The 57541-nt window shown below is 73.3% G+C and carries 49 protein-coding genes (1 of these 49 cut by a window edge); 27 read left to right on the plus strand and 22 right to left on the minus strand.

Annotation, left to right across the window (positions count from 1 at the left end; translation table 11 throughout):
- Positions 1-12 precede the first annotated feature (12 nt).
- Both EV372_RS17410 and EV372_RS17415 read right to left on the minus strand, forming a co-directional pair.
- Complete coding sequence (locus EV372_RS17410; RefSeq protein WP_130396831.1) at positions 13-672, minus strand: O-methyltransferase; 660 nt, start codon at positions 670-672, stop codon at positions 13-15.
- Between the two features lie 157 nt (positions 673-829).
- On the minus strand, positions 830-1543 hold the full coding sequence (locus EV372_RS17415; RefSeq protein ID WP_130396832.1) for a metal-dependent hydrolase: 714 nt from the start codon (positions 1541-1543) through the stop codon (positions 830-832).
- A 402-nt stretch (positions 1544-1945) separates the two neighbouring features.
- On the opposite strand from EV372_RS17415, the gene EV372_RS17420 reads away from it, so the two are divergent.
- The 11 genes from EV372_RS17420 to dapB all read left to right on the plus strand — a co-directional run bounded on the left by EV372_RS17420 (position 1946) and on the right by dapB (position 14797).
- On the plus strand, positions 1946-3829 hold the full coding sequence (locus EV372_RS17420) for an ABC transporter substrate-binding protein (RefSeq protein WP_130396833.1): 1884 nt from the start codon (positions 1946-1948) through the stop codon (positions 3827-3829).
- Complete coding sequence (locus EV372_RS17425; RefSeq protein WP_130396834.1) at positions 3826-4896, plus strand: ABC transporter permease; 1071 nt, start codon at positions 3826-3828, stop codon at positions 4894-4896. Before EV372_RS17420 ends, EV372_RS17425 begins: the two co-directional genes overlap by 4 nt.
- Positions 4893-5915: an ABC transporter permease gene (locus tag EV372_RS17430; RefSeq protein ID WP_130396835.1), complete on the plus strand. Its 1023-nt coding sequence runs from the start codon at positions 4893-4895 to the stop codon at positions 5913-5915. Before EV372_RS17425 ends, EV372_RS17430 begins: the two co-directional genes overlap by 4 nt.
- Positions 5912-6934 (plus strand): ABC transporter ATP-binding protein, encoded by a 1023-nt coding sequence (locus EV372_RS17435; protein ID WP_130396836.1) that lies wholly within the window; start codon positions 5912-5914, stop codon positions 6932-6934. Before EV372_RS17430 ends, EV372_RS17435 begins: the two co-directional genes overlap by 4 nt.
- Before the next feature lie 34 nt (positions 6935-6968).
- Positions 6969-8048: an ABC transporter ATP-binding protein gene (locus tag EV372_RS17440; protein WP_130396837.1), complete on the plus strand. Its 1080-nt coding sequence runs from the start codon at positions 6969-6971 to the stop codon at positions 8046-8048.
- A 333-nt stretch (positions 8049-8381) separates the two neighbouring features.
- Complete coding sequence (locus EV372_RS17445; protein ID WP_130396838.1) at positions 8382-9290, plus strand: arylamine N-acetyltransferase; 909 nt, start codon at positions 8382-8384, stop codon at positions 9288-9290.
- A gap of 213 nt (positions 9291-9503) precedes the next feature.
- On the plus strand, positions 9504-10790 hold the full coding sequence (egtA, locus tag EV372_RS17450; RefSeq protein ID WP_130396839.1) for an ergothioneine biosynthesis glutamate--cysteine ligase EgtA: 1287 nt from the start codon (positions 9504-9506) through the stop codon (positions 10788-10790).
- Positions 10787-12127, plus strand: coding sequence for an ergothioneine biosynthesis protein EgtB (egtB, locus tag EV372_RS17455; protein WP_130396840.1), 1341 nt, complete (start codon positions 10787-10789; stop codon positions 12125-12127). Before egtA ends, egtB begins: the two co-directional genes overlap by 4 nt.
- Positions 12127-12870: an ergothioneine biosynthesis protein EgtC gene (gene egtC, locus EV372_RS17460; RefSeq protein WP_130396841.1), complete on the plus strand. Its 744-nt coding sequence runs from the start codon at positions 12127-12129 to the stop codon at positions 12868-12870. Before egtB ends, egtC begins: the two co-directional genes overlap by 1 nt.
- A gap of 65 nt (positions 12871-12935) precedes the next feature.
- Entirely contained in the window at positions 12936-13910 is a 975-nt protein-coding gene (gene egtD / locus EV372_RS17465) for an L-histidine N(alpha)-methyltransferase (RefSeq protein ID WP_130396842.1), read from the plus strand.
- Between the two features lie 143 nt (positions 13911-14053).
- Positions 14054-14797 carry a 4-hydroxy-tetrahydrodipicolinate reductase gene (gene dapB / locus EV372_RS17470; protein ID WP_130396843.1) on the plus strand — a complete coding sequence of 248 codons (744 nt, stop codon included), beginning with the start codon at positions 14054-14056 and terminating at the stop codon, positions 14795-14797.
- Positions 14798-14858: 61 nt separating this feature from the next.
- On the opposite strand, the gene EV372_RS17475 is transcribed toward dapB, so the two are convergent.
- The 3 genes from EV372_RS17475 to EV372_RS17485 form a co-directional block, all read right to left on the minus strand.
- Entirely contained in the window at positions 14859-15542 is a 684-nt protein-coding gene (locus EV372_RS17475) for a class I SAM-dependent DNA methyltransferase (RefSeq protein ID WP_130396844.1), read from the minus strand.
- A gap of 265 nt (positions 15543-15807) precedes the next feature.
- Entirely contained in the window at positions 15808-16680 is an 873-nt protein-coding gene (locus tag EV372_RS17480) for a 1,4-dihydroxy-2-naphthoate polyprenyltransferase (protein ID WP_130396845.1), read from the minus strand.
- Between the two features lie 151 nt (positions 16681-16831).
- Positions 16832-17386 carry a GNAT family N-acetyltransferase gene (locus EV372_RS17485; RefSeq protein ID WP_130396846.1) on the minus strand — a complete coding sequence of 185 codons (555 nt, stop codon included), beginning with the start codon at positions 17384-17386 and terminating at the stop codon, positions 16832-16834.
- Positions 17387-17482: 96 nt separating this feature from the next.
- Between EV372_RS17485 and EV372_RS17490 the strand changes: the two genes are divergently transcribed.
- The 9 genes from EV372_RS17490 (at position 17483) to EV372_RS17530 (ending at position 28379) form a co-directional block, all read left to right on the plus strand.
- On the plus strand, positions 17483-17863 hold the full coding sequence (locus EV372_RS17490) for a phage holin family protein (protein WP_071621549.1): 381 nt from the start codon (positions 17483-17485) through the stop codon (positions 17861-17863).
- Positions 17864-18215: 352 nt separating this feature from the next.
- Complete coding sequence (gene dapA / locus EV372_RS17495) at positions 18216-19187, plus strand: 4-hydroxy-tetrahydrodipicolinate synthase (protein ID WP_130396847.1); 972 nt, start codon at positions 18216-18218, stop codon at positions 19185-19187.
- A complete protein-coding gene (locus tag EV372_RS17500) occupies positions 19184-20869 on the plus strand; it encodes a ribonuclease J (protein ID WP_130396848.1) in 1686 nt (561 codons plus the stop codon). The genes dapA and EV372_RS17500 overlap by 4 nt, the downstream gene beginning before the upstream one ends.
- A 222-nt stretch (positions 20870-21091) precedes the next feature.
- A complete protein-coding gene (locus tag EV372_RS17505) occupies positions 21092-23608 on the plus strand; it encodes a DNA translocase FtsK (protein ID WP_130396849.1) in 2517 nt (838 codons plus the stop codon).
- Between the two features lie 233 nt (positions 23609-23841).
- Positions 23842-25098, plus strand: a complete 1257-nt coding sequence (locus EV372_RS17510; RefSeq protein WP_130396850.1) for a RodZ domain-containing protein — start codon at positions 23842-23844, stop codon at positions 25096-25098.
- A gap of 172 nt (positions 25099-25270) precedes the next feature.
- Positions 25271-26713, plus strand: a complete 1443-nt coding sequence (rimO, locus tag EV372_RS17515) for a 30S ribosomal protein S12 methylthiotransferase RimO (protein WP_130396851.1) — start codon at positions 25271-25273, stop codon at positions 26711-26713.
- Positions 26710-27315, plus strand: coding sequence for a CDP-diacylglycerol--glycerol-3-phosphate 3-phosphatidyltransferase (pgsA, locus tag EV372_RS17520; RefSeq protein ID WP_019606859.1), 606 nt, complete (start codon positions 26710-26712; stop codon positions 27313-27315). Before rimO ends, pgsA begins: the two co-directional genes overlap by 4 nt.
- Positions 27312-27863 carry a CinA family protein gene (locus tag EV372_RS17525; protein ID WP_130396852.1) on the plus strand — a complete coding sequence of 184 codons (552 nt, stop codon included), beginning with the start codon at positions 27312-27314 and terminating at the stop codon, positions 27861-27863. The genes pgsA and EV372_RS17525 overlap by 4 nt, the downstream gene beginning before the upstream one ends.
- Positions 27864-28022: 159 nt before the next feature.
- Positions 28023-28379: a helix-turn-helix domain-containing protein gene (locus tag EV372_RS17530; protein WP_013151706.1), complete on the plus strand. Its 357-nt coding sequence runs from the start codon at positions 28023-28025 to the stop codon at positions 28377-28379.
- Between the two features lie 105 nt (positions 28380-28484).
- On the opposite strand, the gene EV372_RS17535 is transcribed toward EV372_RS17530, so the two are convergent.
- The 5 genes from EV372_RS17535 to EV372_RS17555 form a co-directional block, all read right to left on the minus strand.
- Entirely contained in the window at positions 28485-28949 is a 465-nt protein-coding gene (locus EV372_RS17535; RefSeq protein WP_013151707.1) for an RrF2 family transcriptional regulator, read from the minus strand.
- A 237-nt stretch (positions 28950-29186) separates the two neighbouring features.
- A complete protein-coding gene (locus EV372_RS17540) occupies positions 29187-30659 on the minus strand; it encodes a glycoside hydrolase family 3 N-terminal domain-containing protein (RefSeq protein WP_130396853.1) in 1473 nt (490 codons plus the stop codon).
- A gap of 135 nt (positions 30660-30794) precedes the next feature.
- Positions 30795-31763: a carbohydrate ABC transporter permease gene (locus EV372_RS17545; RefSeq protein ID WP_130396854.1), complete on the minus strand. Its 969-nt coding sequence runs from the start codon at positions 31761-31763 to the stop codon at positions 30795-30797.
- Complete coding sequence (locus EV372_RS17550) at positions 31760-32752, minus strand: carbohydrate ABC transporter permease (protein ID WP_130396855.1); 993 nt, start codon at positions 32750-32752, stop codon at positions 31760-31762. The genes EV372_RS17545 and EV372_RS17550 overlap by 4 nt, the downstream gene beginning before the upstream one ends.
- Before the next feature lie 90 nt (positions 32753-32842).
- Positions 32843-34120, minus strand: coding sequence for an extracellular solute-binding protein (locus EV372_RS17555; protein WP_130396856.1), 1278 nt, complete (start codon positions 34118-34120; stop codon positions 32843-32845).
- 274 nt (positions 34121-34394) lie between these two features.
- On the opposite strand from EV372_RS17555, the gene EV372_RS17560 reads away from it, so the two are divergent.
- Positions 34395-35609, plus strand: coding sequence for an ROK family transcriptional regulator (locus EV372_RS17560; RefSeq protein ID WP_130396857.1), 1215 nt, complete (start codon positions 34395-34397; stop codon positions 35607-35609).
- A 213-nt stretch (positions 35610-35822) separates the two neighbouring features.
- On the opposite strand, the gene EV372_RS17565 is transcribed toward EV372_RS17560, so the two are convergent.
- Positions 35823-36374, minus strand: a complete 552-nt coding sequence (locus tag EV372_RS17565; protein WP_130396858.1) for a GNAT family N-acetyltransferase — start codon at positions 36372-36374, stop codon at positions 35823-35825.
- A gap of 226 nt (positions 36375-36600) precedes the next feature.
- Positions 36601-37101, minus strand: coding sequence for a carboxymuconolactone decarboxylase family protein (locus tag EV372_RS17570; RefSeq protein ID WP_130396859.1), 501 nt, complete (start codon positions 37099-37101; stop codon positions 36601-36603).
- 157 nt (positions 37102-37258) lie between these two features.
- On the opposite strand from EV372_RS17570, the gene sigJ reads away from it, so the two are divergent.
- Positions 37259-38146 carry an RNA polymerase sigma factor SigJ gene (sigJ, locus tag EV372_RS17575; RefSeq protein ID WP_130396860.1) on the plus strand — a complete coding sequence of 296 codons (888 nt, stop codon included), beginning with the start codon at positions 37259-37261 and terminating at the stop codon, positions 38144-38146.
- Between the two features lie 72 nt (positions 38147-38218).
- Here sigJ and EV372_RS17580 read toward each other — a convergent pair whose 3' ends face one another.
- Positions 38219-42748, minus strand: a complete 4530-nt coding sequence (locus EV372_RS17580; protein ID WP_130396861.1) for an ATP-dependent helicase — start codon at positions 42746-42748, stop codon at positions 38219-38221.
- A gap of 75 nt (positions 42749-42823) precedes the next feature.
- Here EV372_RS17580 and EV372_RS17585 point away from each other — a divergent pair, with 75 nt between their 5' ends.
- The 3 genes from EV372_RS17585 (at position 42824) to recX (ending at position 44907) form a co-directional block, all read left to right on the plus strand.
- On the plus strand, positions 42824-43018 hold the full coding sequence (locus tag EV372_RS17585) for a DUF3046 domain-containing protein (protein WP_130396862.1): 195 nt from the start codon (positions 42824-42826) through the stop codon (positions 43016-43018).
- A gap of 175 nt (positions 43019-43193) precedes the next feature.
- On the plus strand, positions 43194-44330 hold the full coding sequence (gene recA, locus EV372_RS17590; RefSeq protein WP_013151718.1) for a recombinase RecA: 1137 nt from the start codon (positions 43194-43196) through the stop codon (positions 44328-44330).
- On the plus strand, positions 44323-44907 hold the full coding sequence (gene recX / locus EV372_RS17595; protein WP_130396863.1) for a recombination regulator RecX: 585 nt from the start codon (positions 44323-44325) through the stop codon (positions 44905-44907). The genes recA and recX overlap by 8 nt, the downstream gene beginning before the upstream one ends.
- Positions 44908-44986: 79 nt before the next feature.
- On the opposite strand, the gene EV372_RS17600 is transcribed toward recX, so the two are convergent.
- From EV372_RS17600 to EV372_RS17620, 5 genes are all read right to left on the minus strand, one after another.
- Positions 44987-47146 carry a prolyl oligopeptidase family serine peptidase gene (locus EV372_RS17600; protein WP_130396864.1) on the minus strand — a complete coding sequence of 720 codons (2160 nt, stop codon included), beginning with the start codon at positions 47144-47146 and terminating at the stop codon, positions 44987-44989.
- Positions 47147-47338: 192 nt separating this feature from the next.
- A complete protein-coding gene (locus EV372_RS17605) occupies positions 47339-48481 on the minus strand; it encodes an amino acid ABC transporter permease (RefSeq protein ID WP_130396865.1) in 1143 nt (380 codons plus the stop codon).
- A complete protein-coding gene (locus tag EV372_RS17610) occupies positions 48478-49152 on the minus strand; it encodes an amino acid ABC transporter permease (RefSeq protein ID WP_013151722.1) in 675 nt (224 codons plus the stop codon). The genes EV372_RS17605 and EV372_RS17610 overlap by 4 nt, the downstream gene beginning before the upstream one ends.
- Before the next feature lie 78 nt (positions 49153-49230).
- Positions 49231-50079: a glutamate ABC transporter substrate-binding protein gene (locus EV372_RS17615; protein ID WP_130396866.1), complete on the minus strand. Its 849-nt coding sequence runs from the start codon at positions 50077-50079 to the stop codon at positions 49231-49233.
- 44 nt (positions 50080-50123) lie between these two features.
- Positions 50124-50867 carry an amino acid ABC transporter ATP-binding protein gene (locus EV372_RS17620; protein ID WP_013151724.1) on the minus strand — a complete coding sequence of 248 codons (744 nt, stop codon included), beginning with the start codon at positions 50865-50867 and terminating at the stop codon, positions 50124-50126.
- Positions 50868-51180: 313 nt separating this feature from the next.
- On the opposite strand from EV372_RS17620, the gene miaB reads away from it, so the two are divergent.
- The gene (gene miaB / locus EV372_RS17625) at positions 51181-52647 is read left to right on the plus strand and encodes a tRNA (N6-isopentenyl adenosine(37)-C2)-methylthiotransferase MiaB (RefSeq protein WP_026337902.1); all 1467 of its coding nucleotides are present in this window, start codon (positions 51181-51183) and stop codon (positions 52645-52647) included.
- 118 nt (positions 52648-52765) lie between these two features.
- Here miaB and EV372_RS17630 read toward each other — a convergent pair whose 3' ends face one another.
- From EV372_RS17630 to miaA, 3 genes are all read right to left on the minus strand, one after another.
- Positions 52766-54031, minus strand: coding sequence for a cytochrome P450 family protein (locus EV372_RS17630; RefSeq protein ID WP_130396867.1), 1266 nt, complete (start codon positions 54029-54031; stop codon positions 52766-52768).
- A gap of 17 nt (positions 54032-54048) precedes the next feature.
- The gene (locus tag EV372_RS17635; protein ID WP_130396868.1) at positions 54049-54834 is read right to left on the minus strand and encodes a TetR/AcrR family transcriptional regulator; all 786 of its coding nucleotides are present in this window, start codon (positions 54832-54834) and stop codon (positions 54049-54051) included.
- 221 nt (positions 54835-55055) lie between these two features.
- The gene (miaA, locus tag EV372_RS17640) at positions 55056-56048 is read right to left on the minus strand and encodes a tRNA (adenosine(37)-N6)-dimethylallyltransferase MiaA (protein ID WP_130396869.1); all 993 of its coding nucleotides are present in this window, start codon (positions 56046-56048) and stop codon (positions 55056-55058) included.
- Between the two features lie 74 nt (positions 56049-56122).
- Here miaA and dapF point away from each other — a divergent pair, with 74 nt between their 5' ends.
- Complete coding sequence (gene dapF, locus EV372_RS17645) at positions 56123-56947, plus strand: diaminopimelate epimerase (RefSeq protein ID WP_130396870.1); 825 nt, start codon at positions 56123-56125, stop codon at positions 56945-56947.
- A gap of 163 nt (positions 56948-57110) precedes the next feature.
- Here dapF and EV372_RS17650 read toward each other — a convergent pair whose 3' ends face one another.
- Positions 57111-57541 carry the final stretch of a CU044_5270 family protein gene (locus EV372_RS17650; RefSeq protein WP_130396871.1) on the minus strand. 652 nt of this gene lie beyond the right edge of the window, so only the last 431 of its 1083 coding nucleotides appear in the window; its start codon lies off the right edge, out of view; it ends in the stop codon at positions 57111-57113.

Genomic DNA, 57541 nt, shown 5'->3' on the forward strand with positions numbered 1-57541 from the left:
AACGCCGGGGCGTCAGTGCTTGCGGGCGAGGGTGAGGCCGTCGCCGATGGGCAGCAGCACCTGTGTGACGCGCTCGTCGGCGACCAGCCGGTCGTTGAAGTCGCGGATCCCCCGTACGGCCGCCGAGGTGTTCTCGCGGTCCACGACCCGCCCGTGGGAGAGGGTGTTGTCGGCCAGGATCAGGCCGCCCGACCGGACGCGGGGGACCAGCTCCTCCCAGTAGCCGACGTAGCCCTCCTTGTCGGCGTCCACGAAGGCCAGGTCGAAGCGCGGCTCCTCGGGGAGCTCCCGCAGCGACTCCAGGGCCGGGCCCAGCCTCAGGGTGATCCTGTCCGCGACCCCGGCGCGCTCCCAGTACCGCCGGGCCACGGAGGTCCACTCCTCGCTGACGTCCAGGGCCAGGAGGCGGCCGCCCTCGGGGAGGCCGCGCGCGAAGCAGATCGACGAGTAGCCGGTGAAGGTACCGATCTCCACCACCTCCCGCGCGCCGCAGATCCGCGTGAGCATCGTGGTGAAGGCGCCCTGCTCGGGGCCGATCTGCATGCCCCGGTGGTCCGGGAACAGCCGGGCGGTCTCCTCGGCCAGGTCCGCCAGGACCTCGTCCACGGGCTCGCTGTGCTCGACGACGTAGGCGTGCAGTTCGGGGCTGAGGCCCTCTGTGGATCGTGTCACGCCCGACAGCCTAGGCCAGCCGGGGCCCGGCCGACAGGTGCCGGGCCGTCGCGGGGAGGGGCGCGGGCGCGGACCCGGCGGCAGCGGGGCGCGCTCCGGGGCCTGGCGCGGCCCTCCGGGGCGTCGGCGCGGGGGCGTCCCCGCACCCCGGACCCGGTCAGTACTCGGGCAGCAGCGCGGGCCAGTCGAACAGGTAGATCGTCCCCACGATGACGCCGATGGTCAGCAGCGGGGTGACGAACTTCTGCTCGACGGGGCCGTCGGTGACGAAGCCCTTCCCCTGCCCGAAGCGCTTCTTGAAGAAGGGCCAGAAGATGGGCACGCCCATCTTGGTGATCATGTCGCCGAAGAAGTGCAGGACCACGCCGAAGGCCACCGCCAGGCCCAGCCAGCTGTAGTTCACCCCGGAGGTGAACAGCGCCAGCGTGATGCCCGCCGTGGCCATCGCGTTGATGACCCCCGACGCGACCTTGTTCTTGTCCAGGCCGAAGCCCAGGCCCTGGAGGGCGATGCCGATCAGCAGGAACACGAAGACCTGGACGGCCAACTGGGACCACAGCGCCAACAGCTGTACCAGCACGCCCATGAGCACCGCGAAGAAGAACGAGTGCGTTCCCATCCGGTGCCCGCCGAACAGGAAGCCCAGCATGCCGCTCAGCACCTCGGTGACCTTGCCGTAGGTCTTGGTCACCGTGGCGCTCTTGTGGTCCAGATCGGGCAGCAGGGCCGCACCGGCACAGACCAGGGAACCGGCGACGATCTCACCGGGACCCAGGTGGAAGCTGAGTCCGAGGAATTCCCTGCCCTGGACCAGCGGAACGACCGCCATCCAGCCGACCACGCCGCTCAGTGCGTGCGAGTGCCCCATCATGGCGGGAACCGTAGCGGAGTACGGCATTTACTGCCAACGCGGGGTGTCCGCCAACGGCGCGCCGGTCACCCAGCGCACACGGCCGGTGCCTTCGCCGCCCTCCCGGCGGCGCCCCTTCGCCACCCAACGTGTACCCGCGGCCCCTCTCCGTGGGAACGCGGGCCCGCCGTGCGCCCCTCCGCGCCGGTCGCGCGCTCCGGCCGCCCTTTTCCCGCGTGTCCCGGACATTTCCGGTGACGGTTTCCGGACGCTTTCACGGCGGCGTTCTTCAGACCGAATCCAAACCGATGTCACGGCGCTCCACGAAGGTCATTGACGCTCGTCGTCGTCCGTTGGTAAACAACCACCAACCCCCAGGTGGCGTGCCACCGACCCACGATCCTCTGACAGGAGGGGCCGCACATGAACGCCCACCACCCTCCCCCCGGTCCCCCCGTGCGCCGCACCGTCCCTCCCCACGCCCCTTCCGCCAGCGCGTTCCCGCGCCGCACCGCCGCCACGGCCGCCGCGCTGCTCCTCCTGGCGGGCACCGCCGCGGCCCCCGCCGCCGCGGACACCTCCGACGGCCAGACCCTCAGCATCGCCACCTCCCAGCAGGTGGACTCCTTCAACCCCTTCACCGCGCAGCTCGCGATCACCACCAACGTCCTGCGCCACGTCTACGACTCCCTCGTCACGATCGACCCCCAGACGAACCAGCCCGCCCCCTCCCTCGCCGAGTCCTGGGAGTCCAGCGACGACGGCCTCACCTGGACCTTCCACCTGCGCGAGGGCGTCCGGTTCTCCGACGACGAGCCCCTGACCGCCGACGACGTGGTCTGGACCTTCACCACCATGATGGAGAACGAGGCCGCGGCGGTCGCCAACGGCAACTACGTCTCCGGCTTCGACACGGTCACCGCCGAGGACGACCACACCGTGGTCGTCGAACTCGACGAGCCGCAGGCCACCATGACCTCCCTCAACGTCCCGATCGTCCCCAGGCACGTCTGGGAGCCGGTCCTGGAGCGGGAGGGCGACGCCTTCGCCGACTACGGCAACGAGGACTTCCCGACCGTCGGCAGCGGCCCCTTCGTCCTCACCGGCCACGACCGGGGCCGCTCCATCACCCTGGAGGCCAACCCCGACCACTGGCGCGGCGCACCCGCCTTCGAGCGGATCGTCCTGCGCTACTACTCCGAGAAGGACGCGGCCGTGGAGGCGCTGCGCAGCGGCGAGGTCTCCCTGGTCTACGAACTCACCCAGGCGCAGGCCGCCGCCCTGGAGTCGGCGCAGGACGTCCAGGTCAACATCGCCGACGGCAAGCGCTTCCAGGCCTTCACCATCAACCCCGGCGCGGTCACCCAGGACGGGGAGGAGTTCGGCGACGGGCACCCCGCCCTCGCCGACCGCACCCTGCGCCAGGCCATCGTCATGGCCATCGACAACCAGGAGATCGTCGACAAGGCGCACGGCGGCGAGGCCGTGGCCGCGGGCGGCTACATCCCGCCCCGCTACGAGGACTTCCACTGGGCGCCCGAGGGCGAGGAGGCCGTCCTCGACTTCGACCCCGAGGCGGCCAACGCGATGCTCGACGAGGCCGGCTACGAGCGGGGTGAGGACGGCGTGCGCGTCTCACCCGAGGGAGACCGCCTCGAACTGCGCATGCACGTCCACCAGGACCGGCCCGACAACGTCAACACCGGGCTGGTCGTCGTCGAGCGCCTGGCCGACATCGGCATCGAGGTGGAGAACCTCACCGTCGACCCCGGCGTGCTCAGCGACGCCCTCTTCGCGGGCGAGTACGACCTCATCTTCACCGGCTGGACGGTCAACCCCGACCCCGACTACGTGCTGAGCATCCACACCTGCGGCGCCCTGCCCACCGAGCCGGGCACCATGCAGGGCGACGCCTACTTCTGCGACGAGGAGTACGACGAGCTCTACGAGGCCCAGCTCGCCGAGTACGACCGCCAGGCCCGCGCGGAGATCATCCACCAGCTCCAGGAGGTCCTCTACCGCGAGGCCGTCGTGAACGTGCTGGCCTACCCCAACATCATGGAGGCCTACCGCACCGACCACATCGCCTCCATCCAGTACGAGCCCGCCGAGGGCGGCAACATCTGGGGCCAGGACGGCTACTGGGCCTGGTGGTCGGCCGAACCCGCCGACGAGCGGACCGCGGGCGCCGCCTCCGGTCCCTCCGCCGGGGTCTGGATCGGCGTCGGGGCAGCCGTGCTCGTCCTCGCCGCGGTCGGGGGCTTCCTGCTGCTGCGCCGACGTTCCACCATGGAGGACCGCGAGTGACCACTGCTCCCACCGCCGCGGGAGGCCCGCCCGAGGAGGAAGCGCCCGCCGCCCCCTCCCCGGTCGAACCCGCCGGACCGGGCCGCGCCCGGCGCGCCGTGCGCTACGTGGCCGGACGCCTGACGACCGCGGTGGTCTCCCTGGCCGCCGTGGTCGTCGCCGGGTTCTTCCTCTTCCGGATCCTGCCCGGCGACCCCGTCCGCGCCATGACCGAGGGCCGCGAGGTCACCGCCGAGCAGCGCGAGGAGCTGCGCCGCCAGTTCGGGCTCGACCAGCCGCTGTGGCAGCAGTTCCTCGACTACGCGCTCGGCCTGCTGCGCCTCGACCTGGGCGAGTCCTTCCAGTACCACGAACCCGTCGCCGAACTCATCCTGGACCGGCTCGGCCCGACCATCCTGCTCGCCGGGACCGGCACGGTCATCGCCGCGCTGCTGGGCCTGTTCCTGGGCGCCCGGGCGGGATGGAGGCCGGGCAGCCGCTCGGACCGGGCCAACACCGCCGTCGCCCTGTTCTTCTGGTCGGTGCCCACGTTCTGGCTCGGCCTGCTGCTCATCGTCTTCCTGGCCTCGGGACGCGGGTTCGTTCCCGGCATGTTCCCGACCGGCGGCATGGTCGACCCCCGCACCGGCGGAGGCCTGGAGACCGTGCTGAACACCGCCTGGCACATGGTGCTGCCCGTCACCACCATGGTCGCGGTCATCTACGCCCAGTACCTGATGATCATGCGCTCCTCGCTCATGGACGAGAAGGGCGCCGACTACCTCACCACCGCGCGCGCCAAGGGCCTGCGCGACGCCCTGGTGCGGCGCAGGCACGCCGTGCCCAACGCCCTGCTGCCCACGGTGACGCTCCTGTTCCTCAACCTCGGACAGGTCGTGTCCGGGGTGATCCTCGTGGAGACCGTGTTCTCCTGGCCCGGCCTCGGACAGCTCTTCTACTCCGGCCTGCGCGTACCCGACCTCGGCCTCGTCCAGGGCCTGTTCGTGGTGTTCGCGGCCTCGGTGATCCTCATGAACCTGCTCGCCGACCTGGTGTACCCGCTGCTCGACCCCCGGGTGCGCCCGTGAACGCCCCCGCCGGGACGCCCGGCAGCCCGAGCGACGGGGAGAACGGCCCCTCCGCCCGGCCGGAGGGCGCCGCCACGGCGACCGCGCCGCCGCCGACGGCCGCACCGCCCCCGCCCCGCGTCCTGGCACGCAGACGCCGCCAGGAGGCCCTGCGCCGCTTCGCACGCGAGTACACCCGCAACCGCGCCGGACTGGTCGGCCTGACCGCACTGCTGGCCATCGGCGCCCTGGCCCTGACCGCGCCGCTCTTCGTCGACCAGGCCGACCTCACCGTCACCGGCGCGCCGGGCACCGCCTACGAGGAGCCCAGCGCGCGGTTCCCGCTCGGCACCGACAACTTCGGCCGCTCCATCCTGGACCTGGTCATCTGGGGCTCACGGGTCTCGCTGACGGTGGGCTTCCTGGCCACGGCCGTCTCCGTGGTCCTGGGCACCCTGGTCGGGGTCACCGCCGGGCACTTCGGCGCCTCCGGCGGCCCCGCGGGGCGGTTCGTGTCCTCCGCGCTCATGCGCGTCACCGACTGGTTCCTGGTCCTGCCCACGCTCGTCCTGGCCGTGGCGCTGGCCGCCGTGCTGCCGCGCGGCACCGGGACCATCATCATCGCCATCGGCCTGACCGTCTGGCCCGCCACGGCGCGCCTGGTGCGCGCCCAGACCCTCGCGGTGGAGGCGCGCCCCTACGTGGAGCGGGCCCGCGCCCTGGGCGGCGGCCACGGCCACGTCATGCTCTGGCACGTCCTGCCCAACGTCATGCCGGTCGTGCTCGCCCAGACCACCCTGCTCGTGGCCACCTCGATCATCGCCGAGTCCACGCTGGCCTTCCTGGGCGTGGGAGACCCCACGACGATCTCCTGGGGAGGCATCCTGGACGCGGCCCGCAACGCGGGCGCGATCAGCTCCGGGATCTGGTGGTACATGGTTCCGCCCGGCCTGGCGATCGCCGTGGTCGCGCTCTCCTTCACACTGTGCGGCCGGGCCCTCGAATCCGTCATCAACCGGCGACTCCGGGAGCAGCGTTGACCTCCCTCCTCGACGTCCGCGACCTGCGCGTCACCTACCGCACGGGCGGCGGCGACATCCCCGCCGTGCGCGGCGTGGACCTGTCCCTGGACCCCGGTGACACCCTGGGCCTGGCGGGGGAGTCGGGCAGCGGCAAGTCCACCGTCGCCCTGGCCCTGCTGCGCCTGCTGCCCGAGACCGCGCGCATCTCCGGCGAGGTCCTGCTGGAGGGCGAGAACGTCCTGGACATGCGCTGGGGCCGCCTGCGCGCGGTCCGCTGGGCGGGCGCCTCCATCGTCTTCCAGGGCGCCATGCACTCGCTCAACCCGGTCCGGCGGATCGGACAGCAGATCGCCGAGCCGATGAGCGTGCACGGCACGGTCCCCGAGGCGGAGGCGCCCGCACGCGTCGCCGCACTGCTCGAACAGGTCGGCCTTCCCGCCTCCCGCGCCCGCGACTACCCCCACCAGCTGTCGGGCGGGCAGCGCCAGCGGGCCATGATCGCGATGGCGCTGGCCTGCGAGCCGCGCCTGGTCATCGCCGACGAGGCCACCACCGCCCTGGACGTGATGATCCAGGCCCAGATCCTGGCCCTGCTGCGGCGGCTCGTCGCCGAGCACGGCATCGGCATGCTGATGATCAGCCACGACCTGTCGGTCCTGGCCTCGACCTGCGACCGGGTCGCGGTCATGTACGCGGGCCGGGTCGTGGAGCAGGGACCGGCGCGGGAGGTCGTGCACGAACCCGCGCACCCCTACGCCAGCGCGCTCAGCGCCGCCTTCCCCCGTATCGGCGACCCGGCCTCGCGCCTGGCGCCCCGGGGCCTGCCCGGCGACCCGCCCGACCCGGCGGAACCGCCCTCGGGCTGCGTGTTCCGGCCGCGCTGCGCGGTGGCCGAGACCGTGTGCGCCACGGTCGACCCGCCCCTGTGGCCGGTGGACCCCGACACCGAGGGCGCGTCCACCAGGCAGGCGGCGTGCGTGCACGTGGGCCCCGCCCGGCCGCTGACCGCCACCGGGGACGACGGGGGCCGTCCGTGACCGCGACCGCCGCACCCACCGAGGAGACGCGCCCGTGAGCACCACCGAGACCGACCCCCACGAGACACCGCCGACCCGCGGGGAGGAGTCGGTCCCCGTCCTGAGCGCCCGGGGGGTGGAGGTCGCCTTCGCGGCCGGGTTCGCCCCCGGCGGCGGCCGGGGCACCGCCCGCGCCGTGGACGGGGTCAACCTGGACGTCTCCGCGGGCGAGATCGTGGCGCTGGTGGGGGAGTCCGGCTGCGGCAAGACCACTCTGGCCCGCGTCCTGCTGGGTCTGGAGCGGCCCACGGGCGGCGACGTGGCCTTCGAGGGCGACCCGCTGCGCTACGGCTCCCGCGACATGCGCCGCTACCGCCGCCGGGTGCAACTGGTGCAGCAGGATCCCACCGGGTCGCTCAACCCGCGCCGCACCGTCTACGAGTCCGTGGCCGAGGGGCTGCGCATCCATGAGGGCACCGTGTCCGACGAGGCCGAGCGGGTCGGCGCGGCGCTGTCCAAGGCGGGCCTGCGCCCGCCGGACCGGTTCTTCCCCCGCTACCCGCACGAGCTGTCGGGCGGCCAGCGCCAGCGCGTGGTGATCGCCGGTGCGCTCGTCCTGGACCCCGAGGTGCTGGTGGCCGACGAGCCGGTGGCCTCCCTGGACGCGTCGGTGCGCGGCGAGATCCTGCGGCTGCTCCTGGACCTGCGCGCCGACCTGGGGCTGTCGGCCCTGGTGGCCACGCACGACCTGGGCCTGGCCTGGAACATCGCCGACCGGGTCGCGGTGATGTACCTGGGGCGCGTGGTGGAGCTGGGCACCGTGGAGGAGGTCCTGTCCGCTCCCGCCCACCCCTACACCCGGGCGCTGCTGTCGGTGCTGCCCGAGGCGGACGGGGAACCGGTGGTGCTCTCCGGCGAGCCGCCGGACCCCAAGCGGGTGCCCCGGGGCTGCCGCTTCCACCCGCGCTGCCCGGTGCTGGCCTCCGGGGAGGCCGGGCGCGCGGGGGTGGCCGACCGCTGCCGCACCGTGGACCCGGCGATCCTGGAGGGCGGCGCCGAGCGTCGGGTGGCCTGCCACTGGGCGGCGTCCGACGCCGCCGGGCGCGTACGCGAGGGGGAACCGGCCTCCGGTTGAGCCGGACCCGGGAAAGGCCCCGTACGCCGCGCAGGTCAGCACCCTCGCGCCGCACCGACCACGCTTTCGGCCGACCCCTGGCGGCCAGCCCCGCGATCCCGTCCGCGTGCCCTCCGGGCGTCCCGGTGTCCTCGCGGGACCCCGTGCTCCTCCCGCCGCCGCTCCCGGCGGCGGGTCGTGGCACCGGACTCCCTTCCGGGGCCCTTCGGCGAGCCGACCACGGACGCCTCCGCGTCCACCCCTTCCATTCCCTTCTTCAGTGGCCGCATACGGCCAGAAGGGGAGGGCGTTTCCTCCGGAATAGTGCCCTTATGGGGCCGGTTCGGGTTCGACATGACGCACGAAACCCTCGTTTCCGACACCCTGGCTCCCGCGCCCCGGCCCGAGCTCCTCACCACCGACCGCGACTTCTGGCACGGTAGCGAGCTGGACCTGGACGCCTACCTGGCCCGCCTGGGCCTGTCCGGCGACCTGCCGCCCACGCTGGACACCCTGCGGGCCCTCCACCGCGCCCACCTGGCCGCCATCCCCTTCGAGAACCTCCAGATCGTCCTGGGGCGCCCCATCCTGCTGGACGTGCCCGCGCTGGTGGACAAGATGGTCCTGGGGTCCAGGGGCGGCTACTGCTACGAGCAGAACCTGCTGCTGGCGGCCGCGCTGGACCGGCTCGGCTTCTCCGTCACCGGCTTCGCCGCCCGCGTGCTCTCCGGCGGCACGGGCGCCCCGCGCCCGGCCACGCACGCCCTGCTGCGGGTGGACCTGGAGGAGGGGCCGTGGCTGGCCGACGTCGGCTTCGGCAGCGGCCTGCTGGAACCGGTCCCCTTCGCCGACGGGCACCAGGAGGTCCAGGGCGGGTGGGGTCTGCGCCTGGACCGCGTGTCCGAGGTGGGCGAGGACGAGTGGCTGCTGCGCTTCTTCGACGGTCGCGAGTGGAACCCGCTGTACTCCTTCTCCGCCACCGCGATGGTGCGCCAGGACTACGCCGTCTTCAGCCACCACCTGGTCACCCACCCGCGCTCCCCGTTCCGGGGCAGGCTGGTGGTCCAGCGCATCGGACCGGGCGCCCACCACATGCTGATGGACACCACCCTGACCACCGCCGCGCCCGACGGCACCCGCACGGAACGCGAGGTGCCCGTGGAAGAGGTGGGACAGGTGTTGCAGGAGGTGTTCGGTATCGGCCTTGACCAGCACGAACGGGCCGTCGTCGAGAAGCGCCTCCGGGAGTTCACCGGCATGTGAGCGGCATCACACAGCGGTGGGTGGGAGTGCGCCCACCCACCGCGATGGCCGGTACCACCTGGCGTCCCGCCGCCCGGCCTCCCCACCCGTGTCGGGAGTGTTCCGGCATCAGCGGAGAGTCGTGGACAACACGCACGTTCGGCATGACGGCCGGATGGGCAGGATCCTCGGGGCGCCGCCCGGAGGGGGCGGCCGTTCGCGAGGGGACAGCCCATGGCCCACCACATGACCGCGGAAGACGTCCACGAGTACATCAACGGCGTCTGCTTCAAGACCGGCCCTCCCGGCAAGGTCGGAGCCGAGACCGAATGGCTGGTCGCCGACTCCGCGGATCCGACCGCACCCGTTCCCGTCGACCGCCTCGCGGCCCTGGTGGAGTCCTGCGGCCCACCGCCCTCGGGAAGCGGCGTCACCTTCGAACCCGGCGGGCAGCTCGAACTCAGCTCACCCGCCCTTCCGGGACCGGCCCGGGCGCACGCGGCGCTCTCCGCCGACCTGGACCACATCGGCAAGGCCCTCGCCGAGGCCGGGCTCCACCTGGTCGAGACGGCCCTCGACCCCGTCCGCCCGCCCCGGCGCCAGCTCCGTGAAGCCCGCTACACGGCCATGGAGCGCTTCTTCGCCCACCACCGCCAGCCCAGCGGCTACACCATGATGTGCAGCACGGCCTCGCTCCAGGTGTGCCTGGACACGGGGGAGGACGCCGCCGACGTCCGCGACCGCTGGGAACTCGTCCACCGGCTCGGCCCGGTGCTCGTCGCCGCCTTCGCCAACTCCGCCGTCTGGCGGGGCCGCCCCACCGGATGGAAGTCCACCCGCTGGGCGATCTGGGCGGCCACCGACGCCACCCGCACCCGGCCCGTCCTGGACGCGGGCAGCTCCGCCGACCCCGCCACGGCGTGGGCCGAGTACGCGCTGGCCGCCAGGGTCCTGGCCGTCCCCGGGGGCGAGGGCCCCTGGACCCCCGACCCGGGCCTCACCTTCGCCCAGTGGCTCGACGGGCGGGGTCCGCGCCCGGCCACCCGGGCCGACCTGGAGTTCCACCTCAGCACACTCTTCCCGCCCGTGCGCCCGCGCGGCTGGTGGGAGCTGCGGATGATCGACGCGCTGCCCGTGCGCTGGTGGCCGGTCCCGGTGGCGCTCGCCGCCGCCCTGGTCGACGACACCCGCGCCCGCGCCGCGGCCGAGGAGGCCACCGAGGAGCTGTGCGGGGGGCGCTTCCCCGACCGCCGCCTGTGGCTGCGCTCGGCGCGCCTGGGCATGGCCGACCCCGACGTGGCCCGGTGCGCCCGGGCCTGCTTCGACGCCGCGGTCGAGGCGCTGCCCCGCATGGGCGCCGCCTCCCTGGCCGCGCTGGTCGACGACTACGCCGACCACCACACGCGGCGCGGGCTCAGCCCCGCCGACATCCGGCCGACCGTGCCCGTACCGCGCCCGGCGCGGGGGGAGCGCGTACGGTCCGTGGCCGCGGACCCCGGGCACGTGGAAGGAGCACGGTGAACCACGAACAGGAGCGCGCCAAGGAGCGCATCGCCGCCGAACTCGACCGGGCGAGGGACCGCAGCAACGGGCTGACCCTCCACGCCCTCGACGAGGGGGAGCTGCTCGCCCAGCACTCGCCCCTGATGTCGCCGCTGGTCTGGGACCTGGCGCACGTGGGCAACTACGAGGAGCAGTGGCTGCTGCGCGCCGCGGGGGGACGTGAGGCGCTGCGCCCCGACATCGACACCCTCTACGACGCCTTCGAGAACCCGCGCGCCGAACGGGTCAGCCTCCCGCTGCTGCGGCCCGAGGAGGCCCGCGACTACAACGCGCGCGTGCGCGGGGAGGTGCTCGACGCGCTGGAGTCCGCCGACCTCGCCCGGGTGGGGACCGGCCCGGACGGCGAGCGCTCCCTGCTGGACGCCGGATTCGTCTTCCACATGGTCATCCAGCACGAGCACCAGCACGACGAGACCATGCTCGCCACCCACCAGCTCCGCAGGGGCGAGCCCGTCCTGCTGGAGGAGGCCGCGCCCGTCACCGCGCTGCGCCCGCCGGTCCGGGACGAGGTGTTCGTGCCCGAGGGGCCGTTCACCATGGGCACCGACGACGACCCCTGGGCCTACGACAACGAGCGCCCCGCGCGCACCGTCGACCTGGGCCCCTACTGGATCGACACCGCCCTCGTGACCAACGCCGCCTACCAGGAGTTCATGGACGACGGCGGCTACCAGACCCGCCGCTGGTGGACCCGCGACGGCTGGGAGTGGAAGGAGAAGCGGGGAGCGGTCTCCCCGGCCTTCTGGACCCGGGAGGGGACCGGGTGGTCGCGCCGCCGGTTCGGCCGCCAGGAGATGGTGCCCCCCGACGAGCCCGTGCAGCACGTGTGCTTCCACGAGGCCCGGGCCTACGCCGCCTGGGCGGGCAAGCGCCTGCCGAGCGAACCCGAGTGGGAGAAGGCCGCGCGCTTCGACCCGGTCAGCGGCCGGACCCGGCGCTACCCGTGGGGCGACACCGAGCCGGGGCCCGGCCACGCCAACCTGGGCCAGCGCAGGCTCGCCCCCTCCCCGGCCGGGCGCCACCCCGACGGCGCCTCGCCGCTGGGGGTCCAGCAGCTGCTCGGCGACGTGTGGGAGTGGACCTCCACCACCTTCACCGGCTACCCGGGGTTCCGGGCCTTCCCGTACGAGGAGTACTCGGAGGTGTTCTTCGACGACGGGTACAAGGTGCTGCGCGGCGGCTCCTGGGCCACCCACCCCACCGCGGCCCGCGCCACGTTCCGCAACTGGGACCACCCGATCCGCCGACAGATCTTCAGCGGTTTCCGCTGCGCGCGCGACGCGGAACCCGCCTGATGTGCCGGCACCTCGCCTACCTGGGGCCGCCGCGCACACTGCACGACCTGCTGTACGCGGCGCCCCACTCGCTGCACGTCCAGTCCTGGGCGCCGCGCATGCAGCGGTACGGCACCGTCAACGCCGACGGGTTCGGCGTCGGCTGGTACCCCCCGGGGGACGGCCCCGCCGAACCGCTGCGCTACCGCCGCGCCATGCCCGTCTGGGGTGACGCCTCCTTCGCCGACGCCGCCCGCGCCATCGCCTCCGGGTGCGTGGTGGCCGCCGTGCGCGACGCCACCATCGGGTTCGGCTCGGAGGAGTCGGGCGCCCAGCCCTTCCGCGCCGACCGGCTGCTGTTCAGCCACAACGGCGCGGTGGAGGACGACGAGGCGCTCACCGCGGCGTTCGCCACGCCCCCGCCCCGCGGCGCGCTGGACGCCCGCGCCCCCCTGGACTCCGCACCGCTGTTCGCGCACACCGTGCGACTGTGGCGCGACTCCCAGAACCTGTCCGAAACCCTGGCCACTGTGGTCCGCGAGGCCCGCAAGCACTCCGGGGGCCGCTACAACCTGCTGGCCAGCGACGGCCAGACCCTCGCCGCCACCGCGGCCGGGGACACCCTGTTCACCCTGCGCGAGCCGGACGGCGGGGTCTTCCTGGCCTCCGAACCCTTCGACGACGCTCCCGGATGGCGCGAGGTCCCCCAGGACTCGGTGGTCGCGGCCACGGGGGAGCGCACCGAGGTCCGCCCGATCGACTGACCGGCTCCGCCCATCTTTCCGACACCACCTGTCCCGGGTACATCTTCGGGGACACAGGAGGCACCATGTTCCGGATTGACCGAAACCTGACCGCCGACGACCTCGACAAGGCACTGCGCACCGACGTCGCCGAGGGTCTGACCGCGCGGCCCAAGCGGCTCCCGCCCAAGTGGTTCTACGACGAACGCGGCAGCTCCCTGTTCGAGGAGATCACCGCCCTGCCCGAGTACTACCCCACCCGCGCCGAACGCGCGATCCTGGAGCTGCGGGCCGACGAGATCGCCGCCGCGGCGGGCGCCGAGGCGCTCATCGAGCTCGGCTCCGGATCGGGGGTCAAGACCCGCCTGCTCCTCGACGCGATGCGCCGCCAGGGCCGCCTGACCCGCTTCGTGCCCGTCGACGTCAGCGGCGACTTCCTCGACTCCTCCGCCCGCCGCGTGGCCGACGACTACCCCGGCCTGGACGTGCACGCCGTGGTCGGCGACTTCGAGGAGCACCTCGGGCTGCTGCCGGTCGGCGGGGAGGGCGGGCGCCAGTTGCTGGCCGTCCTGGGCTCCACCATCGGCAACCAGGAACCCGGGCCGCGCGCGGCCTTCCTGCGCGACGTCCGCGGCGTCCTGCGCCCCGGGGACTCGCTGCTGCTGGGCGCGGACCTGGTCAAGGACCCCGCCCGCCTGGTCGCCGCCTACGACGACGCCCGGGGGGTCACCGCGGCCTTCAACCGCAACGTCCTCGCCGTCATCAACCACCGGCTCGGCGCCGACTTCGACCCGGACGCCTTCGACCACGTGGCGCGCTGGGACGCCGAGCGCGAGTGGATCGAGATGCGGCTGCGCTCCCGGGCCGCCCAGCGCGTGCGGGTCGCCGACCTGGACCTGGAGGTCGAGTTCGCCCCCGGGGAGGAGACGCGCACCGAGGTCTCTGCCAAGTTCCGCCGGGAGGGGCTGACCGCGGAGCTGGAGGGGGCGGGGTTCGCCCTCACCCACTGGTGGACCGACCCCTCGGGGGACTTCGCGCTCACCCTGGCCGACGTCCGCTGACACCGGGGGCCGGGCCCCGCCACGGGTGTCCGGTGGCTCCGCCCGGCCGCGCCCGCTGGCGAGGCGGCCCGGCCGGGCACGTCCGCCCACGTCGCGGGCCGGGCCGCGACGACCCGCCTCCCCGGCTCCGGTACGCTCGTGCCGTGTTCAAGGTAGGAGTTTTCGGCGCCGACGGGCGCATGGGGTCAGAGGTCGTCCGAGCGGTGCGGGGCGCCGAGGACATGGAACTCGTCGCGGGGGTGGACGCCGCCAGCGACAGGGAGGCGGTGCTGGGGGCCGACTGCGTGGTCGACTTCACCCACCCCGACGCGGTGATGGACAACCTGGAGTGGCTCATCGGCCACGGGATCCACGCCGTCGTCGGCACCAGCGGGTTCGACGAGGCCAGGCTGGAGCGCGTGCGCCGGATGCAGGAGGCGAAGCCGGGGGCCAAGGTGCTCATCGCCCCCAACTTCGGCATCGCCGCCGTCCTGATGATGCACTTCGCGCGCAAGGCCGCGCCGTACTTCGACTCGACCGAGATCATCGAGCTGCACCACCCGAACAAGGCCGACGCCCCCAGCGGCACCGCCTACCGGACCGCCGAGCTGGTCGCCGAGGCCCGCCGTGCGGCCGGGACCGCGCCGATGCCCGACGCCACCACCTCCGAGATCCCCGGCGCCCGCGGCGCCGACGTGGAGGGCGTGCGGGTGCACGCGCTGCGCATCGCCGGGCTCATCGCCCACCAGGAGGTCGTGTTCGGCACCGACGGGGAGACCCTCAAGATCCGGCACGACTCGATGAACCGCGCCTCGTTCATGCCGGGCGTGCTGCTGGGCGTGCGCGGGGTGGACGGCCTCGCCGACCCCCTCACCGTGGGCCTGGACGCGCTCCTCGACCTGGACTAGCGGGCCGCCCCGACCGGTCGCCGCACGGGGGCCGCGCGCCGCGCGCGGCCCCCGTCCCGTCTCACGCGCCGCGACGGCAGGTGAGGAACAGCTGGACCTCGGGCCGGGCGCCCTCGGGCTCGTAGGAGACGACCCGCTCGTCCTCCACGATCAGCCCGGCCTCCTCCACCACCCGGCGCAGCTCCCCGTTCGGGTAGCCCGACACCCGCACGTCCGTGCCCAGGAAGGGGATCGGGTCGTCGTCCAGGTCGGCCTCCACCATGGACAGGCACAGCAGGCCGCCCGGGACCAGCGAGGCGCGCACGCGGCTCAGCGCCTCGGGGATGCGGGACCTGGGCAGGCACAGCAGGGAGAAGAACGCCACGATGGCGTCGTAGGAGGACTCCGCGGGGTCCAGGTCGAGGATGTCGGCTTGGACGAAGGTCGCCTCGGGCACGTTGCGGCGGGCGATCTCGACCATCCGCCCGGAGATCTCGTAGCCGGTCACCCGCGCCCCCGCCGCCACCAGCTGCCGGGCGGTGGGCACGCCCGTACCCGAACCCAGGTCGAGCACGTGTGCGCCGGGCGGCAGCAGGTCCAGCAGCCGGCGCACCCGGTCCTCCTGGCCCTCCTTGCGGGGGAAGGCCTCGTCGTAGCGCTCGCCGATCGCGTCGAACGCCGCGGCCTGGAGGGCCGAGCGCCGCGCCCACTCCTCCGGATCCGGAACGTGGTCGAGGGGATCGGGGGCGGTGTTCTCGCTGGGCACGGTGTCGTCTCTCCCTGCCGTGTCGTACGCGCGTGTCTGGGGTGCGCGCATCCTAACCCGTCCCCGCCGGACCGGGGCCCGGCGCCGCCTCCCGGCGCCCGGCGTGTCGTCTCAGCGCCCGTCCGCCACCGGCGGGTCCAGCCCCTCCACGGGGATCTCCAGGTCCAGGCCGGTCGGCGGGGGACACCCCCTCCGGCGGGTCGGGCCCGTGGTCGAGGGAGGCCTCGGGCCCCTCGGGGAGCCCCGGCCGGGTGCGGCCACCGCCTCAGCCCAGGAGCAGGGCGACCGAGAACAGCACGCCGAACGCCATCTGGAGCCTTCCGGTCTCACCCAGGCCCAGCACCAGGTCGCGGCCGGTCTGGCCGCCCAGCACGCGCCGCAGCGGCGGCACCGCCAGCGGCGCCGACACCAGCACCAGCGGCGTCCACCAGAACACCGGGGTCAGCGCCAGCGCCACCAGGTAGGACAGCGCGATCGCGCCCCCGTACAGGCGGCGGGTGCCGGCGTCGCCCAGCCGCACGGCCAGCGTGACCTTGCCGGTCTCGCGGTCGGTCGGGATGTCGCGCAGGTTGTTGATCACCAGCACCGAGCAGGACAGCAGGCCCACCGGAACCGACGCCACCCACGCCTGCCAGGGCGCGGAGCCCAGCTGCACGAAGACCGTGCCCACCACGGCCACGACGCCGAAGAACACGAACACCGAGACCTCGCCCAGGCCCCGGTAGCCGTAGGGGCTGCGGCCCCCCGTGTAGTACCAGGCCGCCGCGATCGCCAGGGCGCCCACCAGCAGCAGCCACCACGAGGACGTGGCCACCAGCACCAGGCCCACCACCCCCGCGAACGCGAAACTGGCCAGGGCCGCCGCCAGCACCTGCCGAGGGGCGGCCAGGCCGGTCGCGGTCAGCCGGGTCGGCCCGGTCCGCGCCTCGGTGTCGGTGCCCTTGACGCCGTCGCTGTAGTCGTTGGCGAAGTTCACGCCGACCTGGAGCGCCATGGACACCACCAGGGCCAGCAGCGCCTTCCACCAGACGAACCCGTCCAGGGCGAAGGCCAGGGCCGTGCCGACCGCCACCGGAACGATCGAATTCGGAAGCGTACGGGGGCGCAGCCCCGAGACCCATTCACTGACCGTGGCCACGCTCCGGCCCTCCCCGCTCACCACCGGCGCACCCGTGCGCGCCGCGACAACCACCCCACGTTAGACCCTGCCGGCGGCGCTCCCGTCCGCGCCCCGGCGCCGGGGCGCGGACGGGGCCCGTCCCGCTCCGGCCGACCGGCCCCCGCCCCCGCTACTGGGAGATGGCCGCGTGCAGGCGCACCATCGGCAGCAGCCGCCCCATGTCGATCTCGCGGCGGGCGCCGTCCGCGCGCCAGCCAGAGGCCTCGAAGAACGCCCGCAGCGCGTTGTCGGCCTCGGGCACCCACACGTGCAGGGTGGCGAAACCGTCCTCGACCAGGTGGTCCACGCACGCGTTCACCAGACGGCTGCCGTGCCCCTGACGCGCCCGCTCGGGGTCCACGTGCAGGGCGAACACCTCCGCGTCCTTGGCGGGCCACAGGTCCGGGTCCCCGGCGGGGCCGAACGCGGCGAAACCCGCGACCGTGCGCACCCCCTCCACCTCGTCGGTGGCCACCACCAGCCGGTGCCGGGAGGTCGGCGGAGACTCCAGGGCCGCCGTCCACTGCTCGCGGAACCGCTCCCTGGCCTCCTCACCGCCCAGGGCCCCGGACACCTCCTCGGGCAGCAGCGACCCGTACACCGCCCGCCACGACGCCACCTGGATGTCGACGACCGCTTCCACGTCGGCGGTACGGGCGGGACGGACGAACCGGGCACTGGACACGGGGAACTCTCCTTCGGGGGTGGGCGACACGCCTGGCGACAAGATCACCTACGCCGGAGTTTCCGGACCTTGCCACAGCATGGGAACATCTACGTTGTGAGCCTCATTATCAGAGTTATCGTGAACGCGCTCGCCCTTTGGGCGGCTGTCCTCCTGATCGACGGCATCGAAGTCACCGCGCAGGACACGGTCGGCCAGATCCTGGTCTACCTCGCCGTCGGCGCCATCTTCGGCGTGGTCAACGCGGTCATCAAACCGATCGTCAAAACGGTCGGATGCCTGTTCTACGCTCTGACCCTGGGGCTGATCGGCCTCTTGGTGAACGCGCTGCTGCTCATGCTCACCAACTGGATCGCGGGCCTGTTCGACCTGCCCTTCCACATCGACGGGTTCTGGCCCGCCTTCTGGGGCGCGATCGTCGTCACCATCGTCAGCTGGCTGCTCAGCATGTTCCTGCCCGACGGCAGCGACGACTAGCCTCCTACCGCGGACCCCGACCGCCCGGACCGCGGGCGGACCCCGGGCCCGGCCGGATGGCACGGGCCCGGGACGGGTAGGTTCGTCTTACCGGGGACCACTCAACCTCGACCCACGAGGACGGTGGACCGGACGGGGCCCGGCCCCTCGCCCCCGACACGGGGCAGCACAGATCTTTCCCGCGACCGTCGCGCATCCGCCGGTCGCGGTGGCGCGCACGCAGCGCCGACCACCCGTGCCCGAGGCACACCCGCACGGGATACCACAACTGTTTCGGAGTACACCGAGAGGAGGAGGGGCAACCACGGACCCCACCGCCCGAGGGCGGCGGTCCGCACGCCTTTCACACACGATGATGGACACCAAGAACCGCCCGTTCGGCAAGATGTTGACCGCGATGGTCACTCCGATGCTGGAGGACGGGGAACTCGACTACGAGGGCGCGGCCCGACTGGCCACCTACCTCGTCGACGAACAGCACAACGACGGCCTCGTCATCAGCGGCACCACCGGCGAGTCGCCCACCACCAGCGACGACGAGAAGGACCGGCTGCTCCGGACCGTCCTGGAGGCGGTCGGCGACCGCGCCACGATCGTGGCCGGGGTCGGCACCAACGACACCCGCCACAGCATCCGGCTGGCCCAGGCGGCCGAGAAGGCGGGGGCGCACGGTCTGCTGACCGTCACCCCCTACTACAACAAGCCGCCGCAGGAAGGCCTCATCCGGCACTTCACGTCGATCGCCGACTCCACCGACCTGCCGGTGATGCTCTACGACATCCCGCACCGCACCGGGACGCCGATCGCCTCCGAGACCCTGGTCCGCCTGGCCGAGCACCCGCGCATCGTCGCCAACAAGGACGCCAAGGACAACGTCGGCGCCAGCTCCTGGGTCATGGAGCGCACCGACCTGGCCTTCTACTGCGGCACCGACATCCTCAACCTGCCGCTGCTGTCCGTCGGCGCGGCCGGGTTCGTCAGCGTCGTCGGCCACATCGTGGGCGCCGACCTGCGCGACATGATCGACGCCTTCGAGAAGGGCGAGGTCGGCCAGGCCCTGGCCATCCACCGCCGCCTCACGCCGGTCTACACGGGCATGTTCCGCACACAGGGCGTCATCACGACCAAGGCCATCCTCAACCTGTTCGGCCTGCCCTCCGGGCCGGTCCGCACCCCGCTCGCCGACGCCTCCGCCGAGCTCCAGGCACTCCTGCGCGAGGACCTGGCCGCCGCGGGCGTCAAGGGCCCGATCGGGCTCGCCCCGCACCAGGCCGTCCCGGCCAGCGCCGTCGCCGTCGAGCGCCTCACGGAGGGATCCGTATGAGCCACCCGCATCCCGAACTGGGCTCGCCGCCGCCCCTGGGCAAGGGCGTGCTGCGCATCGTCCCGCTGGGCGGCCTCGGCGAGATCGGCCGCAACATGACGGTCTTCGAGTACGACGGGCGCCTGCTCATCGTGGACTGCGGCGTGCTCTTCCCCGAGGAGGAGCAGCCCGGCGTCGACCTGATCCTGCCGGACTTCGACTACATCCGGGACCGGCTCGACGACATCGAGGCGGTCGTGCTCACCCACGGGCACGAGGACCACATCGGCGGCGTGCCGTTCCTGCTGCGTGAGCGGGCCGACATCCCGATCGTCGGCTCCAAGCTCACCCTGGCGCTGATCACCGCCAAGCTCGGCGAGCACCGCATCAAGCCCGAGACCGTGCTGGTGGAGGAGGGCGAGCGACACGACTTCGGCCCCTTCGACCTGGAGTTCTTCGCGGTCAACCACTCCATCCCGGACGCGCTGGCCGTGGGCATCCGCACCCCGGGCGGGTCGGTGCTGCACACCGGCGACTTCAAGATGGACCAGCTGCCGCTGGACGGGCGCCTGACCGACCTGGCCGGGTTCGCCCGGTTCGGCGACGAGGGCGTGGACCTGCTGCTGTCGGACTCCACCAACGCCGAGCAGCCCGGCTTCATCGTCAACGAGCGCAACCTGACCGAGGCCATCGACAAGGTGTTCCGGCAGTCCCAGAAGCGCATCGTGGTGGCCTGCTTCGCCTCGCACGTGCACCGCGTCCAGCAGGTCATCGACGCGGCCGTCGAGCACGGGCGCAAGATCGCGTTCGTGGGCCGCTCCATGGTCCGCAACATGAACATCGCGCGCGACCTGGGCTACCTGAGCATCCCCGGCGACACCGTCGTCGACGTCAAGCAGCTCGACCATCTGCGCCCGGACGAGGTGCTCCTGGTGTGCACGGGCTCGCAGGGCGAGCCGATGGCCGCACTCAGCCGCATGGCCAACCGGGACCACCAGATCCGCATCGAGGAGGGCGACACCATCCTGCTCGCCTCGTCGCTGATCCCGGGCAACGAGAACTCGGTCAACCGGGTGATCAACGGCCTGACCCGCTGGGGGGCCAAGGTCGTGCACAAGGGCAACGCCCTGGTGCACGTCTCCGGCCACGCGCCCGCGGGCGAGCTGATGTACGTGCTCAACATGGTCCGCCCGCGCAACTTCATGCCCGTGCACGGCGAGTGGCGGCACATGCGCGCCCACGCCGACCTGGCCAAACTGACCGGGGTCCCGAGCGACAGGATCGTCATCGCCGAGGACGGCGTGGTCGTGGACCTGCACAAGAACCGGGCCAGGATCGTCGGCGCGGTGCAGGCCGGGTACGTGTACGTGGACGGCTCCTCGGTCGGCGACGTCACCGACGCCGCGCTCAAGGACCGCCGGGTCCTCGGCGAGGAGGGGTTCATCTCCGTCGTCGTGGCGGTGGACTCCGGCTCCGGCAAGATCCTGGGCGAGCCCGAGATCCACACGCGGGGCGCGGGCATCGGCGCCGACGCCTACGACGACGTCATCGACCGGATCCAGGACGCGCTGGACAAGGCGGCCAGGGACGGGGTCAACGACCCCCACCAGCTGCGCCAGCTCATCCGCCGCAGCGCCGGCCGCTGGGTCAACGAGACCTACCGGCGGCGGCCCATGATCATCCCCGTCCTGGTCGAGGTCTGACCGGCACCCGACGACGACGAACGGCCCGACGCCGCACCGCGGCGGTACGGGCCGTTCGCGTCGCCGGGGCCGGGGCGGCGGTGGGACGGGGAGCACAGGGGCGCCCGTGCGACACGCCGCGCGGGATACGGGCGCCGGGGGTGGACGCCGCAGTAGGCTGCCCGCCGTGGCGGGCCGTCCTGCCCGACCGTCCGCACGACCCCGTCCCCTGGAGGTGACCCCATGGCCACGCGCGCCTCCTCCGGCGGTTCCGGACGCAAGAAGCCCGCCGCGCGCAAGCCCGCGGCGAAGAAGCGCATGCCCGACGGGCCCATCGCCTTCGCCGTCACCATGTTCGGCCAGTTCCTGCTGGTGCTGTGGAAGCTCGTCGCGCACACCGTCGGCGGCTCCGCCCGCGCGGTCGGCCGCGGCGCGCGCGGCCTCGACCCCGACCTGCGCCGCGACGGGGCCGGGCTGGTCCTGCTGGCCGCGGGCGTCCTCATCGCCGCCGCCGTGTGGTGGAACAGCGACGGGCTGCTCCTGGAGTACACCCGCACGGTCGTGGTCGGCGCCTTCGGCACGTTCTCGCCGATCCTGCCGCTGCTGTTCCTGCCGATCGCGGTCAGGCTCATGCGCACTCCCGGCGACAGCAAGGAGGGCGACGCCGGGCGGCTGCTCATCGGCTTCAGCTCGATCATGCTGGGCCTGCTCGGCCTCATCCACATCGCCCACGGCATCCCGCAGCCCTCCGAGGGCCTGGCGGCCCTCCAGGAGGCCGGCGGACTCATCGGCTTCGTCGCCTCGGGGCCGCTCAGCGCCGTCGTCACCCCGTGGCTGACCGGCGTCCTGCTGGCCCTGGTGCTGGTCTTCGGGATCCTCGTGGTCACCGCCACACCCATCCGGCGCATCCCCGAGCGCCTCCAGGTCCTGTTCGGCGCGCTCATGGAGCGCGACACCGGCCCCGACGCGGGCATGGGCCTGCTGGGGGCGGAGAAGAAGAAGCCCGCCAAGCCGCGCGGGAGCGCGTCCAGGAAGAAGAAGAGCACGGGTACGGTCGCGGGCGACCACGAGCGCCCCTACGACAGCCCGGTGCTGCCCGACGAGCCCATCGCCCCCGCCCTCACCGACGAGGAGGAGGCCGCGCGGACCGGCGCCGGGGCCCCGGAACCGGACGCGGCCCCGGCGGAGGCCGCGCCCAAGGGCAGGAAGGCCGCCCGCGCCAAGCGGGAGGTCCCCGACCCCACCCCGGCCCCCGCCGCCACCGAGCAGCTCACCATCCCCTCCCGCGTGGTGGAGGGCGACTACGAGCTGCCCGCGCCGACCATGCTCAAGCCCGGCAGCCCGGTCAAGCCGCGCACCAAGGCCAACGACGAGGTCGTCGACGCCCTGTCGGGGGTGCTCACCCAGTTCAACATCGACGCCGACGTCACCGGTTTCACCCGCGGGCCGACGGTGACCCGCTACGAGATCGAACTGGGCCCCGCGGTCAAGGTCGAGAAGGTCACCGCCCTGGCCAAGAACATCTCCCTGGCGGTCAAGAGCGCGGACGTGCGCATCCAGTCGCCCATCCCCGGCAAGTCCGCCATCGGCGTGGAGATCCCCAACACCGACAAGGACCTGGTGAGCCTGGGCGACGTGCTGCGCTCGCCCGCGGCGACCTCCGACGACCACCCCATGCTGGTGGGCCTGGGCAAGGACGTCGAGGGCTCCAACGTGGTCGCGAACCTGGCCAAGATGCCGCACGTCCTGGTCGCCGGCGCCACCGGCGCGGGCAAGTCCACCTGCATCAACGGGCTCATCACCTCGCTGATGATGCGCGCCACCCCCGACGAGGTGCGGATGATCCTGGTCGACCCCAAGCGGGTCGAGCTGACCATGTACGAGGGCATCCCGCACCTGATCACCCCCATCATCACCAACCCCAAGCGGGCCGCGGAGGCCCTCCAGTGGGTGGTGGGGGAGATGGACCGGCGCTACGACGACCTGGCCGCCTCCGGGTACCGGCACGTGGACGACTTCAACGCCGCCGTGCGCACCGGGGAGCTGACCGCCCCGCCCGGCAGCGAGCGCCGGTACGAGCCCTACCCCTACCTGCTGGTCATCGTGGACGAGCTGGCCGACCTGATGATGGTCGCCCCCCGCGACGTGGAGGACGCCGTCGTGCGCATCACCCAGCTGGCCCGCGCCGCCGGGATCCACCTGGTGCTGGCCACCCAGCGGCCCAGCGTCGACGTCGTCACCGGTCTGATCAAGGCCAACGTGCCCTCCCGCCTGGCCTTCGCCACCTCCAGCCTCTCCGACAGCCGCGTCATCCTCGACCAGCCCGGTGCGGAGAAGCTGGTCGGCAAGGGCGACGCGCTCTTCCTCCCCATGGGCGCGGGCAAGCCCATCCGCCTCCAGAACGCCTGGGTGTCGGAGAAGGAGATCCGGGCGATCGTCGAGCACTGCAAGAAGCAGTCCGAGCCCAGCTACCGCGAGGACGTGGCCGCCCCCGACACCAAGAAGAAGGAGATCGACGAGGACATCGGCGACGACCTCGACCTGCTCCTCCAGGCCGTCGAGCTGGTGGTCACCACCCAGTTCGGGTCCACGTCCATGCTCCAGCGCAAGCTGCGCGTGGGCTTCGCCAAGGCGGGCCGCCTGATGGACCTCATGGAGAGCCGCGACGTGGTCGGCCCCAGCGAGGGCTCCAAGGCCCGCGACGTGCTCGTCCAGCCCGACGACCTGCCCGCCGTGCTGGCCGACATCCGCGGTTCCTGACCCGCGCCGCCGCGTCCGCGCGGCGGCGCCCGGGTGCCGACCAGCACCCGGGAAGTCGGGCTTCCGGCCCCGTGTTACGGCCTTTCCCGAAACTCCACTGGCATCCCTTAAAAACAGGCATGCCCGATTTGGTGGGATCTTGGAGGCTTCATGGGGCGTGGTGACCTGCGCGAAAGCGCTCCGGGCGGCAGAGTGGTCTCTTGCAGCTACACACAGTCGCGGGGGGAGTGCGCATGGCGACGATCGGTCAGACCCTGTCCGCCGCCCGGGTCGCGGCGGGGTACACGGTCGCGGACCTCAGCATCCGTACACGTATCCGGGAACCCGTCCTCACGGCCATCGAGCGGGAGGACTTCTTCTCCTGCGGCGGGGACTTCTACGCACGCGGCCACATCCGCGGCATCTGCCGCACGCTCGGTCTGGACCCGGCGCCGCTCCTGGCCGAGTACGACCGCGAGCACGCGTCCCGCGCCATACCCGCCTTCGTCCCCCCGCAGCGCCACCCGGCGTCCGTGCCCGAGGCGGCGCGCGTGGCCGCCGCCGCGCGCGCCGAGACCCGTCCGGGGGAGGATGGGGAGGCGGTGATGGCCCACCGCTTCGGCGAGGACGACTCCGGAGTCGGCGCCCAGCGCTGGGGCCACTTCGAACGCAGGCAGTTCCTGACGCGCCAGCCCGACGAGGAGCCCCAGGAGCCCCAGGAGCCCCAGGAGCCCCAGGAGCGCCGGGGGTCCCGCAGGCCGCGCCGGGCCGGGTGGATCCCCGGCCCCCGCGAGACCGCGGAGGGGCGCCGTCACCGTGCCCGGGCCCCCGAGGACGGGGACCCCGAGGGCGGGGCTCCCGAGGACAGGGCCGCCGACGCGGGTCCCGCCCGGGTCGGTTCCGCGCAGGTCGGCCCCGTGCGGAGCGGGCGCGCCGACGGCAGGCACCGCGGCGGCGGGCCCCGGAGCGCCAGGCACCAGGGGGGCGGGACCCGGGTCGGCAGGCACGGCCGGGGCGACCCCGTCACCCGCCCCGTGGTCGTCGCCGCCCGCCCCCGGCCCGTCGACGCCGTCCGGCGCCACTGGCCCTGGGCCGTGGTCGGGGCCATCTTCCTCCTGGCGCTCTTCGTCGGGGTCCGCACCTGGCAGGACTGGGACGCGGGCAACCCGCTGCGCTCGGCCTTCGACTCCTCCACCACCGAGAGGACCGTCGACTCCGCCGTGGGGGCGGAGGAGGCCGCGGCGGAGCAGGGGCCCGTCGAGTTCACCGTCGAACTCGGCGCCTCCGGACGCAGCTGGGTCGAGGTCAGCGGGGCCGACGGCGAGGACCTCTACGTCGGCTACCTGCTGGAGGGCGACGTCAAGGAGTACGTGACCGAGGACATGCTCAACCTGTGGGTCGGCGACGCAGGGGCGGTCAGCGTGACCGTCGACGGCGAGAGCTCCGGACCCCTCGGCCTTCCGGGCGAGGTCAAGGAGATCGTCATCGGCCCGGACGGCGTGCAGCAGTGACCGGACCGCGCCCCGGCCCGGAGCGATCCGGGCCGGGGTACGGGCGGGTGAGCCGACCAAGGTAATGTGGGGGGCTGCGGGCGGCGCCGGGCTGCGCCGTGCACTGAGCACGGCCGACCGGTCCGGGACGGCCCCCCGCGCCACCCGAAGCTCTCCCACACGCTTGGAAGCCATGTCATCGCGCCGTACTGTCTCACTCGTCACCCTGGGGTGTGCGCGTAACGAGGTCGACTCCGAAGAGCTGGCCGGGCGCCTGTCCGCTGGCGGCTGGGACCTCGTCGAGGGCGACACCGAGGCCGACGTCACCATCGTCAACACCTGCGGGTTCATCGACGCGGCCAAGCAGGACTCCATCGAGACCCTCCTGGAAGCGGCGGAGAACGGCGGCAGAGTCGTCGCCGCCGGGTGCATGGCCGAGCGCTACGGCTCCGAGCTGGCCCAGGCCCTGCCCGAGGCGCAGGTCATCGGATTCGACGACTACGCCGCCATCAGCGACCGGCTCGACGACGTCGTGGCCGGGCGGACCCTGGTCCCGCACGACCCCCGCGACCGGCGCACGCTGCTGCCGATCAGCCCGGCCGAGCGCGACGCCTCCCAGGCCCACGTCCCCGGCCACGCCAGCTTCGCCGAATCCGCCGGGGCCGAGGGCACCGAGCTGCCCTACCGCGCCTCCGTCCCGCGCCGCCGCCTGGTCGGCGGACCGGTGGCCAACCTCAAGATCGCCTCGGGCTGCGACCGGCGCTGCACCTTCTGCGCCATCCCGACCTTCCGGGGGGCCTACCTCTCCCGCCGCCCCGACGACATCGTGCGCGAGGCCGAGTGGCTGGCCTCCGAGGGCGTGCGCGAGGTGTTCCTGGTCAGCGAGAACTCCACCTCCTACGGCAAGGACCTGGGCGACGTGCGCGCCCTGGAGAAGCTCCTGCCCCGCCTGGCCGCCGTCGAGGGCCTGGAGCGGGTCCGGGTCAGCTACCTCCAGCCCGCCGAGGTCCGCCCCGGCCTGGTGGACGTGCTCACCGGGACCCCCGGCGTGGTGCCCTACTTCGACCTGTCCTTCCAGCACGCCAGCGGCACCCTGCTGCGCCGCATGCGCCGCTTCGGCGACCGCGAGCGCTTCCTGGAGCTGCTGGACACGGTCCGCAAGCGCGCCCCCGAGGCGGGCTCGCGCTCCAACTTCATCGTGGGCTTCCCCGGTGAGACCGAGGCCGAGTTCGAGGACCTGGTCTCCTTCCTCTCCGAGGCCCGACTGGACGCCATCGGCGTGTTCGGCTACTCCGACGAGGAGGGCACCGAGGCCTTCGGCCACGAGGGCAAGCTGCCCGACGAGGTCGTCGCCGAGCGCGTGGACCGGCTCAACCGCCTCTCCGAGGAGCTGATGGCCCAGCGCGCCGAGGAGCGGATCGGTTCGGAGGTCACCGTCCTGGTGGAGACGGTGCTGGAGGACGGCGCCTACGAGGGCCGCGCCGAGCACCAGGCGCCCGAGGTGGACGGCAGCACGATCCTCTACGGCGAGGGCCTCGCCGTCGGCGACCTGGTGCGCGCCACCGTCATCCAGTCGGCCGGAGCCGACCTCATCGCGGAGCAGGACGACACCCACGGGGAAGCCGCGGACAGATGAGCACCCCCGACCCCGCGGCCACCCCCGCCCCCCGCGTTCCCCTGTGGAACATCGCGAACATCCTCACGATGAGCCGCCTGGTCATGGTGCCGCTCTTCGTGTGGCTCATGTTCCTGGACGGCTCGTGGTGGCGGTTCGCCGCCTTCTCCGTCTTCGTGCTGGCCGCCATCACCGACCGTGTCGACGGCGAGATCGCCCGCCGCCGCAACCTGGTCACCGACTTCGGCAAGATCGTCGACCCCATCGCGGACAAGGCGCTCACCGGCTCCGCGCTGGTGGTGCTCTCCCTCCAGGGCGACCTGTGGTGGTGGGTGACCATCGCCATCCTGGTCCGCGAATGGGGCATCACGGCGCTGCGCTTCGCGGTCCTGCGCTACGTGGTCATGCCGGCCAGTCAGGGCGGCAAGCTCAAGACGGTCCTGCAGATCGTCGCGATCAGCGTCTACCTCTTCCCGCTCCAGGTGCTGCCCTTCAGCGAGGTCTTCGTCTGGTTCGCGCACGTCGTGATGGCCGCCGCGCTGGCGGTCACCCTGTGGACCGGCCTGACCTACGTGTTCGACGCCGTCCGCGCGGTGCGCGCCCGCAAGGGCCCCGCCGCGTGACGGGGGAGCAGGGCCCGCCGGACGCCGGCGACCCGGACCCGCGTGCCGGGGCGCTGGCCGCGGCCGGGGCCGCCCACCGGGCCCTGCTCGCCGCCGGCGCCACCTGCGCCACCGCCGAGTCGCTGACCGGCGGCCTCATCGGCGCCCACCTCACCGCGATCCCGGGCGCCTCGGGCACCTACCGGGGCGGTGTCGTGGCCTACGCCACCGACGCCAAGGACAGCGTCCTGGGCGTGCCCGCGGACCTCCTGGCCGAGCACGGCGCCGTCCACCCGGAGGTGGCCGGGCACATGGCGCTCGGAGTCCGCCGCCTGCTGGGCTCCGACTACGGCGTCGCGGTCACCGGCGTGGCCGGACCCGACCCCCAGGACGGCCAGCCCGTCGGTACGGTCTTTGTGGCCGTCGCCACGCCCGACGGGGCCACACGGGGCCGCCGTTTCCGTTTCACCGGGGACCGTGCGGGTATCCGATACCGCACGGTCGAGGGGGCGCTGCTGCTCCTGGACACCGCTGTGCGCGGGAGCACGGAAGGAAACGCCCGAGGCTGAACTTTTCGGGCTGTTCTTCCTTTCCCCACCCTTGGGAACAAAACCACCCCCGGGCGGGGTTCCCCCTCCAGCGAACAGGACGGCAAGAGGTGCCCGAATCGGGCGTGGGACAGGTACGGTGGTGTATATGAAGGTCGCTACCGGTGGGAGGGAGCGCGAATGATGGTCCTGCTTCGTCACCTACTTGGTGACGTGCTCAGGCGGCTCCGGCAGCGCCAGGGCCGCACCCTCCGTGAGGTGTCGGCCGATGCACGTGTATCCCTCGGTTACCTGTCGGAGGTCGAGCGCGGGCAGAAGGAAGCCTCTTCCGAACTGCTCTCCTCGATCTGCGGGGCGCTGGGCGTCCCGCTCTCGCAGGTACTGAGAGAGGTCTCCGACCAGCTCGCCCTCGCCGAGCTCCAGGAGGCCGCGCTGCTGGGTGACGCGGTCACGACCGACCCCGTCTCCGCCCAGGACCTCGGCATCGACCCGGTACCGGATCGCGTTCCCCAAGTCGCCGACATGGTGGGGGTCTGACCCCTCCTCGGAACTGTCCGTCCATCGTCACCGTGACCACGACGAAGGAGCCGACCAGACGGTCGGCTCCTTCGGTGTTCACGGGACCTGCGCCCGGGGCGGCGGTCAGCGGTGGGTGTGGTTCACCCAGGCCTCGGGGTCCTCGGCCAACGAGCGCACCGTCTCGGGCAGCTCGTTGGTCACCAGGTGCTGGAGGTTGACGCCCTCCAGGATCGCGCGCTCGCTGGCGCGCAGGGCGATCCACACCTGCTGGAGGCTGCGGGCCGCGCCGTCGTAGTCCACGTGCTCGGGCCGCTCCCCGCGCACGTTGGCGAGCGGTCCGTCGACCGCGCGGATGATGTCGGCCAGGGAGATCTCCCCCGCCGGACGGGCCAGCCAGTAGCCGCCGACGGGGCCGCGCTGGCTGCGTACCAGACCGGCCCGGCGTAGCTGGGTGAGGATGTTCTCGAGGAATTTTCCGGGGATGGCCTGCGCGCGTGCGAGCTGTTCGGCCGTCACCGGCCCCTCGTCGGCGACGGCGAGTTCCGCCGCCGCGCGTAGCGCGTAGTCGACCCGGGCTGAAAGGCGCATGCTGTGATTATGCCGTGTGTAAGTGGGCGAATGGGGCACCGGTCGTCGACGGGGACGCCGTCGACCGGGATGCTTCAGGCCAAGGGTACTTCTCCTACCGGGTTGCGGGGACATCGGTGACGTCCCCGCTCTCGGGGTGTCCCGCCCCAGTATGTCCGCCGCGGTGACGAGCGTCACCGGAACGCGCCGGCCCGGCCGGTCCGCGACCGGCCGGGCCGGGGAGCGCGGCCGTGGCGCTCAGCCCACGCCGGGGGAGGGAGCGCCCACCGGGGCCCCCAGCAGCTCCGCCGCGCTCAGCCCGTTCACGTGCGCGGCGCCGTAGGTGCTCACGTGCGCGCCGCAGTCGGGCCGCCAGATGGGCAGCCCCATCTCCACCACCACGGCGTCGGGGTGGGAGCTGAGCAGGCGGTTGACGAGCGCCTGGGCGGAGGGGTAGCGGTGCGCGTCCCGCACCACCACGACCAGGTCGCGGTCCCGGGCGCTGGCGGCCAGCCGGTCGGCGTGCGCGACGTCGGGGGAGACCCGCTCGGTGCTCGGGAACCAGGGGGACAGGCCCCAGGGGACCTCGCCCACCGCCATGCCGGAGGGGGCGTCCACCTCCACCACGTAGGGGTCCGCCAGCGGCGGCAGGTCGCCGTCCACGCGCACCGCGCGGCGGGCGCCGACCAGGCCCACCCCGTCGGCCGCGGGCGCGTCCGAGCGCCGGGTCTGGGCCGCGCGGATCCAGGTCCGCAGCTCGGCGTTGCGCCCGGCGGCCTCCTCCAGGCGCTCCCCGGGCAGGCGGCCCTCCCGGACCGCGTCCACCAGCGCGGCGCGGATCAGCTCGACCTGGTCGGCGTAGACGAACCGGCCCAGGCACAGCAGGTCCACCCCGGCGGCCACCGCGCGCACGCAGGCCTCGGGGATGCCGATCCGGCCGCTGACGCCCTGCATGTCCATGGCGTCGCTGACCACGGTGCCGGTGAAGCCCAGCTCGCCGCGGAGCAGGTCGTTGAGGATGCGCGGGGTGAGCGTGGCGGGGCCGTCGCCGCCCAGGCCGGGCATCTCGATGTGCGCGGTCAGGATCGACCGGACGCCCGCCTCCACGGCCGCGCGGAAGGGCCGCAGCTCGCGGCGGTGCAGGAGGTCGGCGTCGGCCTCCACGCGCGGCAGCACGTGGTGGGAGTCCTGGGAGGTGGCGCCGTGGCCGGGGAAGTGCTTGGCGCACGCGGCCACGCCCGCCTCCTGGAGGCCGAGCACGGCTGCCGCCGCGTGCCGGGCCACCAGTTCGGGGTCGGAGCCGAAGGAGCGGGTGCCGATCACCGGGTTGTCGTCGGCGACGTTGACGTCCACCGAGGGCGCCAGGTCCAGGTTGAAGCCCAGTTCGGCCAGGCGTCCGCCCAGGGAGCGCAGGGTGGCGCGGGTCAGGCCGGGGTCGTCCACCGCGCCCAGGGCCGCGTTGCCGGGGTAGTCGCTGCCCTGCGCCTGGCCGATGCGGGTGACGTCGCCGCCCTCCTCGTCCAAGGAGATCAGCGGGGTGTCGGTGACCCCGGCCAGGGTCGCGTTGAGCGCGGTCACCTGCTCGGGGCCGTCCAGGTTGTTGTGGAACAGACAGACACCGGAGATCCCGTCCGCCAGACCCTCCAGGACCCAGCGCGGGGCTTGGTAGGACTCGAAGGGCACCAGCAGCGTGGCGTTGGCCAGACGCGCCAGGGTCGGGTCGTACGGCATGACGAACTCCGTTCGGTGAGCGAAGGGGTGCCCGTGGTCGGGCAGACGAAGGGCGGGGAAACGGGGGGGGAGGGCGCGCCCGGGGCGGGGCCCGCGGTGTCCGTCGCGGGACCCGCCCCGGCGGGAGGGACGCGGTCAGCCCTTGACCGCGCCCATGGTCAGGCCGGAGACCATGCGCCGCTGGACGAACAGGAAGAAGATCATCACGGGGATGGTCAGCAGGGTGGAGGCGGCCATGATCGGCCCCCACTCGGTGCCGAACCGGCCGAAGTAGTAGGACAGCGTCAGCGGCAGCGTGTAGTTGTCGGTGCTGCGGCCCAGGAACGTCAGCGCGACGATGAACTCGTTCCACGCGGTGATGAAGGCGAAGATGCTCGCCGCGACCAGGCCCGGCGCGACCAGGGGCATCAGGATGCGCCAGAAGACGGTCCAGGAGCTGGCGCCGTCGATGGCCGCGGCCTCCTCCAGCTCCTTGGGCACCGCGGCCACGAAGCCCCGCAGCATCATGATGGTGATCGGCAGGGACACGGCCGTGTACACGATGAGCAGGCCGGACAGGTTGCCGAGCAGCTGCACGCCGCTGACGTCGGACAGCTGCCGGAAGTTGATGAAGATGGAGATGATCATCGCCTCCATCGGCACCATCTGGATCACCAGCAGCAGGATGATGAAGGCGGTGCGCAGCCGGAAGCGGAACCGGGCCACGGCCACGGCGGCCAGCAGCGACAGGAACGCTCCCATGGCCACGGAGGCCACGGTGAGGAACAGGCTGTTGCCCAGGAACTGCCAGAAGTTCACCCCGGGGATCAGCTGGCCGTTGAGCACCCGGTCGAAGTGCTCCAGGGTCGGCGCCGTCGGGAAGATCGTCTGGTCGCGGGTGAAGATCTCGCCCACCGGCTTGAAGGCCGTGATGACCATCCAGTACACGGGGAACACCGAGAACAGGAACACCGCGAGGCCGGCCAGGTACAGCGGCAGGCGCCGCAGCCGGCGCAGCGGGCCGCGGCGGTAGACGCGCCGGGGGCCGCTCGGGCCGCCCGTCCCGGCGCCCCCGGTGGCGCGCTCGCGGACGGCGGAGGCGGAGGTCTGGTCGATCGCGGTCATCGGGTCTCCCCCTGGCGGATCATGATGCGCAGGTAGTACGCGGTGACGGCGAGGATCATCACGGTCATGACCACCGCGATCGCCGAGCCCATGCCGTAGTTGGCCGGGCTGGCGCTGAAGCCCTGCTGGTAGATGTAGTACGAGAGCAGGTAGACGTCCTTGTTCTGGAAGCTGTTCGCCAGGATGTAGAGCTGGGTGAACACGCGCAGGTCCCAGATGATCTGGAGGACCAGCAGCAGGGCGAACAGCGGGCGCAGCATCGGGAACGTGACGTTCCAGAAGGCCTTCCAGCCGCCCGCGCCGTCCATCCTCGCGGCCTCGTACAGCTCGTAGGGGATGCTCTTGAGCCCGGCGAGCACGGAGACGGCCACGAAGGGGAAGGACTGCCAGACGATCACGGTGACGAGGATCGAGAACAGCGGGAGCGGTTCGAGGAACCAGTTGTACTGCAGCCATCCGCTGCCCACCAGCCAGTCCGGCATCCGGTCCAGGATGACGTTGACCAGGCCCCGCTCGGGCAGGAACAGCCAGCGGAAGACCAGGGAGGCGCTCAGCGCGGGGGTGGCCCAGGCGAGCATCATGCCCAGGGCCACGAACCCCGAGAACCACTTGGGAAGCTTGTTCAGCAGCAGCCCCACGAGGGTGCCCAGCACCATCGTGATGCCGACCATCAGCACGCAGACCACGACCGTGTTGCGCAGGATCCCCCAGAACTCGGGGTCGGTCAGCAGGGTCTGGTAGTGGGCGAAGCCGTTCCAGGCCGGGCCGGGCTGGTTCGGCAGGAGGTTGCGGGTGGTGAAGCTGGTGAGCGAGTACCACACCATCTGCACGATCGGCCACAGCAGCACGACCGCGAGGAGGATCAGGGCCGGTGCGATGAGCAGGTACGGGGTGGGGAGCGCGCGGCGGCGGGGCGCGGGCTCGGAGACGGGGGCCTTCACGGCCTCCTCCCGCTCGCGCGCGGGCGCTGGTTCGACGGTTTGTGCCATGGTCTTCTCAATCGAGGCGTGGGCCGACCGCGGCGGGCGGGGCCGTTGGACCCCGCCCGCGCGCAGCTCTACTCAGTCAGGCGGGACGGGCTACTCGACCGGCTCGTTGAGGATCGAGGTCAGCTCCTCGTTGGCCGCCGCCAGGACCTCCTCGGCGTCGCCTCCCTGCACGATCTCCAGGACGGCGCCCGGCAGGATCTTGTTGTCCTGGTCGGCCGCGGTCCAGCGCGGGGTGGTCGGGAAGAACTGGGTGTGCTGCATCTGCTCGGCGGCCGCGGCGGTGGCGGGGTCCTCCTGGTACTCCTCGCTCTCCAGCAGGTGCGGGTAGGCCGGGAAGAAGCCCGCGACGTCGGCGTAGCCCTGGCCGCCCTCCTCGTCACCGAGGACGGTGAGCAGCTCGAAGGCCAGGTCCGGGTGCTCGGTGGTGGTGAACACCGTCAGGGCGGAACCGCCCGCGAAGGCCGGGGCGATGCCCTCGGCGCCGGGGATGGGCGCGGCGACGATGTTCTCGATGACCGCCGGGTCCGCGGCCTGCTCCTCCATGGAGCCGACCGCCCAGCCGCCGTCGATGTACATGCCCAGCTCGCTGTTGGCCATGTCGGCCAGCGCGATGAGCTCGTTCTGGCCGACGTAGTCCTGCGGCGAGATGCCGTCGGTGGTCAGGCTGGCGTAGAACTCGATGGCCTCGACGGTGGCGGGGTCGGTGAGCTTGCCCTCCCACTCCTCGCCGTTCTGCTCCGCGATCGAGCCGCCGTTGCTCCAGATGAAGCTGGCGATGCCGTTGGTGAAGTCGGTCGGCGCGGCGAAGCCGGGGACGTCGTACTCCTCCTCGATGGCCCCGGCCACCTCGACGAGCTCGTCCCAGGTCGTCGGCGGCTCGTGGCCGATCTCCTCCAGCCAGTCCGCGCGGTAGTACAGGGTGCGCACGCCCGAGAACCACGGGACGCCGTACTGGACGCCCTCGTAGGTGCCGTATTCCAGGGCGTTCTCGTCGATGCCCGCGGCGGCGTCCCAGCCGCCGACCTGCTCGGTGATGTCCATCAGGGCGCCCTGCGCGGCCCAGCCCGCGACCTGGTCGTTGCCGACCTCCAGCACGTCGGGGGCGTCGCCGCCGGCGAGGGCGTTGGTGATGGCCTCCTGCGCGTCGGGCCAGGGGATGAACTCGACGTTGACGGCCACGTCCGGGTTGCTCTCCTGGAAGCGCGCCTCGACGTCCTCGAAGTACTCGACGAGGGGCTCCTGGGAGGTGCCCATGACCCAGACGGTCAGGCTGTCGGCCTCGCCGCCCCCGTCACCGGAGTCGGAGCCGCCGCACGCGGAGGCGAGCAGGACCACGGCCGTGGCCGCGGCGATCTTGGGGAACCTCATCTGTATCTCTTCTCCCTTCGCACGACGCGCCGGGGTGCGACGCCTGTGCTCGAACCGACCTGGGATGATCGTGGGAATCACCCCGCGGCTCGACGTCTTGTGGGGGTTGTGCTGGGATAGCACGTTGGCCGCCCCGCCGGAGCGGGTACCGGGAGGGCCCAGCGAGTATCGGAAGGGCCCGAAGCGGGCCTTACGAGGACGTGACCTCCTGTGAGGTTGTGAGCTAAATTAACAGGAAACTTTCCTAATAAAAACAGGGTGAGGTGTCACGGTTATGTCTCAACGTCCGGGGACTCCCCGGCTGCTACGCCAGCTCAACGACCGCGCGGCACTGGAACTGCTCCTGTCCGCGGGGCCCTTGACCAGGACGCAGCTGGGAACGCGTACCGGCCTTTCCAAGGTGACCGCCTCCCAGCTGCTCGCGCGGCTGGAGGAGCGGGACCTGGTGCGCGTCGTGGGCAGCCAGGCGGGCGGTCGGGGGCCCAACGCCGCGCTGTACGCGGTGGTGCCCGAGAGCGCCTACGTCGCGGCCCTGGACGTCAGCGCGAGCCGGGTGACCGCGACGATCGCCGACATCACGGGCCGGATCGTCAGCGACGTCGCGGTCGATCCCAGCGCCTCCGACGACCCCGTCGCGCTCGTCCACACCGCGGTGATGCGCCTGGCCGACACGGCGGGGGTCGCGCTGGACAGGGTCCGCGCCTGCGTCATCGGCACCCCCGGCGTGGTCGATCCCCGCACCGGCGACATCCGCTTCTCCTTCGACCTGATGTCCTGGCACGAGGGCATCCTGGAGGCCCTGCGCGCCGACCTCAAGCGCTCGGTCATGATCGAGAACGACGTGAACCTGGCCGCCCTGGCCGAGCACTCCGAGGGCGCCGCCGCGGGGGTGGCCGAGTTCGTCCTCATCTGGCTCAGCGCCAACGGCGGCGTGGGGATGTCCACCATGATCGACGGCCGCATCCACCGGGGCCGTTCGGGCGGCGCGGGCGAGATCGGCTACCTGCCCGTGCCCGGGGCGCCCATGCCCACCGACGTGGGCCTGTCCGGTGGCTACGAGTCCTTGCGCGACGGTGCGAGCCGCGAGCTTCCCCACGGGTTCCAGGCGCTGGTCAAGGCGGGGCAGGTGGTCGAGCTGGCCGCCGGGTACGGCATCGAGGGCACCGACGTCACCGAGGTGGTCGGGGCGGCCGCCGCCGCGGAGACCCCGGAGGCGGACGCCTTCCTGAACGACTTCGCCGAGCGCCTGGCCCGCGGGGTGGCCGCCGTCGCGGTGATCCTGGACCCCGGCCTGGTGGTGCTCGGCGGGGACGTGGCCCGGGCGGGCGGTGTGAAGCTGGCCGAGCGGGTCCAGGCGGCCACCGCGCGCATCGCCCCGAACGCGACCGAGGTCGCGCTGGGAAGGGTGGAGGGCAGCCCGGTGGTGCGGGGCGCGCTGCTGCACGCCCTGGAACGGGCGCGGGAGGACGTCTTCTCCTCGACGGTCTGAACCCGGCGGGCTCCGGCCCCATGGGAGCCCTCCCACGGCGGCGGGCGCGGGCTCTCGCCAGCGGATGCCCGTCTCCAGCGGTCGCCTGTGTCCAGCGGTCCCTTCCGGCCGAGTCCCGCGGTCCCGGGCGGCCGCGCCCCGGTGTTCCTCACCCGGCCGGGGCGCGGCCGCCCGGCTCCCGTGAAGGGCGCCGGGCAGCCGCGCGCGGAGGGCTCAGGACGGCCGGACCAGCCCCCGGACCATCACCACGCGCGGCAGCACCCGGATGCCCGCCCGCTCCTCGGCCCGCCAGACCCCCTCCAGGCCCGGGCCCCACTCCGCCCGGGGGAGCACGGAGAACCCCCGGGCCGCGTACCAGGGCCCGTTCCACGGCAGGTCCCGGAAGGTGGTGAGGGTGAGGCGGGTGTGACCGGCGGCAGCCGCCTCGGCGCACACCGCCTCCAGCAGGGCGCCGCCGATCCCGCGCCTGCCGTGGTCGGGGTGCACGGCCAGCTGCTCCAGGTGCGGGCGCCCGTCCACGGTCACCGTCGCGGCCAGGCCGACCACGGAGCCGTTCGCCGCGGGGTTCCCGACCGGGCTTCCCAGGGAGTCCTCGGCCGGGGCCGCGGCCGTGTCCCCAGCGGGTTGCTCGGCCACCAGGACCCGCTCCGCGTGCGCGAGCACCTCCCTCGGGTCGTCGGGGGGCAGCACCACCCCGGCGGCGGCGAACACGGTGTCCGCCGCCAGCGACACCTCCACCACGCGCGGTTCGTCCTCCGCCCGCATCGGTCGGATCCCCGGTCGTCCCACCGGCCCCCCTCGTGCTCGTGCTCTCTGCTGTGCGGACGCCATCCTGGCCGGTTCCGGCCGCCGCGGCCAGTCGTTTCCGCGTTCCGCTCCGGTGGGCCGGAGGGGGCGCGGGCCCGCCCGTGCGCGCTCGCGCGGGCGGGCCCCGCGACGCCGCCGAGCCCGACCGCGCCCGGGGCGGGACCTCACCCCGGGCGGTGCGGGGTCAGTCCCGCCACTGCTCGGCGGGCGCCACGCCGGGGAGGGGCCTGCCGATGAGGGCGAGGGGGGCGAAGAAGCCGACCTGGCCGATCGCCATGATCAGCGTGGCGAGCGCCCTGTCGTCGTAGTGGGCGGACGCGGCGGCGTACAGGTCGTCGCCGACGCGTTCGCCGTGCGGGTTGGCGGTGAGGACGGCCTCCAGCAGCGCCAGCGCGATCCGCTCGGCGTCGGTGAAGCAGGGCGCGTCCCGCCAGGAGGCCACGGCGGTGATGCGCTCCTCGGACTCCCCTGCCCCGCGGAGGTTGCCGGTGTGCAGGACGGTCAGGTAGGTGTTCCCGAGGATCTGGCCGGCGCGCAGCTGCACCAGGCCCACGGTGGCCCGCGGGACCGAGCCGTTCCCGGTGGCCGCGAACAGCGCCTTGCTGACCTCTCCCAGCTCGGGAACGAGTACGGCGGGGTTGGGCAGTCGGGACTGGGTCTTCTCCCGGCTGGCGGTGGTGCTCATGATGCGGTGTCCTTTCGGTGCTCCGGTCGTCACGTCGTCGTGATCACAGCCATGACGGACGGGCCGCCGCGGATGTGACCGGGCGGACGCGGTCACATCCGCGGCGGCGGGATCGTCAGTGTGGTGGCACCCGAGAAGGCGACATCGAGAGGCGATCATGGGCGAGAGCGACTTCCTGGCCGAGCGGTTCGAGGAGCACCGCGTCCACCTCCGGGCGGTGGCCTACCGCATGCTCGGCTCCCTGGCCGAGGCCGACGACGCCGTCCAGGAGGCATGGCTGCGGCTCGCCCGCTCCGACGCCCAGGGGATCGGCAACCTCGGCGGCTGGCTGACCACGGTCGTCGGCCGGGTCTGCCTGGACATGCTGCGTTCGCGCGCGCAACGCGGCGAGACCCCCTTGGAGGCACGTCTGCCGGACCCGATCGTGAGCGAACCGGCCACCGACCCCGAGCACGTGGCGCTGACGGCCGACTCGGTCGGGCTGGCCCTGCTGGTGGTCCTGGAGTCGCTCAACCCGGCCGAACGGCTGGCCTTCGTCCTGCACGACATGTTCGGCCTGCCGTTCGAGGAGATCGCCCCGATCGTCGACCGCACCCCGGCCGCGGCCCGCAAACTCGCCAGCCGCGCCCGCGCCCGCGTCCGTGGGGCCGCCCCCGAACCCGACCCCGACCCGGTCGCCCAGCGCCGCGTCGTGGACGCCTTCCTCCGAGCCGCGCGCGGCGGCGACCTCGACGCCCTGGTGGCCGTTCTCGACCCCGACGTCGTGCTGCGTGTCGACGGCGGGAACGCTCTGCCCGGCGGTATGAGGGTCCTGCGGGGCCGGGAGGCGGTGGCCGGTCAGGCCGCCACCTTCCACCGCATGGCCACCCTCTCGACCAGCCGTCCCGCACTGGTCAACGGCAGGGCCGGTCTGGTCAACACCCTCGACGGCGCGCTGCTCTCGGTCATGGGGTTCACCGTCACCGACGGGAGGATCACCGCGATCGAGATCCTGTCCGACCCCGAACGCCTCGACGCCGTCGACCTCGCGGACCCGGGGCGCTGATCCGGCCCGCCCCGGCACCGGCGCGTCGGTGCCGGGAGCTGTGGGAGGGGAGGCCGGGGCGGGGCCGGATCCTCAGGGGCGCAGGCGCAGCCCCTTCGGGGTCACGTGGAACCCCGCCGCCACCAGCGCGGCGTCCACCGGCGTCGCGAACACCTCGGCCCCGTCGGCGCGCTCCACCGTCAACGCTCCCGCGCGTCCGTCCCGCACCGCCCCGGCCAGGGCGCGGGCCGCCCGCTCCAGCAGGGCGGGCGGCGAGCCGAAGGTCAGCACCGAGCGGCCGCCCCGCCCCACGTACAGGGTCAGCCGACCCCCGTCGACGACCACCAGGGAACCCGCCGACCGGCCCGGCCTGGCCTGGGCGTCCCCGGGCCAGGGCAGGTCCGTGCCGAACGGGTTCGCCGGGTCGGTCGCCGCCAGCACCACTGGTTCCGCCGCGCCGACGGAAACCGCGCGCAGCCGGTCCACGGCGCCCGGCAGCGCGAACTGGGCGCCGCCCAGCCCGTCCACGAAGTAGCCGCGGCGCACCCGGCCCGACTCCTCCATCGTCCGCAGCACCCGGTACTCGTCCGGGGAGATCCGCCCGCCCTGGTAGCCGCGCACCAGCACGCCCCGGCGCTCCAGCCGCGCCTCCAACCGCGCCAGGACCCGCCTGGTGGGATCGCCCTCCCGTTCGGGCAGGGCCCACCACCGCCCCGCGGCCGTGGGCGGTCCCGACCGGGTGGGCAGCACCGGACGCGCCAGCCGCCCCGCACGCGAGGGCGCGCGACGCGGGGCCGCCCCCGAGCCCAGTACCGCGCGCAGCGGGGCCAGGGTGTCGTTGGTGACACAGCCCGACCACACCAGCTCCCACAGCGCCGCGACCAGCTCCGCGTCCGTCACCGCCGAGCCCCCCGACGCGCCCGCCACACGGTCGGCGACGTCGCGGAAGAACAGCGCCCCGCCCCCGCGCAGCGCCTCCAGCACCGCGTGGGCCGTGGAACCCTCCCGCGGCGGCACCGGTTCGGGCAGCAGCAGGGCCGCCTCGTCGGCCGGGGCCAGACACACCCACCCGTCCTGCCCGGGCAGCGCGCCCGCACCGGCCCACACGACCTCGCCCGCCTGCGTCAGCTCGTCCAACCGCCGGGGCGCGTAGTCCTCCACACGGGAGGGCAGCACGAGGGTCTCCAGCGCCGACGCCGCCACCGTCGCGCCGCGCAGCGACTCCACGGCCTCGAACACCGCGTCCGGTCCGCGCCACCGCTCACCCGCGACGGCGCGCTGCCACACCGGCGCGAACGCGGCCAGGGCGGTCTGCGCGACCGGCTCCACCTCGCTGCGCAGCCTCGCCACCGACCCGCGCCGCAGCCGCCGCAGCACGTCGGCGTCGCACCACTCGGTGCCCGTCCCGCCCGGCCGGAACCCGCCCTGGTGGACGCGCCCCAGCCGGGACAGCTCCCGCAGCACGCCCTCCACCACGTCCGCGCCGAGCCCCAGCCGCGCCGCCGCCTCCCCGGAGGAGAACGGCCCGTGCGTGCGCGCGTAGCGCGAGACCAGGTCGCGGGTCGGCGCCTCCACCGGCTCCAGGAGGGCCCCGGCGACACCGGAGGGCGGCCGCGCGCCCAGCGCGTCGCGCAGCCGCGCCGCGTCCTCCACCGCGCACCAGCGCTCGGCGCCCGCCACGGCCATCCGCACCACCCGGCCCGCGGACTCCAGCTCCTCCAGCCACTCCCGCCGGGCTCCCCGGGCCCCGGCCTCCTCCGTGGTCAGCGGCCCCACCTCGCGCAGCAGGTCGGCCGCGCCCTCGGCGTCCCGGGCGCCCGAGCCGGGGGCGGTCCGCTGCAACAGCGCGCCGACCTCCTCCACCACGCGCGGGTCGAGCAGTTCCCGCAGGTCCGCCTCGCCCAGCAGGTCGGCCAGCAGCGAGGCGTCCAGGGTCAGCGCCTGCGCGCGCAGCTCGGCCGCGGGGGCGTCCCCCTCGTACAGGAACGCCGCCGTGTACTCCATCATCAGCGAGCGCGCGAACGGCGACGCCGCCTCGGTGCGCGCCTCCACCACCCGTGTCCGGCGGGACCGGATGCCCTCCAGCGCCTCCACCAGGGCGGGCACGTCGAACACGTCCCGCAGGCACTCGCGCACCGCCTCCAGCACGATCGGGAACGACCCGTAGCGGCCCGCCACCGACAACAGGTTGGAGGCCCGCAGCCGCTGCTGCCACAGCGGCATCCGCCGGTCCGGCCGCTGGCGGGGCAGCAGCAGGGCCCGCGCCGCGCACTCGCGGAACCGCGCGGCGAACAGCGCCGACCCGGGCAGCTCCCCGGTGACCGCCTCCTCCACCTCCTCGGGGTCCAGCGCCACCAGGTCGGCCAGCTCGCCCGGCCGGTCCCAGCCCCCGGCGTCCGGCAGGCGCAGCACGATCCCGTCGTCGCCGTGGACGACCTGCGCGTCCGCGCCGAACCGGTCCCGCAGCCGCCGGGCCAGGGCCATCGCCCACGGCGCGTGCACCCGCGCGCCCAGCGGGGAGTGCACGACCGCGCGCCAGTCGCCGACCTGGTCACGGAAGCGCTCGACGAGCACGGTCCGGTCGTCGGGCACGTGCCCGGTGGCCTCCCGCTGCTCGGAGACGTACTCCACCAGGTTGCGCGCGGCCCACGCGTCCAGCCCCGCCCCCTCGGCCAGGGCCAGCGCCTCCGTCGGCTCCGCCGCGGCCAGCTCCCGGGTCAGGGCGCCCACCGCCCGGCCCAGCTCCGCGGGCCTGCCCTGCGCGTCGGCCTTCCAGAACGGCATCCGGCCCGGCCGCCCCGGCGCGGGGGAGACCAGCACCCGGTCGGCGGTGATCGCCTCGATCCGCCACGAGGTGGACCCCAGCACGAACACGTCGCCCACCCGCGACTCGTAGACCATCTCCTCGTCCAGCTCGCCGACCCGGGTGGGCGCCCGTCCCGGCGCGGGGTCCCCGTCCCGCCCGGTCAGGTGCACCCCGTACACGCCCCGGTCGGGGATGGTGCCGCCGCTGACCACCGCCAGCCGCTGCGCGCCAGGGCGCGCCCGGAGCACGTCCGCCTCCCGGTCCCACACCAGGCGGGGGCGCAGCTCGGCGAACTCGTCCGAGGGGTAGCGGCCGGAGAGCATGTCCAGGACCGACTCCAGCACCGTGTCGGCCAGGTCGGCGAAGGGCGCGGCCCGCCGGACCAGGGCGGCCAGTTCGGACACCGGCCAGTCGTCCATGGCGGCCATCGCCACGACCTGCTGGGACAGCACGTCCAGGGGGTTGCGCGGCATCTCCAGGCGCTCGATGGCGCCCGCGCGCATCTGCCCGACCACCACGGCCGTCGCCAGCAGGTCGCCCCGGAAGCGGGGGAGGAACACCCCGCGCGAGGTCTCGCCCACCTGGTGCCCCGCCCGGCCGACCCGTTGCAGGCCGCTGGCCACCGACGGCGGCGAGGCCACCTGCACCACCAGGTCGACCGCGCCCATGTCCACACCCAGCTCCAGGCTGGAGGTGGCCACCACGCAGCGCAGCCTCCCCTGCTTCAGCTCGTCCTCGATCAGGGTCCGCTCGGCCTTGGACATCGAGCCGTGGTGGGCGCGGGCGACCACCGGCGGGCCGCCGCGGCTGTGCCCGGACTGGGCGATGACCTGGGCGGGCACCTCCTCCGGCGGCAGACGCCTGCCGTGCCGCTCGGCGTACAGGTCGTTGACGCGGGCGCACAGCTTCTCCGCGGTGCGGCGTCCGTTGGTGAACACGATGGTGGAGCGGTGGGCCTCCACCAGGACCAGGACCCGCCGCTCCACGTGCGGCCACAGGGACCCGCCGCCCGCGCCCCGGGCGTCCCCGTCGCCCTCCGCGCCGCCGGAGGGGCCGGTCGGCTCCGGGACGCCGGGCTCCTCCATGTCGGGGACGGGCACCACCACGCGCAGGTCCATGCCGGGGGAGCCGGGCGGGGCCACGACGTCCGCGCCGCCCAGGAACCGCGCCACCAGGTCGGGCGGGCGCACGGTCGCCGACAGGCCGATCCGCTGCGCCGGGCGGTCCAGCAGGGCGTCCAACCGCTCCAGGCTCAGCGCCAGGTGCGCGCCGCGCTTGCTCCCCGCGAGCGCGTGCACCTCGTCGACGATGACCGTCTCCACCCCGGCCAGCCCCTCCCTGGCCCGCGAGGTGAGCACGAGGAACAGCGACTCGGGCGTGGTGATGAGCACGTCCGGCGGCCGGGTGGCGAGCCTGCGCCGCTCGGCGGCGGGGGTGTCGCCGGTGCGCACCCCCACGGTGACCGGGGACAGCGCGTGCCCCCCGGCCTCGGCGGCGGCCGCGATCCCGGCCAGGGGGACGCGCAGGTTGCGCTCCACGTCCGCCGCGAGGGCCTTGAGCGGGGACACGTACAGCACCCGGCAGCGGCGGGCGCGGTCCTCGGGGACGGGGGCCGAGGACAGCCGGTCCAGCGACCACAGGAAGGCCGACAGGGTCTTGCCCGAGCCGGTCGGGGCCACCACCAGGGTGTTCCTCCCGCGCTGGACCGACTCCCAGGCGCCGGTCTGGGCGGGGGTGGGGCCCGCGGGGAAGGCCCGGTCGAACCAGGCCCTGGTGGCGGGTCCGAAGCGTTCGAGGGGGCTGGGCTCACGGCTCATGCCGCCAGTGTGCCCGCGGGCGGCGACAAAGGGGAGGGGGCGCGGCGGACGCCGCCATCACCGATACTGGGCCCGATGAGACTCACGGTTTTCTGGCACAACATGCACGAGCAGTTCGGCGAGGCCTACGCGCAGAGCGTGGCCCGCGACCACGTCCTGGAGGGGCTCGGGTCCCGCACGGTCGAGCAGGCCCTCGCCGACGGGGCGGCGCCCAAGGAGGTGTGGCGCGCCGTGTGCGACGCCTTCGACCTGCCCGCCTCCAGACGCTGATCCGGCGGCGGACCTCCCGCGAGGCCGCATCCGTTTCGTACGCCACATCGAACACAGGTTCGGGTAGGGTGGGTTATCCACAGGCGGACGTGGGACGTCGCGATTGTCGTAGCGACCGCGTAGCGTCGTGCTCACCATGAAGAAAAAGGCATCCACCCAACAACAGGGGTATCCCGTGGCATCTGGAGACCGAGACAAGGCTCTCGAAACAGCGCTCGCCCAGATCGAGCGGCAGTTCGGCAAGGGCTCCATCATGCGCCTGGGCGACGACGACCGCCCGCCGGTGGAGTCGATCCCCACCGGGGCGATCGCGCTCGACGTGGCGCTCGGCATCGGAGGCCTGCCCCGGGGCCGCGTCGTGGAGATCTACGGCCCCGAGTCCAGCGGTAAGACCACCGTCGCCCTGCACGCGGTGGCCAGCGCCCAGCGGATGGGCGGCATCGCGGCCTTCGTCGACGCCGAGCACGCGCTCGACCCCGAGTACGCCAAGAAGATCGGCGTCAACACCGACGACCTGCTGCTCTCGCAGCCGGACACCGGCGAGCAGGCGCTGGAGATCGTCGACATGCTCATCCGCTCCGGCGCGGTCTCCATCATCGTCATCGACTCCGTGGCGGCCCTGGTGCCCCGCGCCGAGATCGAGGGCGAGATGGGCGACAGCCACGTCGGACTCCAGGCCCGCCTGATGTCCCAGGCGCTGCGCAAGATCGCCGGTGCGCTCCACCAGACCAACACCACCGCGATCTTCATCAACCAGCTGCGCGAGAAGGTCGGCGTCATGTTCGGCTCGCCCGAGACGACGACCGGCGGCAAGGCGCTCAAGTTCTACGCCTCAGTGCGCCTGGACGTGCGCCGCATCGAGACGCTCAAGGACGGCACCGACGCGGTCGGCAACCGCACCCGCGTCAAGGTCGTCAAGAACAAGGTCGCGCCGCCCTTCAAGCAGGCCGAGTTCGACATCCTCTACGGGGTGGGCGTCTCGCGCGAGGGCAGCCTCATCGACCTGGGCGTGGAGCACGGCATCGTCCGCAAGTCGGGCGCCTGGTACACCTACGAGGGCACCCAGCTGGGCCAGGGCAAGGAGAACGCGCGCAACTTCCTGCGCGAGAACGCCGACATGGCCAACGAGGTCGAGAAGAAGATCAAGGAGAAGCTGGGCGTGCCCGTCAAGGGCGACGACAGCGCCTCCGGCCCGGCCGCCGAACCGGCCAAGGCCGCCGCGGAGGCGGCTGCGGACCCGGCCGCCGCGGCCAAGGCACCCGCCAAGCGCGCCGCGGCCAGGACCCCCAAGGCGCCCGCGGCTGATGCGTGAGGGGAGCCGGTCCCCGGACCGGCGCCACCCCGAGGACGACGGCCCCTCCCCGGGCGGGGCGGCCCCGCCCGGGAAGGACCCCGAGGCCGAGGCCCGCGCCCTGGTCCTGCGGATGCTCACCCACTCCCCGCGCACCCGCGCCCAGCTGGAGCGGGCGCTGCACCGCCGGGAGTACGAGGAGGAGGTCGTCACCTCGGTCCTGGACACGTTCGGCGAGGCCGGGCTGATCGACGACGCCGCCTTCTCCCAGGCCTGGGTGTCCTCCCGCCACCACGGCAGACGGCTCTCCCGCCGCGCCCTGGCCCAGGAGCTGCGCACCCGCGGCGTGGAGGAGGACACCGTCCGGGAGGCCGTCGGCGAACTCAGCGACCAGGACGAGGAGGAGGCCGCCCGCGACCTGGCGCGCCGCCGCCTGGCCGCCACCCGGGGCAGGGACGAGGAGACGCGGATCCGCCGCGCCCTGGGCTTCCTGGCCCGCAAGGGCTACTCCGCGGGCCTGTCCTACCGGGTGGTCCGCGAGGAACTCGAACGCGAGGGCGTGGAGGCCGAACTCCACGCCCCCGACCCCGACTTCTGAGCCGTCGCCGCCGACAGCGGTCGGGCCGGTGGCGTCCTGCGCTGGGACCGCCCGCCCCGCCCGCTCCGTTTCCGGAGGGTCAGTCGCTGACGGCCGTCGGGCCGGTGGTGGCCTCCGCGGGCCTCGGGGATCCGCCGTCCTGCCCGTCCTGCCCGGGGTCCCGCGCGAGCGCGTCGGCGCTGTCCTCCGCGCTCGGGGCGTCACCGGACTCCCCTGCGACCTCCGCGCCGGGCGCCCGGGAGCCCTCCGCGGCCGGTTCCGCGCCGTCCCCGGCGGTCCCGGTCTCCGGCGGAGCGGTCACCAGCTCCAGCGGCGCCACGTCGGCCTCGAACCCGAACACCCGCGCGTAGAAGGCCAGCTCCGTCTCCAGGGAGCGGATCCGCGCCTCCTGCCCGGTGAACCCGTGTCCCTCGCCCTCGAACTCCACCAGCGCGTACGGCGCCCCGCGCCGCCCCAGCGCCGTCGCCATCGCCGTGGCCTGGTCCGGGGTCACGACCCTGTCCTCCAGGCCCTGCACCAGCAGCACCGGCACGTCGATCTCCCCGGCGCGGTTGACCGGGGAGCGCTCCCGGTACCGCTCCACGAACCCCGGCAGCGTCCCCACCAGGGAGTCCAGGAACCGCGACTCGAAGTCGTGCGTGGTCTCGCTGAACCCCAGCAGGTCGGTGACCCCGAAGAGGGACACCCCGCACGCGAACGTGTCCCCGGTCAGCGCCATCAGCGCCGTGTACCCGCCCGCGCTCGGACCGCGGATGGCCAACCTGCGGGGATCGGCCACCCCCTGTTCCACCAGGGCCCGGGCCGCGGCCACGCAGTCCTCCACGTCCACCACGCCCCACTCCTTGTGCAGGCGCTTGCGGTACGGGCGCCCGTACCCCGTGGAGCCGCCGTAGTTGACGTCCACCACACCGATTCCCCGGCTGGTGAAGTAGGCCTTGGCCAGGTCGAACTCCAGCGTGCTGACCGACACCGGGCCGCCGTGCGCCCACACCACGTACGGCGCGGGGCCGTCCGCGGACGCGTCCGGGTGGGTCGGCGGGTACACGTTCGCGTGCACCGGCGCACCGTAGCGGCCCGGCAGCGTCTCCTGGCGGGGGACGGGCAGGTAGGCGGTGTCCGGCAGCTCCCCGGCGGCCCGGCGCAGCACCTCCACGCCACCCGAGACCGGGTCCAGCCGCACCAGGCACGGCGGCTCGGTCGGCGAGGAGGCCACCGCCACCACGGTGCGTCCGTCGGTGTCCAGCATCGACCACGTGGTCAGGCCGGTCGCCACCGGCGTCAGGTCCAGGGTGTCGGGGTCGTACACGCTCGGGGTCAGGTCGGCGTGCCCGTGCAGCGCCACCACCCGGCCCGAGTCCAGCACGCAGAACGACCGGTTGCCCAGACGGCCGGGGGAGGCGTGGAACTCCTCCTCGGCCGGGTACAGCGCCAACGCCTGCCCGGTCATCCCCGCCTGGTACAGGTTCCACCAGCCCGGCCAGTCCGAGGCCACGTACAGCGTCGCGTCGTCGGCCCAGGTCGGGGAGACCACCGACTCGTCCACACCGCCCTTGAGGGTGTACTCGCCGGTCAGCCCGGTCTCGCCCAGGGCGCCCACCCTCAGTTCGCTGCCGTCCCAGGGCATCCTGGGGTGGTTCCACCGCACGTAGGCCAGGTGGGCGCCGTCCGGCGACGGGGTGGGGGAGGCGTAGAAGTCCGCGCCCGAGACCAGTTCGCGCACCGCGGAGGGGTCCTGCGCGCCCCGGCCCGACAGCGGCACCGACACGATCGAGCGGCGGACCGCCCCCTCCTCGTGCCTCTCGCGCACGCACAGCACGGCCCGCCCGTCCGCGCTCAGGGCGGGGTCGGCGTAGCGTGAGGCGCCGTCGTCGGGGGTGAGCGGCACCGGCTCCGAGGAGCCGCGTTCCAGCAGGTAGAGGCGCTGGTCGGAGGACTGGGAGAACACCACGCCCATACGGGTGATGGCCTTGTCGTCGCGGCGCGGGACCGGCAGGTAGGCGCGCCCGCCGTACTCGTGCACCCGGGTCCCCGCGCTCCAGGGCGCTGACAGCAGGTCGGTCACCGTTCCGTCGGCGTCGCGCCGCATGAGGGTGGTCCGCCCCTCCTCGGGGCGCCCCTCCTCCCACCAGACCTCCGCGCCCGCGACGGACGGGAACGCCATCCGCCGCACTCCTCGGGCGACGTCACCGGCGCTGATGGGCGATGGCCAGGAGCCGTGGGGGCTCGACAGTTCAGACATGTCCGCTCAGGATGGGTCTTGGGTTCGATGCGATGACATGTCGACCTTAGCCCTCGTTCGCCCGCTTGTGCAGTCCCGAAGGACCCTCCGCGCGGAGTCCCCGGAACCGCCCCGCGCGAGGCCGCGACGACGACGGCCCCGTACGCGCCGAGGGGCGCGCACGGGGCCGTACCGGCCGTGGGGAAGGAGGGGTCAGCCCTTCCGCTCCCCCGTGCCGTCCGCGTCGTCGCCGTCGTCGGACTGCGCCGGGCGGGACCCGTCCAGCGCGTCGGGCAGCGGCTCCTGCACGGTGGGCTCCACCGCCACGGACCCGGCGGGGCCCTTCGCCTTGACGCCGCCGCCTCCGGTGCCGCCCCCGGGCGCGGTCACGGGCTGGGCCGGGATGTCCCCGCCGCCGGTGGGCTTGGCCGAGGGCCGACCGCGGCGGGCGTTGCGCCGCTCCAGCCAGATCGCGACCCGGCTCAGCGAGAGGTTGATGGCGATGTAGATGGCCGCGCAGATGATCGCGGCCGGGATCACGTTGCCCTCGCGCGTGGCCAGCAGGGTGAAGCTGCGCAGCATCTCGGGGAAGGCGATGATGTAGCCCAGCGCGGAGTCCTTGAGCAGGACCACGAGCTGCGCCACGATCGCGGGCATCATCGCGGTGATCGCCTGCGGGATGAGGATCATCCGCATGTTCTGGCCCCGGGTCATCCCGATGGCCTGCGCGGCCTCGGACTGGCCCTTGGGCACCGCGAGGATGCCCGCGCGGAAGACCTCCGCCAGCACGGAGCCGTTGTACAGGGTCAGGCCCGTGACGACGGCGGCCAGCGCCGAGACCTGGAAGGTGCCCGGGGGGATGTCGAACACCTGGTAGGCCACGATGGGCAGCGCCATCGTGAAGAAGATCAGCATCAGCAGCGGGATGCCGCGGAAGAACTCCACGACGGCCCCGGCCGGAACGCGGATCCACCACTTGTCGGACAGGCGGCCGATGCCGAACACCAGGCCGAAGACGATGGCCAGGACCGAGGCGGTCAGCGCCGCGGTCAGCGTGTTCTGCAGACCCGGGACGACGTAGTCGGTCCAGGTGGCGGGCCGCAGGAACGGCTCCCACTTGTCCGCCGTCCACTCGCCCGAGGGGTTGACCGCCCAGGTGGCCGGGTCGCCCAGCGGTCCCCAGGTGAGCGGGTTGAACAGCGAGAACCCGGTGTCGCGCAGGGTTCCGTTGAACCCCAGGTACAGGACGGCCAGGCCGATCAGGGCCAGGAACACGGTGACGACCGTGTAGAGGGCGTTGCGCCTGCGGGCCTTGGGGCCGGGCGCGTCGAAGAGGACGGAGCTCTGCGCGCTCATCGGACCACCGCCACGCGCTTGGAGAGCCAGCCGAAGAAGTAGCCGGTCGGCAGGGTCAGGATCAGGAAGCCGATCGCGAAGCCGACGAAGGTCGGCAGGACCGGGGCGATGCCCTGGTCGAACATGAGCTTCATCTCCCTGGACGCCTCCTGAACGCCCAGCCCCGCGACGGAGGCGACGGTCGTGTTCTTGATCAGCGCGATGAGCACGCTGCCCAGCGGGCCGACGACGGTGCGCAGCGCCTGCGGGATGACGATCATCCGCAGGTTCTGGGTGAAGGTCAGGCCCAGCGAGCGGGCCGCCTCCACCTGGCCGAGGGGGATCGTGTTGATCCCCGCGCGCAGCGACTCCGAGACGAAGCAGGCGGTGTAGCCGGACAGGCCGATGACCGCCCACCAGAACACGTCCCACGCGACGCTGTCGGCCAGGGCGATCCCCAGGGCGCTGTTCAGGCCCAGGCCGCAGAAGAGCAGGACCAGGGTCAGGGGCGTGCTGCGGATGCCCTCGACGTAGGCGGTGGCCAGACCGCGCAGGAGCGGGACGGGGGAGACCCGCATGGCCGTGAGCAGGACGCCCAGGACGAAGGAGAAGAGGGCGCTGAGGAGGGTGAGCCGGACGGTCCATGAGAAACCGTCGACAACCCTGTCGATATTGCTGAGAAAGGCTTCCATGGGTCCCAGCTGGTCAAGGGCCGGGCGGCGGGGCCGGGGTCGGCCCCGCCGCTGGGCGCACGGTCGGGGAAGGGGTGCCTACTGGCAGGCGTCGACCTCGGGAGCGGTCTCCTCGTAGGCGAAGTCGGTCTCACCGAAGGCGGTCTCCAGGGCCTCGACCGCGTAGCCCTCGTCCCACATCTTCTGGATGGCGGCGTTGACCTCCTCGCACCGCTCCGTGGAGCCGGCGGGCAGGCCCACGCCGTAGCGCTCCTCGCCGAAGGGGTTGTTGACCACGCGGTAGGTGCCCGGGTCCTGCGCGGCGAAGCCCGCGAGGATGGTGTTGTCGGTGGTCACCGCGTCGACGGTGCCGTTGCCCAGCAGGGACAGGCACTCGGAGTAGTTGCCCGCCTCGCGCAGCTCGGCGTCGATGCCCATGTCGTCGACGATGTTGTTGGCCGAGCGGGAGCCGGAGGCCGAGCACAGGACCTTGCCCGCCAGGTCCTCGGGGCCCTGGATGTCCTCGTTGTCGGCCTGGACCAGGATGTCCTGCTGGGCGACGTAGTACGGGCCGGCGAAGCTGACGACCTGGCGGCGCTCGTCGGTGATCGAGTAGGTGGCGATCACCATGTCGACGGTGCCCTGCTGGAGGAAGGACTCGCGGTTGGCGGAGGCGGCCTCGGTCCACTCGATCTGCTCGGGCTCGTAGCCGAGCTCACCGGCGATGTAGGTGGCCACGTCCACGTCGAAGCCGACGGGGGCGTCGCCGTCCAGCAGGCCCAGGCCGGGCTGGTCGTACTTGACGCCGATGGTGATGGTGTCGCCGCCACCCTCGCCGCCGCCCTCGTCGCCGCTGCCGCCGCCGACGTCGGCGGTGCCACAGGCGCTGAGGGCGAAGGCCAGGGCCGCGGTGCCGCCCAGGATGGTGCTGATGCGACGGACTCGCATGTGGGGTACCTCTTCCTTGCTTCGTGCGAAGAACGCGGGGAAACCTAGTGGGTCAGGATCTTGGACAGGAAGTCCTGGGCGCGCTCGGACCGGGGGTTGGTGAAGAACTCGTCGGGGGTGTTCTCCTCCACGATCTGTCCGTCGGCCATGAAGACGACCCGGTTGGCCGCGCGGCGCGCGAAGCCCATCTCGTGGGTGACCACGACCATCGTCATGCCCTCGGAGGCGAGGTCGGTCATGACGTCGAGGACCTCCTGGACCATCTCCGGGTCCAGTGCCGAGGTCGGCTCGTCGAAGAGGATCACCTTGGGGTTCATCGCCAGGGCGCGGGCGATCGCCACGCGCTGCTGCTGGCCCCCGGAGAGCTGCGCAGGGTACTTGTTGGCCTGGTTGCCGATCCGGACGCGCTCCAGCAGTTCCATGCCCCGGGCGTCGGCCTCGGCCTTGTTCATGCGCAGGACCTTGGTGGGGCCCAGGGTCACGTTCTGGAGCACGGTCTTGTGGGCGAACAGGTTGAACGACTGGAAGACCATGCCCACGTCGCTGCGGAGCCGGGCCAGGCCGCGGCCCTCCGCGGGCAGCGGCTGTCCGTCCAGCGTGATGGTGCCGGCGTCGATCGTCTCCAGGCGGTTGATCGTGCGGCACAGCGTCGACTTGCCGGAACCGGACGGCCCGATGACGACTACCACCTCGCCGGAGTTAACCGTCAGATCGATGTCGCGGAGCACGTGCAGGTCGCCGAAGTGCTTGTTGACGTTCTCCAGCACGACGAGAGGAGTTGAGGTCATGTTCGGAACCTAATGGGTCCATGTTGCCGTGTCATCACGAAATCGCCGTCCGTCTGCGGAGTAGCAGACTTGTTACGGCGTGATCGGCGAAACTGTTATGGGTTTGGACGGTTAAGTGGCCGTTTGTCGCTCCCCGTTGCGGTTCCGTTCTCCAGCGTCTCACATCGGCCACTTCCGGACGCGCTCCGCCTCCCCGTCCGACGCGGGGTCCCGGGGAAAGCCCCAGGCGGGGGCGGCGGGCCCCTTCCGTGGTCTCCGCGCGGTCCACGGCACCGGATAGCCTGGTCCCGTGAGCCAGAGTCGTACCTACCAAGTGCGGACCTACGGCTGCCAGATGAACGTCCACGACTCCGAGCGCCTCTCCGGTCTGCTGGAGGACGCTGGGTACGCGCGCGCAGCCGAGGACACCACCGCAGACATCGTCGTCTTCAACACCTGTGCGGTCCGGGAGAACGCCGACAACCGCCTGTACGGCAACCTCGGGCACCTGCGCCCGGTCAAGGACGCCAATCCTGGGATGCAGATCGCCGTCGGGGGCTGCCTGGCGCAGAAGGACCGCGGCGAGATCGTGCGCCGGGCGCCCTGGGTCGACGTCGTGTTCGGCACCCACAACATCGGCTCCCTGCCCGCCCTGCTGGAGCGCTCCCGCGTCCAGCGGGAGGCGCAGGTGGAGATCGCCGAGTCCCTGGAGCACTTCCCCTCCACACTGCCCAGCCGCCGCGAGTCCGCGTACGCGGCGTGGGTGTCGGTCTCCGTGGGCTGCAACAACACCTGCACCTTCTGCATCGTGCCCGCGCTGCGCGGCAAGGAGCAGGACCGCCGCCCCGGCGACGTGCTCGCCGAGGTGCGCGCCCTGGTCGACGAGGGCGTCAGCGAGATCACCCTGCTCGGCCAGAACGTCAACGCCTACGGCAGCGGCTTCGGCGACCGGCAGGCCTTCTCCAAGCTGCTGCGCGCCTGCGGCGAGATCGAGGGGTTGGAGCGGGTGCGCTTCACCTCCCCGCACCCGCGCGACTTCACCGACGACGTCATCGAGGCCATGGCCGAGACCCCCAACGTCATGCCGCAGCTGCACATGCCGCTCCAGTCGGGGTCGAGCCGGGTCCTCAAGGCCATGCGCCGCTCCTACCGCCAGGAGCGCTTCCTGGGCATCGTGGAGAAGGTGCGCGCCGCCATGCCGCACGCCGCGATCACCACCGACATCATCGTGGGCTTCCCCGGCGAGACCGAGGAGGACTTCCAGGAGACGCTGCACGTGGTCCGCGAGGCGCGGTTCTCGATGGCGTTCACCTTCCAGTACTCCAAGCGCCCCGGGACCCCGGCCGCGACCATGGAGGACCAGGTCCCGCCGGAGGTGGTCAAGGACCGCTACCAGCGCCTGGTCGACCTCCAGGACCAGATCTCCTGGGAGGAGAACCAGAAGCTGGTCGGCCGCGAGGTCGAGCTGCTGGTCGCCGAGGGCGAGGGCAGGAAGGACGGCGAGCACCGCCGCCTGTCCGGCCGCGCCCCCGACAACCGCCTCGTGCACTTCGCGGTCGGTGACGGCGACGACCCGCGCCCCGGCGACACGGTGACCGTGGAGGTCACCTACGCCGCCCCGCACCACCTGGTGGCCGACTCCGGCGTGCGCGCCCTGCGGCGCACCCGCGCGGGCGACGCCTGGGCGGCCCGCAACGGCCAGCCGGTCCAGGAGAGCAAGCCGCAGGTGCTCCTGGGCATGCCCAGGATCGGCGTTCCGGCCGAGGAGCCCGCCCCGGCGGGCGGCTGCTGCGAGATCTGACCCCGCGAAGCGGTCGCGGCCCCCGGCGCCTTCGCGCCGGGGGCCGCTGTCGTCCGCGCGGCTCCCGCCGGTGGCGGATCCGCGCGGACCGGGGCGGGACGGCCGTGCGGGCGCGGCCTCAGAGCCGGACCGGCAGGCTGTCCAACCGCATCGCGCCCGGAACCCTCCCGGGCAGGGGCTCACGACCGGGGGCCAGGGACAGGCCGGGGTAGGCGGTCAGCAGGGAGCCGACCGCCACCTCGCCCTCCTGGCGGGCCAGGGCCGCGCCCAGGCAGTAGTGGATGCCGTGGCCGAACCCCACGTGCGCCTCGCCGGGGCTGCCCTGGTGGCGGGTGATGTCGAAGCGGTGCGGGTCCGGATGGACCCTCGGGTCGCGGTTGGCGCCCGCCAGGACCGCGATCGCCCGCTCGCCCGCGGCCAGGCGGCCGCATCTGAGTTCGACGTCCTCGGCCGCGTACCGCGCCTTGGAGATCACGGCGGTGCCCCCGTAGCGGAGCATCTCGTGTACGGCGGAGGGCAGCAGCCCGGGGTCGTGCCGCAGGATCTCCCACTGGGCCGGGTGGTCGAGCAGGGCCCGCACCCCGTTGCCCAGCAGGTGCGCGGTGGTCTCGTGCCCGGCGATGACGAGGGTGAACACCAGGGTGATCAGCTCGCTCTCGCTCAAGCGCCCGCCGTCCTCGTCGCGCGCCCTGACCAGGGCGCCGAGCAGGTCCTCGCTCGGCCGGGCCCGGCGCTCGGCGAGCATCCCCTCGATGTGGCCGATCATCTCGCCGAGCGCGTCGTTCATCAGCTCGGGCCTGGTGGGGTCGAACCTGGACAGCTGGTCGCTCCACGCCCGCCAGGTCCCGCGGTCCTCCTCCGGAACGCCGACCAGGTCGCAGATGACCGCGATCGGCAGCGGGTAGGAGAAGTGCGGCATGAGGTCCACGACCCCGTCCCCGTCGGCGAGGTCGGGCAGCCGCGCGAGCAGGTCGTCGGTGACGCGCTGGACCGAGGGCCGCAGTTCGTTGACCCGGCGCACGGTGAAGGTGCGCGACACCAGCTTGCGCAGCCGCGTGTGGTCGCCGCCGTCCTTGTCCAGGAGGGACTCGGTCAGGTAGGTGATCAGGTCGGGGCGGATGCCCAGTCCCCTGAGCGCGTCGGAGCGGGTGGCCTGGGCCCGCCCGCCCGACACGTTCGCGGGGTCCAGCACGAAGCGCCGGTCGCTGAGGATGGTCCGCACGTCCTCGTCGTCGACGAAGAGGACGGCCTTCTGGGTGTCCACGAACAGGGCCGGCGCCGAGCCGCCCGCGGCCCGGACCCGGTCGATCACGGAGTGGGGGTCGGCGGTGAACTCGGGGGAGCGCAGGTCGATCAGTTCGTCGGACGGGGTCGCGGCTGTCATGGGCCCTCCTCGGGGGCTCAGGTGGAGCGTGTCGTCTGTTTCTGCCGGGTGATCTCCTCGTGCAGGCGCTCGTCCAGCGCGGAGAAGAGCGCCAGGGCCCTGTCCCGGGCCCGACGGGTGTCCTCCGGGGAGGCGTCCTGTTCCAGGAGCAGTCGGATGCTCCGGGCCATGAGCTCGGCGCGCGTGCCGTGGTCGGGCACGTGCATGCCCTGGCTCTCCAGCACCGGGGGCGTGACCAGGTGGCCCATGACCAGGGAGTTGTAGGCGTACAGCTGCTCGTCGGGGGCGCGGTCAGCGTTCAGCAGGCCGTGCTCGCGCAGGATGTCCCAGTAGGTCCGCAGGGCCCTCTGCCGCTCCCGGACGGTGTCGCCGACCAGGGAGGCCGCGTCGCGGGAGAGGTTGCCCAGGGACTCGGTGCCGTTGGAGAACAGCGCGCGGATGGTCGGCGAGTCCAGGTGGAACAGGTAGAGGGCGCGGGCGACCTCGCTGGGCCGGACGTTCTCGGGTGAGGCGTGCATGGAGTCCAGGATCCGGCGCAGCACGCCGAGCTGCGCCCGCATGACCACCGTGAGGAGGAGCGCCTCCTTGGTGGAGAAGTGCAGGTAGACGGTCCCCTTGCCGATCTTGGCCCGCCGGGCGACGTCCTCGATGGTGATCTTGCGGTGCCCCCAGGCGACCATCAGCTCCTCCGCCGCGTCCAGGATGCGGTCGGCGCGCAGTTCGCGCTCGCTGGCGGTCGGGGATGTGGATGGGGCCACGGTGTACTCCTGCGAGTCGAGGGCGTGCGAGGTGTCGCTGACCACGCGTGTTGACGCCGATGACCATATCCCCACCTCCCTCCCTCTGACTGTGTGACCAGTTTTGAAATCTGGTCACACAGTCAAAGTAGGTCACCCGGGAGGCCGGGGCAAGGGTTTTCGGGAGGGAAAGCGGGAGCGGGTCGTGCGAGGCCGACGGCCGGGCCCTCGCGGGCCCGGCCGTCACGTGCGGGCGGGTGTGCGGCGGAGGCGGACCCGCCGCGGGGTCAGCGCGCGGAGCGGGGCACCCAGGTCGACACGTCCACCAGCGCCTCGCCCGGCTCCTCCGAGGTTCCCGACAGGGCCCGCTCCACCTGGGCCAGAGCGCGTTCCACCAGGTCGGGGGAGTCGTAGGGGAGCCAGCGCACCCGCGGGTCGCGCCGGAACCACGACTCCTGGCGGCGGGCGAACCGGCGGGTGGCCTGGGCGGTGTCGGCCTTGGCCTCCTCCTCGGACAGCGCGCCGTCCAGCTGGGCGAGCGCCTGCGCGTAGCCGAGCGCGCGCGAGGCGGTCCGGCCCTCGCGCAGCCCGAGCTTGTCCAGCTCGCGGACCTCCTCCAGCAGGCCCTGCTCCCACATGCGGTCCACACGGGTGCCGATGCGCTCGTCCAACTCGGTGCGCGGAGCGGTCAGGCCGATCTGCGTGCACGGGTAGAAGGAGGTGTGGTCGGGCAGGTTCGCGGTGAACGGCTCCCCGGTCAGCTCGATGACCTCCAGGGCGCGCACGATCCGCCGTCCGTTGCCCGGCAGGATGGCGCGGGCCGCCGCGGGGTCGGCCTCGGCCAGACGGGCGTGCAGGACGCCCGGGCCGAGGTCGCCGAGCTCCGCCTCCAGGCGCGAGCGGACCGCGGGGTCGGTGCCGGGGAAGTTCAGGTGGTCCAGGACCGAGCGCACGTACAGGCCCGAACCGCCGACCAGGACGGGAAGGACGTCGCGGTCGGCGCACTGCTCGACGCGGTCGCGGGCCATGTCCTGGTAGCTGGCCACGTCCGCTGGCTCGCTGACCTCCCACACGTCGAGCAGGTGGTGGGGCACCCCGCGTCTCTCGGCGTCGGTGAGCTTGGCGGTGCCGATGTCCATGCCGCGGTAGAGCTGCATGGAGTCGGCGTTGATCACCTCGCCCCGGCGCCCCGTGCGCTCCTCCAGCCGCAGGGCCACCTCGACGGCCAGGTCCGACTTGCCCACAGCGGTCGGGCCGACGACCGCGATCACCTTGATCATTCCTCCAGCGTAGTCAGCCCCGGACCCGGCCCGACCGCGGAGCGGGACGGGGGAGGTGGTCGTGCGCGCCTAGGATGGTCGGCATGCGATTCGCCAAGGGCCACGGAACAGAGAACGACTTCGTGATCCTCCCCGACCCCGACGGGGAGCTCGACCTCACGGAGGAGGCCGTCCGCCTGCTGTGCGACCGCCGGGCCGGGATCGGCGCGGACGGCGTCCTGCGGGTGGTGCGCACGCGCGCCCTCGGTGAGGCCCTCGCCCCGGCCGCCCGCACGGCCGAGCGCTCCGAGTGGTTCATGGACTACCGCAACGCCGACGGGAGCGTCGCCGAGATGTGCGGCAACGGTGTGCGGGTGTTCGCCCGCTACCTGCTGCACGCCGGGCTCGTCGAGGGCGACCGCTTCGAGGTGGGCACCCGCGACGGCGCCAAGGAGGTCCAGGTGGAGGCCGACGGCGGCATCACCATAGACATGGGCCGGGTGGAGATGCAGGGGACCTCCTCCGCCAAGCTCGCCCGGCAGGTGGTGCACGGTGAGCAGATCTCCGTGGGCAACCCGCACCTGGCCTGCGAGGTGACCGTGCCGGTCGCCGAGGTGGACCTGAGCGAGCTGCCGGTGCTGGACGGGGAGGCCTTCCCGTCCGGGGCGAACGTCGAGGTGTACCGCGAGGTGGCTCCGGGTGTGCTGGAGATGCGCGTGTACGAGCGCGGTTCGGGGGAGACCCGCTCCTGCGGGACCGGGATCGTCGCCGCCGCCGCCGCGGCCACGCCCCGCGGGGAGGGCGCGACCTGGAGGGTGCGGGTCCCGGGCGGCGAGTGCACCGTCTTCCTGGACGCGGACGGCGCGAGGCTGAGCGGCCCGGCCGTCATCGTGGCCGAGGGCGAGACGAGCCTGATCTGACCCCGCGTCGGCCCGCGCGTCGGCGCGGGGCGGGCCGGTGCCCGGCCGGGGTTCGCGCGACGCCCCCCGGCCCCGTGCACCGGGCCGCACGGACCGGCTTCCCCGTCCCAGGGGGCGGAGCGCCGGTCCAGGCTCCCGGCCGGGGTCTGCCGGGCGTCCCGCCTCAGCTTCCGGGACGCGCGCCGACCTCCTCCACCCAGCCGGACCAGACGAAGGACCGGTAGGACGTGGTCACCGGCAGCTCCAGTCCGTGCTGGGCCAGGGAGCCCTCACCGCCCTCCTCCTCCAGCACGGTGGCGTCGCGGTAGAGCAGGTCCCCGGTGTCGGGGGCGAAGAGGTAGCGGTAGCGCGTCACCTGGTCGGACTCCGCGACCCGCACCTGGAAGAGTTCTCCCTCACGGGCCAGGGGGTCGCGCGTGCCCCCCGCGTACTCGACGCCGGGAAGCCCGGCCAGGACCCCCATGAGGGCCGCCTCCTCGGCCCCGTCCAGGGGGCGGTGGTCGTAGAGGTTGTTCAGGGCGTTGACGAGGGCGGCGTCGGTCGCGGGGTCCTCCCCGCTCCAGGCGACGAGGGCGTCGGCCATGGCCCCGGCCC

The organism is Nocardiopsis sp. CNZ308, assembly GCF_004217075.1.

What these genes read in the sequence shown, in the direction of transcription:
- EV372_RS17415 (WP_130396832.1), bottom strand. Translation starts at nt 1,543, where the DNA reads ATGATGGGGCACTCGCACGCACTGAGCGGCGTGGTCGGCTGGATGGCG.
- EV372_RS17420 (WP_130396833.1), top strand. Translation starts at nt 1,946, where the DNA reads ATGAACGCCCACCACCCTCCCCCCGGTCCCCCCGTGCGCCGCACCGTC.
- EV372_RS17445 (WP_130396838.1), top strand. Translation starts at nt 8,382, where the DNA reads ATGACGCACGAAACCCTCGTTTCCGACACCCTGGCTCCCGCGCCCCGG.
- egtA (WP_130396839.1), top strand. Translation starts at nt 9,504, where the DNA reads ATGGCCCACCACATGACCGCGGAAGACGTCCACGAGTACATCAACGGC.
- egtC (WP_130396841.1), top strand. Translation starts at nt 12,127, where the DNA reads ATGTGCCGGCACCTCGCCTACCTGGGGCCGCCGCGCACACTGCACGAC.
- egtD (WP_130396842.1), top strand. Translation starts at nt 12,936, where the DNA reads ATGTTCCGGATTGACCGAAACCTGACCGCCGACGACCTCGACAAGGCA.
- dapA (WP_130396847.1), top strand. Translation starts at nt 18,216, where the DNA reads ATGATGGACACCAAGAACCGCCCGTTCGGCAAGATGTTGACCGCGATG.
- EV372_RS17500 (WP_130396848.1), top strand. Translation starts at nt 19,184, where the DNA reads ATGAGCCACCCGCATCCCGAACTGGGCTCGCCGCCGCCCCTGGGCAAG.
- EV372_RS17505 (WP_130396849.1), top strand. Translation starts at nt 21,092, where the DNA reads ATGGCCACGCGCGCCTCCTCCGGCGGTTCCGGACGCAAGAAGCCCGCC.
- EV372_RS17510 (WP_130396850.1), top strand. Translation starts at nt 23,842, where the DNA reads ATGGCGACGATCGGTCAGACCCTGTCCGCCGCCCGGGTCGCGGCGGGG.
- rimO (WP_130396851.1), top strand. Translation starts at nt 25,271, where the DNA reads ATGTCATCGCGCCGTACTGTCTCACTCGTCACCCTGGGGTGTGCGCGT.
- pgsA (WP_019606859.1), top strand. Translation starts at nt 26,710, where the DNA reads ATGAGCACCCCCGACCCCGCGGCCACCCCCGCCCCCCGCGTTCCCCTG.
- EV372_RS17530 (WP_013151706.1), top strand. Translation starts at nt 28,023, where the DNA reads ATGATGGTCCTGCTTCGTCACCTACTTGGTGACGTGCTCAGGCGGCTC.
- EV372_RS17535 (WP_013151707.1), bottom strand. Translation starts at nt 28,949, where the DNA reads ATGCGCCTTTCAGCCCGGGTCGACTACGCGCTACGCGCGGCGGCGGAA.
- EV372_RS17540 (WP_130396853.1), bottom strand. Translation starts at nt 30,659, where the DNA reads ATGCCGTACGACCCGACCCTGGCGCGTCTGGCCAACGCCACGCTGCTG.
- EV372_RS17545 (WP_130396854.1), bottom strand. Translation starts at nt 31,763, where the DNA reads ATGACCGCGATCGACCAGACCTCCGCCTCCGCCGTCCGCGAGCGCGCC.
- EV372_RS17550 (WP_130396855.1), bottom strand. Translation starts at nt 32,752, where the DNA reads ATGGCACAAACCGTCGAACCAGCGCCCGCGCGCGAGCGGGAGGAGGCC.
- EV372_RS17555 (WP_130396856.1), bottom strand. Translation starts at nt 34,120, where the DNA reads ATGAGGTTCCCCAAGATCGCCGCGGCCACGGCCGTGGTCCTGCTCGCC.
- EV372_RS17560 (WP_130396857.1), top strand. Translation starts at nt 34,395, where the DNA reads ATGTCTCAACGTCCGGGGACTCCCCGGCTGCTACGCCAGCTCAACGAC.
- EV372_RS17565 (WP_130396858.1), bottom strand. Translation starts at nt 36,374, where the DNA reads ATGCGGGCGGAGGACGAACCGCGCGTGGTGGAGGTGTCGCTGGCGGCG.
- EV372_RS17570 (WP_130396859.1), bottom strand. Translation starts at nt 37,101, where the DNA reads ATGAGCACCACCGCCAGCCGGGAGAAGACCCAGTCCCGACTGCCCAAC.
- sigJ (WP_130396860.1), top strand. Translation starts at nt 37,259, where the DNA reads ATGGGCGAGAGCGACTTCCTGGCCGAGCGGTTCGAGGAGCACCGCGTC.
- EV372_RS17580 (WP_130396861.1), bottom strand. Translation starts at nt 42,748, where the DNA reads ATGAGCCGTGAGCCCAGCCCCCTCGAACGCTTCGGACCCGCCACCAGG.
- EV372_RS17585 (WP_130396862.1), top strand. Translation starts at nt 42,824, where the DNA reads ATGAGACTCACGGTTTTCTGGCACAACATGCACGAGCAGTTCGGCGAG.
- recX (WP_130396863.1), top strand. Translation starts at nt 44,323, where the DNA reads ATGCGTGAGGGGAGCCGGTCCCCGGACCGGCGCCACCCCGAGGACGAC.
- EV372_RS17600 (WP_130396864.1), bottom strand. Translation starts at nt 47,146, where the DNA reads ATGTCTGAACTGTCGAGCCCCCACGGCTCCTGGCCATCGCCCATCAGC.
- EV372_RS17605 (WP_130396865.1), bottom strand. Translation starts at nt 48,481, where the DNA reads ATGAGCGCGCAGAGCTCCGTCCTCTTCGACGCGCCCGGCCCCAAGGCC.
- EV372_RS17610 (WP_013151722.1), bottom strand. Translation starts at nt 49,152, where the DNA reads ATGGAAGCCTTTCTCAGCAATATCGACAGGGTTGTCGACGGTTTCTCA.
- EV372_RS17615 (WP_130396866.1), bottom strand. Translation starts at nt 50,079, where the DNA reads ATGCGAGTCCGTCGCATCAGCACCATCCTGGGCGGCACCGCGGCCCTG.
- EV372_RS17620 (WP_013151724.1), bottom strand. Translation starts at nt 50,867, where the DNA reads ATGACCTCAACTCCTCTCGTCGTGCTGGAGAACGTCAACAAGCACTTC.
- EV372_RS17630 (WP_130396867.1), bottom strand. Translation starts at nt 54,031, where the DNA reads ATGACAGCCGCGACCCCGTCCGACGAACTGATCGACCTGCGCTCCCCC.
- miaA (WP_130396869.1), bottom strand. Translation starts at nt 56,048, where the DNA reads ATGATCAAGGTGATCGCGGTCGTCGGCCCGACCGCTGTGGGCAAGTCG.
- dapF (WP_130396870.1), top strand. Translation starts at nt 56,123, where the DNA reads ATGGTCGGCATGCGATTCGCCAAGGGCCACGGAACAGAGAACGACTTC.